This window comes from Vibrio sp. SSH13-20 (genome assembly GCF_040104475.1).
Taxonomy (GTDB): domain Bacteria; phylum Pseudomonadota; class Gammaproteobacteria; order Enterobacterales; family Vibrionaceae; genus Vibrio; species Vibrio harveyi.
In genome coordinates this window covers 1-57,671 of record NZ_JBECOU010000001.1, presented here as the reverse complement: position 1 = coordinate 57,671, position 57,671 = coordinate 1, and the positions used below count along the sequence as shown (strand labels likewise).

Annotated in this window: 52 protein-coding genes, 1 tRNA gene and 2 rRNA genes (1 of these 55 running past the window's edge); 17 read left to right on the top strand and 38 right to left on the bottom strand. The window is 45.5% G+C overall.

Features of this window, described 5'->3' with window-relative positions; translation table 11 throughout:
- Together ABMY42_RS00275 and ABMY42_RS00270 are read right to left on the bottom strand one after the other, a co-directional pair.
- Nucleotides 1-1,290, bottom strand: partial view of a tryptophanase gene (locus ABMY42_RS00275; RefSeq protein ID WP_005453331.1) — the 5' portion only. The gene continues 111 nt to the left of window position 1, outside the view; the window shows 1,290 of its 1,401 coding nt (coding positions 1-1,290); its start codon is at nt 1,288-1,290; its stop codon lies off the left edge, out of view.
- Between the two features lie 296 nt (nt 1,291-1,586).
- Nucleotides 1,587-2,831 carry an NADH:ubiquinone reductase (Na(+)-transporting) subunit B gene (locus ABMY42_RS00270; RefSeq protein WP_349265835.1) on the bottom strand — a complete coding sequence of 415 codons (1,245 nt, stop codon included), beginning with the start codon at nt 2,829-2,831 and terminating at the stop codon, nt 1,587-1,589.
- Nucleotides 2,832-3,000: 169 nt separating this feature from the next.
- Between ABMY42_RS00270 and ABMY42_RS00265 the strand changes: the two genes are divergently transcribed.
- Nucleotides 3,001-3,408 (top strand): cystatin, encoded by a 408-nt coding sequence (locus ABMY42_RS00265; protein ID WP_349265834.1) that lies wholly within the window; start codon nt 3,001-3,003, stop codon nt 3,406-3,408.
- A 31-nt stretch (nt 3,409-3,439) separates the two neighbouring features.
- On the opposite strand, the gene ABMY42_RS00260 is transcribed toward ABMY42_RS00265, so the two are convergent.
- From ABMY42_RS00260 to ABMY42_RS00240, 5 genes are all read right to left on the bottom strand, one after another.
- Nucleotides 3,440-3,934, bottom strand: coding sequence for a hypothetical protein (locus tag ABMY42_RS00260; RefSeq protein WP_230844728.1), 495 nt, complete (start codon nt 3,932-3,934; stop codon nt 3,440-3,442).
- On the bottom strand, nt 3,919-4,452 hold the full coding sequence (locus ABMY42_RS00255; RefSeq protein WP_045487081.1) for a GrpB family protein: 534 nt from the start codon (nt 4,450-4,452) through the stop codon (nt 3,919-3,921). The genes ABMY42_RS00260 and ABMY42_RS00255 overlap by 16 nt, the downstream gene beginning before the upstream one ends.
- A 139-nt stretch (nt 4,453-4,591) precedes the next feature.
- Nucleotides 4,592-5,824 carry an L-2-hydroxyglutarate oxidase gene (gene lhgO, locus ABMY42_RS00250; RefSeq protein WP_045417080.1) on the bottom strand — a complete coding sequence of 411 codons (1,233 nt, stop codon included), beginning with the start codon at nt 5,822-5,824 and terminating at the stop codon, nt 4,592-4,594.
- Nucleotides 5,825-5,832: 8 nt separating this feature from the next.
- On the bottom strand, nt 5,833-7,956 hold the full coding sequence (locus ABMY42_RS00245; RefSeq protein ID WP_172581311.1) for a TRAP transporter permease: 2,124 nt from the start codon (nt 7,954-7,956) through the stop codon (nt 5,833-5,835).
- 88 nt (nt 7,957-8,044) lie between these two features.
- Complete coding sequence (locus ABMY42_RS00240; RefSeq protein ID WP_005374185.1) at nt 8,045-9,055, bottom strand: TAXI family TRAP transporter solute-binding subunit; 1,011 nt, start codon at nt 9,053-9,055, stop codon at nt 8,045-8,047.
- Nucleotides 9,056-9,891: 836 nt separating this feature from the next.
- Here ABMY42_RS00240 and brnQ point away from each other — a divergent pair.
- The gene (brnQ, locus tag ABMY42_RS00235; protein ID WP_349265833.1) at nt 9,892-11,202 is read left to right on the top strand and encodes a branched-chain amino acid transport system II carrier protein; all 1,311 of its coding nucleotides are present in this window, start codon (nt 9,892-9,894) and stop codon (nt 11,200-11,202) included.
- Between the two features lie 64 nt (nt 11,203-11,266).
- On the opposite strand, the gene ABMY42_RS00230 is transcribed toward brnQ, so the two are convergent.
- Nucleotides 11,267-12,616: a sigma-54 dependent transcriptional regulator gene (locus tag ABMY42_RS00230; RefSeq protein WP_171370689.1), complete on the bottom strand. Its 1,350-nt coding sequence runs from the start codon at nt 12,614-12,616 to the stop codon at nt 11,267-11,269.
- A 178-nt stretch (nt 12,617-12,794) separates the two neighbouring features.
- Between ABMY42_RS00230 and ABMY42_RS00225 the strand changes: the two genes are divergently transcribed.
- A complete protein-coding gene (locus tag ABMY42_RS00225; protein WP_050925743.1) occupies nt 12,795-14,855 on the top strand; it encodes an ATP-binding protein in 2,061 nt (686 codons plus the stop codon).
- 146 nt (nt 14,856-15,001) lie between these two features.
- Entirely contained in the window at nt 15,002-16,393 is a 1,392-nt protein-coding gene (locus tag ABMY42_RS00220; protein WP_349265832.1) for a family 1 glycosylhydrolase, read from the top strand.
- Nucleotides 16,394-16,508: 115 nt separating this feature from the next.
- On the opposite strand, the gene ABMY42_RS00215 is transcribed toward ABMY42_RS00220, so the two are convergent.
- Entirely contained in the window at nt 16,509-18,545 is a 2,037-nt protein-coding gene (locus ABMY42_RS00215; protein WP_050937278.1) for a PhoX family phosphatase, read from the bottom strand.
- Nucleotides 18,546-18,800: 255 nt separating this feature from the next.
- Here ABMY42_RS00215 and ABMY42_RS00210 point away from each other — a divergent pair, with 255 nt between their 5' ends.
- Entirely contained in the window at nt 18,801-19,139 is a 339-nt protein-coding gene (locus ABMY42_RS00210) for a 50S ribosome-binding protein YggL (protein ID WP_005453308.1), read from the top strand.
- A 706-nt stretch (nt 19,140-19,845) separates the two neighbouring features.
- Here the strand turns inward: ABMY42_RS00210 and ABMY42_RS00205 are convergent.
- Nucleotides 19,846-20,712: an AraC family transcriptional regulator gene (locus ABMY42_RS00205; protein WP_017817364.1), complete on the bottom strand. Its 867-nt coding sequence runs from the start codon at nt 20,710-20,712 to the stop codon at nt 19,846-19,848.
- Nucleotides 20,713-20,878: 166 nt separating this feature from the next.
- On the opposite strand from ABMY42_RS00205, the gene ABMY42_RS00200 reads away from it, so the two are divergent.
- Nucleotides 20,879-21,124 (top strand): hypothetical protein, encoded by a 246-nt coding sequence (locus ABMY42_RS00200; RefSeq protein ID WP_005453301.1) that lies wholly within the window; start codon nt 20,879-20,881, stop codon nt 21,122-21,124.
- A 543-nt stretch (nt 21,125-21,667) separates the two neighbouring features.
- Complete coding sequence (locus ABMY42_RS00195; RefSeq protein WP_005453299.1) at nt 21,668-22,570, top strand: LysR family transcriptional regulator; 903 nt, start codon at nt 21,668-21,670, stop codon at nt 22,568-22,570.
- On the opposite strand, the gene ABMY42_RS00190 is transcribed toward ABMY42_RS00195, so the two are convergent.
- Nucleotides 22,535-22,882 (bottom strand): DUF5329 family protein, encoded by a 348-nt coding sequence (locus ABMY42_RS00190; protein ID WP_026000151.1) that lies wholly within the window; start codon nt 22,880-22,882, stop codon nt 22,535-22,537. The genes ABMY42_RS00195 and ABMY42_RS00190 overlap by 36 nt on opposite strands.
- 96 nt (nt 22,883-22,978) lie before the next feature.
- The gene (locus tag ABMY42_RS00185) at nt 22,979-23,992 is read right to left on the bottom strand and encodes an MBL fold metallo-hydrolase (protein WP_349266094.1); all 1,014 of its coding nucleotides are present in this window, start codon (nt 23,990-23,992) and stop codon (nt 22,979-22,981) included.
- Nucleotides 23,993-24,147: 155 nt separating this feature from the next.
- On the opposite strand from ABMY42_RS00185, the gene ABMY42_RS00180 reads away from it, so the two are divergent.
- The 3 genes from ABMY42_RS00180 (at nt 24,148) to ABMY42_RS00170 (ending at nt 26,484) form a co-directional block, all read left to right on the top strand.
- The gene (locus ABMY42_RS00180; RefSeq protein ID WP_005438259.1) at nt 24,148-24,762 is read left to right on the top strand and encodes a TetR/AcrR family transcriptional regulator; all 615 of its coding nucleotides are present in this window, start codon (nt 24,148-24,150) and stop codon (nt 24,760-24,762) included.
- A 324-nt stretch (nt 24,763-25,086) separates the two neighbouring features.
- Nucleotides 25,087-25,992 carry a 30S ribosomal protein S6--L-glutamate ligase gene (rimK, locus tag ABMY42_RS00175; RefSeq protein ID WP_349265831.1) on the top strand — a complete coding sequence of 302 codons (906 nt, stop codon included), beginning with the start codon at nt 25,087-25,089 and terminating at the stop codon, nt 25,990-25,992.
- Between the two features lie 63 nt (nt 25,993-26,055).
- Nucleotides 26,056-26,484, top strand: a complete 429-nt coding sequence (locus tag ABMY42_RS00170; protein ID WP_005432588.1) for a RimK/LysX family protein — start codon at nt 26,056-26,058, stop codon at nt 26,482-26,484.
- A 59-nt stretch (nt 26,485-26,543) separates the two neighbouring features.
- Here ABMY42_RS00170 and ABMY42_RS00165 read toward each other — a convergent pair whose 3' ends face one another.
- Nucleotides 26,544-27,302: an MBL fold metallo-hydrolase gene (locus ABMY42_RS00165; RefSeq protein WP_026138192.1), complete on the bottom strand. Its 759-nt coding sequence runs from the start codon at nt 27,300-27,302 to the stop codon at nt 26,544-26,546.
- A 336-nt stretch (nt 27,303-27,638) separates the two neighbouring features.
- On the opposite strand from ABMY42_RS00165, the gene speA reads away from it, so the two are divergent.
- The 4 genes from speA (at nt 27,639) to ABMY42_RS00145 (ending at nt 34,358) form a co-directional block, all read left to right on the top strand.
- The gene (gene speA / locus ABMY42_RS00160) at nt 27,639-29,549 is read left to right on the top strand and encodes an arginine decarboxylase (RefSeq protein ID WP_009696853.1); all 1,911 of its coding nucleotides are present in this window, start codon (nt 27,639-27,641) and stop codon (nt 29,547-29,549) included.
- A gap of 1 nt (nt 29,550) precedes the next feature.
- Nucleotides 29,551-30,471, top strand: coding sequence for an agmatinase (gene speB, locus ABMY42_RS00155; RefSeq protein ID WP_005432598.1), 921 nt, complete (start codon nt 29,551-29,553; stop codon nt 30,469-30,471).
- A gap of 262 nt (nt 30,472-30,733) precedes the next feature.
- A complete protein-coding gene (gene emrD / locus ABMY42_RS00150) occupies nt 30,734-31,939 on the top strand; it encodes a multidrug efflux MFS transporter EmrD (protein ID WP_009705122.1) in 1,206 nt (401 codons plus the stop codon).
- Nucleotides 31,940-32,192: 253 nt separating this feature from the next.
- Nucleotides 32,193-34,358: a S9 family peptidase gene (locus ABMY42_RS00145; RefSeq protein WP_080992653.1), complete on the top strand. Its 2,166-nt coding sequence runs from the start codon at nt 32,193-32,195 to the stop codon at nt 34,356-34,358.
- 180 nt (nt 34,359-34,538) lie between these two features.
- Here the strand turns inward: ABMY42_RS00145 and ABMY42_RS00140 are convergent, their stop codons facing one another.
- From ABMY42_RS00140 to ABMY42_RS00040, 21 genes are all read right to left on the bottom strand, one after another.
- Nucleotides 34,539-35,522 carry a porin gene (locus tag ABMY42_RS00140; protein ID WP_050903685.1) on the bottom strand — a complete coding sequence of 328 codons (984 nt, stop codon included), beginning with the start codon at nt 35,520-35,522 and terminating at the stop codon, nt 34,539-34,541.
- Between the two features lie 213 nt (nt 35,523-35,735).
- Nucleotides 35,736-36,605: a zinc ABC transporter substrate-binding protein gene (locus ABMY42_RS00135; RefSeq protein ID WP_349266093.1), complete on the bottom strand. Its 870-nt coding sequence runs from the start codon at nt 36,603-36,605 to the stop codon at nt 35,736-35,738.
- A gap of 16 nt (nt 36,606-36,621) precedes the next feature.
- On the bottom strand, nt 36,622-37,497 hold the full coding sequence (locus ABMY42_RS00130) for a metal ABC transporter permease (protein WP_349265830.1): 876 nt from the start codon (nt 37,495-37,497) through the stop codon (nt 36,622-36,624).
- Nucleotides 37,497-38,222, bottom strand: a complete 726-nt coding sequence (locus ABMY42_RS00125; protein ID WP_029789612.1) for a metal ABC transporter ATP-binding protein — start codon at nt 38,220-38,222, stop codon at nt 37,497-37,499. Before ABMY42_RS00125 ends, ABMY42_RS00130 begins: the two co-directional genes overlap by 1 nt.
- On the bottom strand, nt 38,222-39,145 hold the full coding sequence (locus ABMY42_RS00120) for a zinc ABC transporter substrate-binding protein (RefSeq protein ID WP_029789613.1): 924 nt from the start codon (nt 39,143-39,145) through the stop codon (nt 38,222-38,224). Before ABMY42_RS00120 ends, ABMY42_RS00125 begins: the two co-directional genes overlap by 1 nt.
- Nucleotides 39,146-39,169: 24 nt before the next feature.
- Nucleotides 39,170-39,721, bottom strand: coding sequence for a hypothetical protein (locus ABMY42_RS00115; RefSeq protein WP_349265829.1), 552 nt, complete (start codon nt 39,719-39,721; stop codon nt 39,170-39,172).
- Complete coding sequence (locus tag ABMY42_RS00110; RefSeq protein WP_050933660.1) at nt 39,718-40,038, bottom strand: hypothetical protein; 321 nt, start codon at nt 40,036-40,038, stop codon at nt 39,718-39,720. Before ABMY42_RS00110 ends, ABMY42_RS00115 begins: the two co-directional genes overlap by 4 nt.
- A 44-nt stretch (nt 40,039-40,082) precedes the next feature.
- A complete protein-coding gene (locus ABMY42_RS00105; protein WP_005453274.1) occupies nt 40,083-40,913 on the bottom strand; it encodes a DUF4198 domain-containing protein in 831 nt (276 codons plus the stop codon).
- Nucleotides 40,914-40,929: 16 nt separating this feature from the next.
- On the bottom strand, nt 40,930-41,469 hold the full coding sequence (locus ABMY42_RS00100) for a DUF2271 domain-containing protein (protein WP_349265828.1): 540 nt from the start codon (nt 41,467-41,469) through the stop codon (nt 40,930-40,932).
- Nucleotides 41,470-41,494: 25 nt separating this feature from the next.
- Nucleotides 41,495-42,124: a PepSY-associated TM helix domain-containing protein gene (locus ABMY42_RS00095; protein WP_009696845.1), complete on the bottom strand. Its 630-nt coding sequence runs from the start codon at nt 42,122-42,124 to the stop codon at nt 41,495-41,497.
- Between the two features lie 136 nt (nt 42,125-42,260).
- A complete protein-coding gene (locus tag ABMY42_RS00090; RefSeq protein ID WP_349265827.1) occupies nt 42,261-43,106 on the bottom strand; it encodes a CPBP family intramembrane glutamic endopeptidase in 846 nt (281 codons plus the stop codon).
- Between the two features lie 212 nt (nt 43,107-43,318).
- On the bottom strand, nt 43,319-44,491 hold the full coding sequence (locus ABMY42_RS00085) for a tetratricopeptide repeat protein (RefSeq protein ID WP_069687985.1): 1,173 nt from the start codon (nt 44,489-44,491) through the stop codon (nt 43,319-43,321).
- A complete protein-coding gene (locus ABMY42_RS00080) occupies nt 44,488-45,108 on the bottom strand; it encodes an energy transducer TonB (RefSeq protein ID WP_005453264.1) in 621 nt (206 codons plus the stop codon). Before ABMY42_RS00080 ends, ABMY42_RS00085 begins: the two co-directional genes overlap by 4 nt.
- Nucleotides 45,108-45,512, bottom strand: coding sequence for a biopolymer transporter ExbD (locus ABMY42_RS00075; RefSeq protein ID WP_005453262.1), 405 nt, complete (start codon nt 45,510-45,512; stop codon nt 45,108-45,110). Before ABMY42_RS00075 ends, ABMY42_RS00080 begins: the two co-directional genes overlap by 1 nt.
- Nucleotides 45,509-46,063, bottom strand: coding sequence for a MotA/TolQ/ExbB proton channel family protein (locus ABMY42_RS00070; RefSeq protein WP_050937919.1), 555 nt, complete (start codon nt 46,061-46,063; stop codon nt 45,509-45,511). Before ABMY42_RS00070 ends, ABMY42_RS00075 begins: the two co-directional genes overlap by 4 nt.
- Nucleotides 46,063-47,430: a MotA/TolQ/ExbB proton channel family protein gene (locus ABMY42_RS00065; RefSeq protein WP_009696843.1), complete on the bottom strand. Its 1,368-nt coding sequence runs from the start codon at nt 47,428-47,430 to the stop codon at nt 46,063-46,065. The genes ABMY42_RS00070 and ABMY42_RS00065 overlap by 1 nt, the downstream gene beginning before the upstream one ends.
- Nucleotides 47,431-48,198, bottom strand: coding sequence for a DUF3450 domain-containing protein (locus ABMY42_RS00060; protein WP_349265826.1), 768 nt, complete (start codon nt 48,196-48,198; stop codon nt 47,431-47,433). It abuts the gene before it with no gap.
- A 75-nt stretch (nt 48,199-48,273) separates the two neighbouring features.
- Nucleotides 48,274-50,358, bottom strand: coding sequence for a TonB-dependent siderophore receptor (locus ABMY42_RS00055; protein ID WP_349265825.1), 2,085 nt, complete (start codon nt 50,356-50,358; stop codon nt 48,274-48,276).
- 196 nt (nt 50,359-50,554) lie between these two features.
- A complete protein-coding gene (locus ABMY42_RS00050) occupies nt 50,555-51,928 on the bottom strand; it encodes a sensor histidine kinase (RefSeq protein WP_069687984.1) in 1,374 nt (457 codons plus the stop codon).
- A complete protein-coding gene (locus ABMY42_RS00045) occupies nt 51,928-52,593 on the bottom strand; it encodes a response regulator transcription factor (RefSeq protein ID WP_005453247.1) in 666 nt (221 codons plus the stop codon). The genes ABMY42_RS00050 and ABMY42_RS00045 overlap by 1 nt, the downstream gene beginning before the upstream one ends.
- A 161-nt stretch (nt 52,594-52,754) precedes the next feature.
- The gene (locus tag ABMY42_RS00040) at nt 52,755-53,708 is read right to left on the bottom strand and encodes a 4 glycosyl hydrolase (protein ID WP_009702515.1); all 954 of its coding nucleotides are present in this window, start codon (nt 53,706-53,708) and stop codon (nt 52,755-52,757) included.
- 270 nt (nt 53,709-53,978) lie between these two features.
- Here ABMY42_RS00040 and ABMY42_RS00035 point away from each other — a divergent pair, with 270 nt between their 5' ends.
- A complete protein-coding gene (locus tag ABMY42_RS00035) occupies nt 53,979-54,695 on the top strand; it encodes a glycerophosphodiester phosphodiesterase family protein (protein WP_005453243.1) in 717 nt (238 codons plus the stop codon).
- Nucleotides 54,696-54,715: 20 nt separating this feature from the next.
- On the opposite strand, the gene ABMY42_RS00030 is transcribed toward ABMY42_RS00035, so the two are convergent.
- Entirely contained in the window at nt 54,716-55,198 is a 483-nt protein-coding gene (locus tag ABMY42_RS00030; protein ID WP_005453241.1) for a L,D-transpeptidase family protein, read from the bottom strand.
- Between the two features lie 176 nt (nt 55,199-55,374).
- On the opposite strand from ABMY42_RS00030, the gene ABMY42_RS00025 reads away from it, so the two are divergent.
- Both ABMY42_RS00025 and ABMY42_RS00020 read left to right on the top strand, forming a co-directional pair.
- Nucleotides 55,375-56,370 (top strand): 2-hydroxyacid dehydrogenase, encoded by a 996-nt coding sequence (locus ABMY42_RS00025; protein ID WP_009696838.1) that lies wholly within the window; start codon nt 55,375-55,377, stop codon nt 56,368-56,370.
- An 84-nt stretch (nt 56,371-56,454) separates the two neighbouring features.
- Nucleotides 56,455-56,811 (top strand): YibL family ribosome-associated protein, encoded by a 357-nt coding sequence (locus ABMY42_RS00020; RefSeq protein ID WP_005530256.1) that lies wholly within the window; start codon nt 56,455-56,457, stop codon nt 56,809-56,811.
- A gap of 333 nt (nt 56,812-57,144) precedes the next feature.
- On the opposite strand, the gene ABMY42_RS00015 is transcribed toward ABMY42_RS00020, so the two are convergent.
- The 3 genes from ABMY42_RS00015 to ABMY42_RS00005 form a co-directional block, all read right to left on the bottom strand.
- Nucleotides 57,145-57,235 (bottom strand) — tRNA-Ser (locus tag ABMY42_RS00015).
- A 90-nt stretch (nt 57,236-57,325) separates the two neighbouring features.
- Nucleotides 57,326-57,442, bottom strand: a 5S ribosomal RNA gene (gene rrf / locus ABMY42_RS00010).
- Nucleotides 57,443-57,572: 130 nt separating this feature from the next.
- Nucleotides 57,573-57,671: ribosomal RNA gene (locus tag ABMY42_RS00005) — 23S ribosomal RNA — on the bottom strand; the annotation flags it as partial.

The following is a 57,671-nucleotide window of genomic DNA, read 5'->3' as shown; positions in this document are numbered from 1 at the left end:
GGCGATGTAATCCATGTGATCGTTGGTGTAGACACGACGTGGAATGGTCAAACGCATCAACTCAAGTTCTGAAGCTTTTTGTTTACCCGTTTCCGGATCTCGACCAAGCAACAGTGAGCCAATCTCTACCGCACGAATGCCTGCCTCTAAATACAAGGCATTACACAGCACCTGTGCAGGGAATTGATCCGCGGGGATATGCGGTAAGATCTTCGCCGCATCAACGAAGACAGCATGACCACCTGTTGGGTATTGAATTGGAATACCCCCTTCGCGTAGACGTTCACCCAAATATTGTACTTGGCTAATACGGTAGTGAAGATAGTCTTCATCCGCACCTTCATACAACCCGCGAGCCAAGGCTTCCATATCACGACCCGCCATACCACCGTAAGTGACAAAGCCTTCCATCGGTACACATCGTGTTTGAACCGCTTGGAAAAGCTCTTGATGATCGCGAATACAACACATACCACCAATGTTCACCATCGGGTCTTTCTTCGCAGACATAGTGAGCATGTCGCCGTACTGGTACATCTCGCGAATGATTTCGAGAATCGATTTGTTCTCATAACCCGCTTCACGCTGCTTGATAAAGTAAGCGTTCTCACAGTAACGAGCCGAATCAATCACCACAGGGATGTCGTACTTGGTTGCGATTTCGTACACGCTGCGCATATTTTCCATCGACACAGGCTGACCACCAGAGCTGTTACACGTTACCGTCGTGATGATCGCACAGATATTGTTAGAACCGTGTTCTTCAATCGTTGCCACCAGCTTATTGAGGTCAAAATTACCCTTCCAGTCGTATGGTGTGGTGGTATCAAACGCTTCTTCCGTCACCACGTTAATCGCTTTACCGCCATTGAGTTCAATGTGACCCGCAGTGGTATCGAAGTGGTAATTCGAGATAAATACGGGCGTTTCACCACCGCGAACCTGACGCATACGCTCAATCAAAGCTGGGAATAGAATTTGCTCCGCCCCGCGACCTTGGTGCGCTGGCACAGTAAGCTTGTAACCAAAGAAATGCTCCACCGCATCGCACAAGTTGTAATAGTTACGACTGCCAGCATAGGACTCATCGCCCATCATGATGCCTGCCCACTGATTGTCACTCATAGCACCAGTGCCAGAGTCGGTCAGCAGATCGATGTAGACATCATCACTACGAAGAAGAAATGGGTTAAAGCCCGCTTGTTTAAGGGCAACTTCTCGGTCAGCCAAGGTCGTCATTTTGATTGGCTCAACCATTTTGATACGGAACGGTTCTGGGATACGTTTCATTGTTAATTTCCTTATACGCACGACCCTACGCACTTAAGCGTAAGATTAAAAACAAACTGATAAATTGCTTTTCAATGCGGAAGCATTGAGGAAATTAACGTGCAGAGATTTTGCTAAGAAGAGACAAGCAGTAGTCTAGGTTGTACCAGAACGACAGCACCAAACGGCTATCGAGAATATCCTTAATTCTCATCGTCTTCGTCCTCCTGATAAAAAGAAAAGCCAGAAACCCCATGTCTCTGACCTTTTCAATATAGTGCAGTTTTCAACCAAATTTCAGTGAAGCTTACCTCATTTTACGAAGGTCTCACCCTTTTCATTCTGCGTTTGATGTTGTTCTCTTTGACCATGTAGTCGAACAAAGGAGCAAACAAGTTGGCAAACAGAATCGCTAACATAATGCCTTCCGGATAGGCGGGGTTGAGTACACGGATAAATATCGTCATCACACCAATCAAGATACCGTAAGCCCACTTACCACCGTTAGTGAACGCAGCGGATACTGGGTCTGTCGCCATAAAGAAGGTACCAAACGCAACACCACCAATCACAAAGTGCCAGTAAAACGGCATAGAGAACATAGGATTAGTATTCGAGCCAATCGCATTAAGCAGTAGCGACGTCACAGCTAAACCCGCAAAGACCCCAGCAACAATTCGCCACGAAGCGATCTTCATAAAGATCAGCACCAAACCTGTGAGCGCAATCAACAAGGTCGAGACTTCCCCCATTGAACCCGGAAGGTTACCAACAAATGCGTCCATCCATGAGATTGGTTGTCCCGTCATGTTGTTCGTCAAAGCACTTTGACCACCTTCATACCATTGGCTCAGCGGTGTAGCGCCAGAGTAACCATCTGCCGCAACCCAAACAGCGCCGCCAGACATGTTAGCGGGATAAGCAAAGTACAAAAACGCGCGCCCAGCCAATGCTGGGTTTAGGAAGTTACGCCCCGTACCGCCGAAGATTTCTTTCGCCACTACGATACCAAAAGTGATACCCAGCGCGGCTTGCCACAATGGGATGGTAGGCGGGAGAATTAAAGCAAAAAGAATAGAACTGACAAAGAAACCTTCATTCACTTCATGTTTACGAACGATAGCAAACAGCACTTCCCAGAACCCACCAACCACAAAGACAGTCGCGTAGACAGGCAGAAAGTACGTGGCGCCGACAAGCATTTTACTTGCCCAACCTGCTTGGCTTGCGACTTCTACCGAGCCCCAAACCCAGCTTAGACCCCAAGAGGCATCAATGACTTGCTGCGCTACCACTTGGTCAAGACCATAGAGCAAAGCATCGCTGGATTGTTGCCCTATGTTGTACATGCCCCAGAACATCGCGGGGAAAACGGCTAGCCACACCATGATCATGATGCGCTTTAAATCGATGCTGTCTCGAACATGGGTAACGCCATGATTCACTTTACCCGGCGTATAAAAAAGGGTTTCAACAGCTTCGAAGAGTGGGTAGAACTTGTGATACTGGCCTCCTGGTTCAAACTTTGGTGAGACCTTTTCAAAATAATGCTTCAGACTCATAACGTCTCCTCCTCTAAAGAGTGTTACGAATAGCCATCGAAAGGCGATCGTTTTTAACTCTTTCATCTTTCCGATACGTATCTATGAGCTGTTACGGAATGCCTCGTGATTATGTAAACCGTGAAAGTCGTGCTTATACTCAATCAATAACAAAACAACGGAGTGAATTATGAAGTTAAGGATGATGTGGACGGCTGTTTTGGTGTTATCTACCCTGCCATTTGCAACCAGCACATTTGCAGTCGACAAACAAATGTCACCAGCTTTGAAGAAGAAAATGCAAGCCATCTGCAGCTCACAAGGTGGTGTACCAGGTGGTTGGCAGATTGCGAAAGTTACACCAGATGCGGAGCGCTCACTCAGTATGATTCTGCATCAAATGAACGCGACGGATAAGCTAAAACAAATCAATGATGTGAGAACTCAAGTCGTTGGCGGCATACACTACGCGATGGAGTTTGAACTCAAAGACGGGCAAGTGTGGAATGCGATTGTGTTGCACAGCGCCCGCGGCGATTACATGATCGAAAGACACGCCAAGAAGGGCGAACTTTGCCCTAAAGAAGGCGAGTCATAAAGGCTCTTCCAAATACAGCAAAGGCGACAGTTTAGTCGCCTTTGTTATTTTCTGGTTTAGCAACAGCTTCAAACGCTCGTGTAAACTGATAACTCATAATCTGAGGTCGAATCAAATCGCATGCTAAATCAGAAGCATCATGCTTGGTAATTGGTAAATGTTCCGATAGAACCTCTTTGGACTCTTTATCAACCGTTTGAAAAGATTCAACAATTCTTAGAGGAACGTGAAACTGACGATCTCTCACAAGAAAGAAATAGTATTGGAGATGCTCGCCATACGTCGCTGCGTTGTTAATCTCGCTACCAATTTTTACCGCTTCAACACGACTGCCTTCACAATCAAATTTAAACACATTGGTAATTTCTGCTTCCATAGAGCCTGGGACATAGACCACATAGTCAACACTGAGATCATGACTAACTAATACATAACTCTCGTCGCGCTCGTGCAGTTGATACGCAAAAGAATAAAATGCACTACAAAGCAAAATGAGCCCCAGCGGTGTCCTCATTCGGTCTTCCACTCATTTATGACTTTACGTACGAGACTCGTCTTAGCATCGGTATATTTTTCGATGGTAATTTCAGCTTGCTTCACCAAAGAAAACTTCAGAGCTAAGTACTCACTTCTAAGCTCAGCATTTCCATTTAGTCTATCTCGAAATTGAATCCAGTCTCGCCACAACTGTCCTTGATACTGAGTGAGGTGCAGATAGTGTGTTTTGACTTGATAAGAATCATCGGTGAACTTTGCAAAGACAATCTCATCTTGCTTTTCCACTTTCAAGCGCAGAAATCCAACACTTTTCAGTGCATCAATCAGCTTTGGAGAAACATGAGGAAAGTGCTCAATACCTAGCACAATATCGATAATGGGTTTGGCAGGCATATCCAAAATAGCAGTACTGCCAATATGCTCGATTTGAGTTGGCGGAATCTCCGTCACTAACGCCAGTTCAGATCGGCTGCGTGCAAACTCCTGCCGCCATGCTGGGTCATGTTTAACGACGTCTACTTTGTGATTGGCTAAACCTAGTTTCATCCATCCCTCTCCTGATAAACCCAAGTATCATAAGAAGGAAGTAATCCAACCACCAAAGTAAAAGCCAAACTTCCGGCACACCCGACACTAATCACCCAACAAATAGAGTCTGGAGTACTTTTAGTTTGGCTTTTTACTGTTAAACCGTCTCGGTTTTGGCCTCTATCTTCTCATTCACCTTATCGCAAATGTACTCCCCAATAGGCATTGCAGATGTCGCTGCGGGAGACGGTGCGTTGCAAACGTGCAGGCTTCTTGCGCTTTCAGCAAACAAGAAGTCATGAACCAAGGTACCATCAGACAACACCGCTTGCGCACGAATACCCGCAGGATATGGTTTGAGATCTTCCACCTTGATGCTTGGGCAGTATTTGTTGACCAATTTGAGATAGCCCGGCTTCCACCATGAGTTTTTAAACTCATCCAATCCGGTTTTTAGATGCTTTTGTGTCACCTTCCAGAAACCGGAGAATCTGAGCATTTGCATGGTATCTTGCAAGCTAAAGTTGACCTTGTCGTACCCTTCCCGTTTCCAGCCTTGCACCGCATTTGGACCAACGGTCACACTACCATCAATCATACGAGTGAGGTGGACACCCAAAAAAGGCAAATCAGGATCTGGGATTGGGTAAATAAGATGATTCACGACTTGGTCGTGCTTACTATCCAAACGGTAGTATTCGCCGCGATAAGGGATGATTTGGAAATCGGTTAGAATACCCATCATCTTAGTCATGCGATCCGCCATCAAGCCACTGCAAGTAACCAAGAACTTGGTATTGAGCTGCATGGTTTGACCGTCTGAAATGCAGGTCAATTGGACTTCTTCGTCCTTCTCTTCGGCAGCCACCACTTTAGTTCTCAGGCTAATTTGCCCGCCGAGCTTTTGGAACTCTTCCGCCATCTGCTCAGTGACCAAACGATAATCGACAATACTGGTGGTTTTGACATAAATCGCGCCCAAGCCAGTGATGTTTGGCTCAGCCAGCTTGAGTTGAACTTCATCGAGTAGCTTTACGTCGATGCCGTTGACATGACAGCGCTCATAGAGAGCATTCATGCGTTCGACTTCTTGCTCGTTGGTCGCAACCAGTAACTTGCCACAGTTCTCCACCGGAATATCGTGCTCAGCGCAAAACGAAATGGTTCGCTCTACCCCACGCTTACAAAAATCGGCTTTTAAGCTGCCCGGTGCATAGTACACCCCGGCATGAATCACGCCGCTGTTGTGTCCGGTTTGGTGCTTGGCAAAACCGGACTCTTTCTCAACCAATAAAATGGATTTGTCTGGATGACGTTGCTGCAGTTGCCATGCCGTCGACACACCAACGATACCGCCACCAACAATGATGTAGTCATAGACTGATTTCATACGACCTCTTATAAAACCGATAGTTGAGATTGTTGCAATTTGAACTTGCGACCACTGTAAATGAACACCGCGATAAATACCGCGCAGCTTGCCACACGAACCAACATTGGGATGTCGTGCCAAACCAGCAATGTACCCACCACTACCAACAAGAGACGCGTCAGAATGTTTAGAGGACCTTCCAAGTAACCTTCAATCGCACCAATCAATGCATAGGTTCCGATGATGGCAAAGAAGCCCACGGTAATCACCGACGTCACATCCCAACTGACCAAGCCTGTGTAAGCAATCAACAACGGGACAAGATACAAACCTTTGGCGATTTTCCACGCCATCAGACCGGTACGCATTGGCGGTGTTTTTGCAATGGTTGCTGCTGCAAATGCGGTCAAACACACTGGAGGCGTAACGTTACTGTCTTGCGATAACCAGAAGATGATGAGGTGAGCAGCCAGCAATGCCAAGCCTACCGCTTCTATACCCAAACTTTGTTCTAGTAGGGTTTCCATAAAGTCCGCAGGCACTAGCGCCACCATTTCTTTCGCGGTTTCCAACGCCATTGGTGCATTAAGCAGTTCCAGCTTTTCTGGCGCCGCCAACATAAAGATGGCTTTTGCTTGTTCAGGCAATTGACCCGATACCATCAATTCAAGCAACTGGTTTTCCGCAATCAACTTGTAAAGCGCAGGGGCAGACAGTGTGCCCAATACAATATACGCCGCTGTCACGGGTAAACCCATACCCAAAACAAGAGAAGCGAGCGCAATCAGAACGATCATGATGAACAAGTCACCATTCGCCCAACCGTCGATCATCAGTGAGAACGTGTTGCCGATGCCCGTTGTGCTGATCACGTTGATCACCAAACCAATACCCACCAGCAATACGGCGGTTGTCGCCATGTTTTTCGCACCTTGTGAAAGTGCTTCGATGATCGCTTTTGGTCCCATCTTGTGATCTTTTGAGAACCAAGAAGCCACCACCACAGAAATGATCGACAAGCCAGCAGCGTAAGTTGGCGTAAAGCCTTGAACCAACAAAGTAACCAATACCGCCAGCGGGATAAGGTTGTGCCAACCGCTGATCAGCACTTTCAGTAGAGACTCATCACTGGTCGTGATTTTTTGAACGCCGCTGCGTTTGGCTTCGATACGCACAAAGAACGCCACAGACAAGAAATAGATAAGAGCAGGAATAAAAGACACCGCGATGATATCAACATACGGAATTTGCGTGTAAGACGCCATGATGAAAGCACCCGCACCCATCACTGGTGGCATCAACTGGCCACCTGTTGACGCCGCAGCTTCAACCCCCGCCGCGAAGCGCGAAGGGAAACCTGCTTTTTGCATCAAAGGAATACTGATAACACCGGTTGAAACCGTATTTGCCACACTTGAGCCGGATACTGAGCCCATCAAACCAGAGCCAATCACTGCGATAAAACCGGGACCACCAATGATTTTGCCAGCCGCAGCACGTGCCACATTGATAATGTAATCACCGACACCAGAGCGAACGAGAAACGCCCCAAACAGAATGAACATGAATACGAAAGTCCAACTGATGCGCGAGATAGAGCCAAACATGCCCTCAGAAGAATAAAAGCTACGGTAGAGCAAAGTTTCCATGCTCAAACCCGGGAAGTGGAAAATACCTGTCGCCCACTTACCCCAAAGCACAACGTAACTCAGACACACCACAATCAGCACTGGAATAAACCAACCCATGGTGCGTCGGATCAGCTCAATAACAATCAGGATTGCCATGATGGCGAAGACCCAATCGCTGGTCACGAACTTAACACCGCGTTCATATAGCGCATCTTCGGCATAGGGAATGTAGAGCAAACACGCGACCGCGCCTATGGCAATCAACACATCGATGCCGAGTGCAACCTTACTCTGCTTGAGAGAGATATGAGCCGGATACCAAAGCGCACAAATCACCGCAAAGCCAGCAAAGTGGGTCGCGGAAATCCATAACTCTGGTAACGTCGATAAGGTATTAAACCAAATGTGCAAAGCAGACAACACCACGCCAAACACAGTGATTGTAGTGGTTACCCACGGAAAATCAGTGCGCGTGGGCAGCTCAAACTTCTGCAATTCCTTTTCTATTGAGTCGCTCATCTCATACTCCAAGCTCTGGCGGCTTTTTCCATCTTAGAAATCGATAGGGATAAAATGCCCCGAGCCAAAACTCGGGGCGAAGTTGGCGTTATTTCGCCATTAAGTCTGATGGGATTTCGATGCCCATTTCTTTATAGTAACGCGCCGCGCCTGGGTGAAGAGGCACTGGCAAGCCAGCGATCGCTTTCTCAATCGCCATTGCTTTTGTTGCTTTGTGGATGCCTTGTAGGAAAGGCAGGTTCTCGTAGATCGCTTTGGTTAGCTGGTAAACGTCTTCTTCCGAGATATCTTCACGAACTGCCAAGAAGTTTGGCTGTGCAATGGTGGTGATCGGCTTATCTAGACCCGGATAAGTGTTCGCTGGGATCTCGTACTTCGTCCATAGGTTGTAGTTACCATTCGCCTCTTTAATCTGCTCATCGGTAAACGAAAGAATCGAAATGTCTTTACCCAGCGCAGCAAAAGCTTGAGTGACCGCACCAACAGGTACACCCGCAGGCGTGTTCATGCCGTCAATGGTGCCGTTTTGAAGTGCGCTCGCGCTGCCGCCGTAGCCCATGTAAGCAAGATTGAATTTATCAGGGTCTACCTTCAGACCTTTCATGATTTGGCGACCCGAGTTCTCAGTACCAGAGTTCTTCTTACCGATAGAGAACTTCTTGCCATCTAGGTTGTTCAGGTCAGTCACTGTGCCAGTTTTTGCTAAGTCAGAGCGAACAATAAAGTGCTCAACGTTTTGCCACAGCATAGAGACTGAACGCAGTTGTTCTTGACGACCGCTCTTCTCATAAGGACCTTCACCAGACCAAGCCCACGCACCATAAAGACCTTGTAGAATCGCGAACTGTGCTTCGTTTTCGTTCAGCAGTTTGACGTTTTCACCAGAGCCCGCAGAGCTGATTGCAGAAAGGGAGAAGTGGTGCTTTGGTGCCAATTTCACTTTGCTTAACGTCGCCAACGCTACGCCCACAGGGTAGTAAGTACCACCTGTCGATGCCGTTGCAAGAATGTAACTACGATCTTCTGCCGCAGCGTTAGCAGCAATACCAAAAGAAGTCACAGCGACAGCCAAAGCTTTTACCAGCTTATTCATTTTCATTATTACTCTCCGTGTAGTCGTTTCACGATTGGGGATTTACATCATGTTAAATCTTTATTAACAACAAATTCCCTAGAGCAATTGAAATGCCAACTTTTAAGTCATTGTATTTATTGACATAAGTACAGAAAGACATCAAAAATGAGCAAAATTATGCTGATTTGATAGCAAAGCGATGAGCAAGATCTTGCTTATTCAAGAGGAGAAGGTTGCACGCCTAGATCGCAAAAGGTTAATGAAATGTGATCAAGACAAAATAAATGCACGATTGGCTGATAAGCAATATTTTGCCGACGTGATTTTGGATTGGACTACAACTAATGAGCGTCTTAACAATAAGAATAAAAAGCGCATCATTCTAAACTGCTCACTTTACCAGCGGAGGTTTATAGCCTAAACGACTACAAATAGCACAAAAATACAGCAAAACAATCCATGTTAATGAAATGAAAAGTCATTTATTCTAATTTTGAGTTTAAAAACCAGTTCGATCCACCAGTTAAGAAACAAACATTGACCGTATCAACTTATTTTCTACTTCGGGGTTGTGCCAATAGCCTCATGTTCGTTAGGGTAACTACACACCAAGGCAAACGAATTCCTTGGTGCTTTTTTGTCACTAAGGATCACTCATGTCAGCAACTGCGCAATCACAATTCGCTTTAAAACGCCCATCTGGCGTTGCTGCTGCGATCCTCCTGCTCTCTCTGGAACTGATTCAGAGCTGACAGGCTATATCTAAACTTTCTGTCAGCTTGAGAAGAAGCTGACGGGAACACCACATACTCCTCCCATTCCTTTCAGTTTCTTCCAAGCGAAACATAAGAGGAATAACAATGTTAAGCGCACGCAATATCGCCGCTTTGGGCTTCATGACTTTCGCCATGTACTTAGGCGCGGGTAACCTGATCTTCCCTCCATTTTTGGGTTACCAAGCAGGTGAAAACTTTCTGAGCGGGATGTCTGGCTTCCTCTTGACGGGTGTAGGTCTGCCTGCAATGGCACTAGTGATGGTGGCTATCGTAAACGGTTCAGACAAATTAACCGCTGCCCTACCTAAACCTTTGGCGACCAGTTTTTGGGTGATGGTATTTATTGTGATTGGCCCTGCGTTCGTAATCCCACGTGCGATTACCGTGGCTTACCAATTTAGCTTTGCACCAATGTTTGGTGATGCCGCTTTGGTACCTTTCACAATTGCTTTCTGTGTTATCACCATTTTGTTTGCGCTATACCCGGGCAAATTAGTCGACAACCTAGGCAAGATCTTAACCCCGGCATTGATGGCTATTTTAGTGATCATGTCTGTAACCGCTCTGGTTTATCCAGCCGGCGAGCTTACTACTGCAACGGGACCATATGTATCTGGCGCATTTGCTGAAGGCTTAACCCAAGGCTACATGACCATGGATGCATTAGGTTCTATCGGTTTTGGTTGGATCATCTTCCGCGCGATTCGCAGCATGGGTGTGGATTGTCCGAAAGCCACCGCAAAATACACGCTAATCGCAGCTTTGATGTACGCGGTTGCCATGGCGTTTGTTTACATCTCATTGGCTTACATTGGCTCAACAAGCTCATACTTAGGTTCTGAGTTTAGCAATGGTGGCGACATCTTAACGGCGTTCACCTTCAGCCACTTCGGCGCATTTGGTTCACTATTACTAGGTGCCGTGATGGTATTGGCGTGTTTGACTACTGCTATCGGCGTAACCACCGCAGGCAGTGAGTTTTACGACAACACTTTCAGCAAAGTGAACTACAAAGGCTGCGTTATCACGACCATGGTGTTGGCAGGTTTGATCGCCAACGTAGGTCTGGAGCAACTATTGGCTATCACATTGCCAGCGGTTGTGGCGCTTCACCCAGTAGCGATTGCATTGATGATCATGGCACCAGTGCGCAACAAGATGTCGCAAATCATGGTGGTCGCGACGGCGTTCACTGCTCTAACGTTTGGTTGTGTTGATGCGCTGCACATCCTAGGTTACATGCCAGAAGCCGCAAACCAATGGTTAGACAGCAACATGCCGCTGTACCACTACTTTGCAAGCTGGATTGTTCCGACGATTGTCATGGTGGTTGTGGGTGTCGTCTTTACCCGCAAGGCAACTCAGCAACATACCGAGTTGGCAAACCAAGCCTAGATTGGAAAGTACTTTAGCAAATAAGTACCTCAACAAAAAACGGCTTCCTCAGAAGCCGTTTTTTCTATGTATAGTCAGAGCGATTTAGACCAAACTTCTGCATCTTTTGGTTGAGGGTTCGGCGCGGTAAATCTAGCTCGACCATCACATCCGTAATTCGTCCTTGATGTCGAACTAGCGAGTCATGCAGCACTTTACGTTCAAAGTTGTGTAGCTGAATCGCCAATGGAACGCCTGCTTGTGTCTCTTCGGTTGTAGAAGATGGTCGACTGGAGAGAATTTCCATCACGGAGACGGTTTCATCCAGTGCAAAACGCATCGCGACATTCCTCAGCTCACGCACGTTACCGGGCCAAGCGTAAGCAAGAATGGCTTTTCTATCGGCTTCACTAAGCGGACGACTCTCAGGGTTACTTTTCAGAGCAAAGTGTTCGAACAAGATCAACGCGTCTTCTTCTCGCTCACGTAGTGGTGGCAAATAGATCTGCGCTACATTGAGGCGATAGTACAAATCCTGACGAAACTCATCATGATCATTGAGATCTTCTTTCGCGGCGGCGATCACTCTCAAATCAACCGAGATCTGCTGATTACCCCCAACGCGCTCAACCGTATGTTCCTGCAATGAACGCAACACTTTCACCTGCATCGACAGCGGCATACTCTCGATTTCATCAAAAAATAAGGTGCCTTTATCCGCGTATTCCAATTTACCAATGCGCTTTTTACCCGCTCCAGTAAATGCCCCAGCTTCGTGCCCAAACAGCTCACTTTCAAACAAGTTCTCAGGAATAGCGCCACAGTTGATTGGCACAAAATGATGGGTTCTGCGTTGGCTTTCATTATGCAAGCTCGTCGCCACCAGCTCTTTACCACAACCTGTTTCGCCGTAAATGATCACGTTAGTATCAATGCGCGCTAACTTGGCTACTTGTTCTCTAAGCTGTTGCATCACTCGGCTTCGCCCAATCAACACTTCTTCTAAGCCGCTAACACTAGATAGGTACTCTTGGCGATCTTGAGTAGAAGTTTGTGCGCGATAACTCTCGACCGCTTCGGTCACACGTTGAGATAAGCGCTCAGGTTGGAAAGGTTTCTCGATAAAATCGAACGCACCGTTTTGTAACGCGCCTACCGCCATATCAACGTCACCATGTCCGGTGATCAAGATAACCGGCGTTGGAATGTGATTGGCAATCAGGCTTTCTAGTATCGACAAGCCGTCGGTGTCCGGCAGGCGAACATCACTGACAATCGCATCAAATTCTTGGCTAAGAATGGCGGCTTTGCCCTCCTCCCCCAAACTAAACGCGGTCACGTCGAACCCCGCGAGTTGCAACCACTGACTGGTAGCCTGACGAACAATGTCATCGTCTTCGATAAGTGCAATTTTAGGGATGTCGTCAAAAGCCATGAGTTACTGCCTGCTTTATGGGGTGGGAAAGAAATCGCTCTTTGTTAACGGTAGCAAAAACCACTGAGGAGAAAAGGAGCTAGATCTCACTTCTTGCTTACAAGTCTTTAACATCCAACCAGTTAGGCGCACTCTTTAATGACTCTCGGTGAGAACTCACTAGCTGAATGGAGTCAGTATGCAGCGCAAAAGGAATGGCAAAACATGGCTTGTGGTCGCAATTGCGGCAGTGCTGATGTTGTCTTGCTATAGCGCCAGTAGAGAGGTCGCCCGTCAATGGTTAAGTGTGCAAACTCAAACCGAAGCTCAACAAAAGCTGCTCGACTATATTGGTGAAGTTCGCCGTGCACTTAAACGCTTCTACCATCTGCCTTACCTTGTTACCAACAATCCAGAAACCATCGCGTTTGTGAAAGGAAATCGAACTTATTACGAGCCATTGCAAACCCAGCTGACTCAACTAGATAAAGCCGCCAATACAGAAGGCTGGTTAATCCTGTCTAACTCTGGCGAAGTATTGGTATCGAGTTTGATCGAAGAGCGCTTTAGCCTGTCTGACCGAAAAGCCATTGTGGAACAAATTCACAATCAAGGCGGCGGTGTTTCCTTGGTGAACAAAACCAAAGGTTCGAGCCCGTTGTATTATCTTGCTGCCCCTATCTACGACGGTCTGGATATCGCAGGCATTGTGGTGGTGCAAATCAACCTCAGCCTGTTGACCGAACAGACCATTACTAGCCAAGACATCATTACGTTGCAAAATCGCCAGCAACGCTTTTTCCTATCGAGTAGCTCGCTTTATAACGCTGACTGGTTTAACGAACCGAGCAACACCGTTCAGTTAGAAACGCAACGCTTGTACGACAACACCAATATCAGTGTGTGGACACTCAACCAACAACGTTATTTTGCGCACACCGTTAAATTGGATGATTTGAATTGGTACGTAAGCTACCTCACCCCTTCTAAGCCGATTCAACAAACCATAAACGTGATTGGTTGGAGCGTAGCTGCGCTGCTCTTATTGGTTGTATTACTCGTCATCATTGGTCTACAACGTCGCCAAAAGCACATCAACCAACAGCGAATTCAAGCCCTGTTGGAAGAGTCCCAACGCCGCTTGAAACAGATGATCAATAAGACCCACGTAGGTTTGCTATTGATTGATGAACAAGGACAATTGTTCGATCTCAACCCAATGGCAAAGCGCTTGTTCTGCTTGCCAGAAAGCGTCAATCGACACGCTTTTGCTTGGGAATTATTCGACGCAGGTAATCCCAATTCCACCACACTTAAGTTACTAAAGGACTTGCCTAAACATAAAGAGCTCGCAGAGATCAGCACGGTTGAAACCATTGCCAGACGCAGTGACGGTAGCGTCTTCCCTGTCCTGTTCTCGCTGACCAGTTTCCCTTGGCATGGTGATCAGTATTTCCTTGCAACAATCATCGACATCACTAAGCGGAAAAAAGCTGAGCAATCGCTGCAACAAGTAAACCAAGAGCTGGCGCAGCGGGTAGAAGAGCGTACTCAAGCGCTAAAAGAAGCGCAAAGCCAGTTGATTGAATCGAGCAAAATGGCCGCTTTGGGTCGCATGTCGAGCGCGATCACTCATGAACTCAATCAGCCACTGACAGGCTTGCGTACCCTGCTCACCACAAACGAACTGTTGGCAGAACGTGGCGAAACGGAGATGATGAAAGCCAACAATGTTTTGGTACAGAAGCTGATTGATCGCATGGCAAGCATGACCAGTCAGCTAAAGACGTTCGCCTACAACAAACCAGAAAGCTTACAGGCAATTTCTCTCACCTCTGCACTCGAAGATACTTTGCGGGTGTACCAATCCCAATTAGAGAACGTGGACGTACGTGTGCGCGTTCCTCATGACTTACCTAACATCATGGGTGAAGAACAACGGCTTCTGCAGGTCCTTGGCAACCTTGTGTCGAATGCATTGGATGCAATGGACCAAACCGCCAATCCACAGCTGAGTTTGATCGTCACCCCAGCCGACAATCAAGTAGAGCTCACGGTAAGTGATAATGGCTGTGGCGTCTCGGATAAAATGCTTGAATCCATGTTCGAACCATTCCAAACCTCAAAGAAAATTGGTAAGGGATTAGGGCTGGGATTAGCGATCACCGCCAATAATATGCGCGATATGAATGGGCAAATTATCGTGAATAAAAATGAACAAAATGGGCTGATTTTCACTTTATTGTTCAAGTCAGCGTGATTTTGTATCGATTACAAAGTCACCGTTAGAACTAGGCATCCCCGTCGTTTGAGAAAAACACGATCTCGATACAAGAATCCCTCCTTGACCTACACTATTCTCGAACACAGAAAACATACACTTCAAAACGATAAAGAGTGAGAAACATGATTAAGTTTCCTGAACATTTTCTTTGGGGCGGTGCTATTGCTGCAAACCAAGTAGAAGGGTCGTACAACCTTGGGGGTAAAGGGTTATCGACATCAGACATGTTGCCAAACGGTATTTTGAGTCCGCATCAAACCCGTGAAGAACGTACGCAGGGTATCAAAGACGTGGCGATCGACTTCTACAATCGCTACCCAGAAGACATTGCGCTATTTAAAGAGATGGGCTTTAACTGTCTGCGTCTGTCTTTGGCATGGAGCCGAATCTTTCCGAACGGTGACGAGCTAGAACCTAACGAAGAAGGTTTGGCGTTCTATGATAAAATTTTTGACGAACTTGCCGAGCACGACATCCAGCCTTTCGTGACCTTATCTCACTACGAAATGCCTTACGCGCTGGTTGAAAATTATGGCGGTTGGGGTGATCGCCACGTCATCGAATTCTTCGAACGTTATGCTAGCACCGTGCTGGAACGCTACAAAGACAAAGTGAAGCTGTGGTTAACATTCAACGAAATCAACATGTCACTGCACGCACCATTTACTGGTGTTGGTTTGCAAGAAGACGCCAGTGAACAAGAGATTTACCAAGCGATTCATCACCAGCTAGTCGCAAACGCAAAAGCGGTAAAACTGTGTCAGCAAATCGTACCAAACGGCAAGATTGGTAACATGCTGCTTGGCGCAATCAATTACCCATATACCTGTAATCCTGATGACGTGCTTGCTGCAATGCATGAAAACAACAAGTGGTTGTTCTTCGGTGATGTACAAACACGTGGCCAATACCCTGGCTACATGAAGCGTTACTTCCGTGAAAATGGCATTGAAATTCAGATGGAAGCAGGCGACTTAGAAGAGATCGCATCAGCAAGTGTCGATTTCATCTCATTCAGCTACTACGCAAGTGGTTGTGCGAGCGCGGATCCGAAACAAAAAGAAGTGGGTAACATCGTCGATAGCGTACCAAACCCATATCTGGAGAAGAGCCAATGGGGTTGGTTGATCGATCCAAAAGGCCTGCGCGTTCTGCTGAACTTCCTTCACGATCGCTACCAAAAGCCACTGTTCGTCGTAGAAAACGGATTAGGTGCACGTGATGAAATCGATGAAAACGGTGAGATTCAAGATGATTACCGCATCGCTTACTTGAACGATCACCTTGTACAAGCACATGAAGCGATTCTGGATGGCGTTGAGCTGATGGGCTTCACCAGTTGGGGACCCATCGATTTGGTCGCGAACTCAACCGCTGAAATGAGCAAACGTTACGGTTACATCTACGTTGATCGCCACAACGATGGTCAAGGTACATTAGAACGTAAACGTAAGAAGAGCTTCTTCTGGTATCAAGATGTGATTCGCACTGCGGGCGGCTCACTGAAAAACTAAGCTTATTATCTAGATACAAGCCTAGATACAAAGTGCATGTTTATTTAGATATAAAACAGCAAAGCCCTGCAAACGCAGGGCTTTTCTTATTCCCGATTTCAATTCAGTCACATGACTAAACGCCAATTTCACCACCGTCTTCACGGCGAATAACCACCGTTGCGGCACGTGGGCGCAGTTTCATACCCGCAGGTGTTTCTTCCGCAGCATTGTCGCTGTAAGGCCAGTTACCTGGATGCTGAATGTTCACGAACAAGGACTTGTAATCTGGGCTAATGGTAAAGCCCGTCACTTCACAGCCGTTAGGACCAACAAAGAAACGCTTCAGCTCAGCTTGGTTTTCTGCACCAATCACCTCTTGCGTACCGTTTTCATCCGTCAGTTTTGAAGGCACGACAGCAAGCATTTGGTCATTGGTGTAAGACGTCACTTCATCTGCGCCGTTATCCGTTTGAATCCACAGGATGCCACGAGGATCAAACGCCAATCCATCTGGGCTCGCAAATTGATTCAGTTCTGTCAGGCTGGAACGGTTAGTGTCCGCATCGCCGTTAGCAGGAGCTCCAAACACGAAGATATCCCAAGTAAAGTCTGTCGCCGCTTCCCCTTCATCCCAACGGATTACGTGACCAAACTTGTTGTTCAAACGTGGGTTCGCAGGGTTGGTCTCATCCGTACGTTTGGTGTTATTCGTCAACGTTAGATAAACCGAGCCTGTGAATGGGTCAACAGTACACCACTCAGGGCGGTCCATTGGCGTCGCACCGACAAGATCCGCCGCACCTGCTGTGTTAAGAATAATTTCAGCCAACGAGTTAAAGTTGTCTGCCAATGTGCCACCAGAGACTGTCGCGCTGTCTAGTGTCAGTGGTAACCAAGTACCAGAACTGTCTTCATTAAAGCGCGCCACATACAGTGTGCCTTCATCCATGTACTTATCGCCAGTGACCAAACGGTTTGTCGGATTTGCATCTGCTGGGTCCCATGCTGCCGCCGACTCAAATTTGTATAAGTACTCGAAGCGAGAATCATGACCTGAGTAAAACACCACAGGTTTGCCTTCTTCAAGTTTACCGAACGTACAGCCTTCATGGCGGAAACGACCTAGTGCAGTACGCTTCTTCGCACGCGAGTTTTGCGTGTATGGGTCGATTTCAACAATGTAACCATGACCATTCGCTTCGTTACGGTAATCGTCCAATGCGCTTGCTCCGGTTGGTTCAACGTTAAATCGTGTAAACTCATCCAAACGCTCTTCAGCATTACCAGCCAACGTTTCCCAAAGATAACGAGTTCGCTCATCATCAACACCAATACGATCTTGTTCTTCAGTACGAACACCAGCATTAACGAAATAGCCCGGCCAGTTTTCTTCACACGTTAGGTAAGTGCCCCAAGGCGTAAAACCATTACCGCAGTTGTTTAATGTGCCACGTGCTTGGCTACCATCTTGCGAAAAGCGCGTAACAGTCAGGTCTGTATTTGCCACGGGGCCCGAGAGATCCATCACTGTCGCACCAGTATAACGGCGGTTTAGTGGATCGGTATCAACCAGTTTCCACATGTTGTCTTCAAGCTGGACGCGAACCACAGAGACACCGTGGGCGTTAATTTCTTTACGTACTTCATCGACGATAGTGCGCACACCACCCACAACAGTAGGACCACTTGGGTGCAATGCTGAGGTATCAATGTATTCATGGTTAATACACAGTAATCCATCGGTGTCACTGTCGTTTAGTGAGAAGAAATGCATGCCGTCATGGTGCATACCAAGCGCATTAAGCTGATCGGCACTCGTGTTGCTGCCATCGTCTTTCCAAGCATTACCTTGTGCATTTAAAGGCGTCCCCCAAGGCACCAACACTTGTGCGACGTAACCTTGCGGAATCGAAACAGCATCTGTCAGTGAGCCAGGAATCGAATCAAAATTGAGGACTGCACTTGAAACGCCAGAGCCATTCCCCGCCGAAGTGCCCGAGCTAGAGGAGTTGCACCCAGAGAGACCAAATGCACCAAAAGCGGTCATTGCACCGACCCCCAAACCACCTTTCAGGATACTGCGTCGAGATAGGCTCGCTTCCAGTACTTCTTCAAAAGGCTTGTTATTACTCTGGTTGTAACGCGTCGCGTCGAAGGTTTCCTTACTCATGGTGTTGCTTTCCCAGTGTTAGGTTGAATTATAGGTTTGTATACCCAAGTGACTTCAAGATGCAGGATTCAGAGCGTTGTCATTGAGCGAGAGGAAGTTTGGAAGAGAAAAGTGACAGAACTAGTCTATCTTTATGAACTTTGTGTTTAGAAAATGTTATAAAACACACATCTATTCTATGTACTCCCGATTTTGCTTGGGCTAAGCCAGATTTGGGGGTATAAGGTGTACTCAAATCATCCACGAGAGATAATCATGAAACTAGATAAAATCGATAACAAAAATCGTCGTCTGCGTAAAAAGCTATTCCTAGGTGAATTCGCAATCCTAGGTTTTGAAATCAGCTGTGAAACAGACATCAACGACTTCGACCGTTACGATGCATTCGTAGATGAGTTTATCGACTACATTGATGGTCTAGATCTGTGCTTCGGCGGCGGCGGTCTAGAACTGTTTGAAGGTTTCCTATGTTCAACTGAGCGCTACGGCAGCGCGACAGAAGAGCAAAAAGCACAAGTTGTCGCTTGGCTAGAAGCTCGCCCAGAAGTAAGCAGCGCGAAAGCGGGCGAACTGGTTGACGCAAACTACCTGTAATTGCAGAGTCACTCTGTAATAAACAGAGTTGAGCAAGTAATGAGAAAGCTGGTCCTCGGACTGGCTTTTTTGCGTTTAGAAGCCGTGAATTTCTGAAGTACTGAGAACCGGAAGCGCGAACCGCTTTGATGGCTTGGAACCGTTAGTCTTTGGGAGTATCTTGGTATTTGGGATTACGTAGATATCTGGAAAATGTGGTGAGCGAGAAATAATGGCAGTTTTAGATAATTTTAGAGCTGGCATTTTATGGAAGGTTATCCGTCCATTGCCAGCTCAGTGTCACGAGTGTGGTTAACTATGCTTTTTTGCTAGCGTCAGTTTTTGTGTCTTTCCAGTATTGAATACGTACACGATGCAACTGTGCTTTTCTCATCTTTTTCATAGCAATCTCCCTCATCTATATAGGTAGCGCTCATCATGAGCTTATTGTCTAAGGTTGTTTTCCCCTCCAATCTATCGGGGAACGAATAAATTAACCGTGATTGATTTCACAACATAATGACAAAACACGCCATGTTGCAGTCAATTTTTGAACAGTTCGACTGTGTTTTATCGTATGGCAAGGGTTAACCTATCCACTGAATATGACAGATTAATGGCAATCAAGTTCCCTATTCCATCTGTCATTGAATCTTAATAATGATTCTCGAATAGCCTAGCAATTAATATACCAGTTGCGCATAACGATACCACACATGTGCTAAAGCTAAGGTTGGATTCGCTGCTGGTAATGTTGTCGGTAGTCTCGCGGAGTCAGCCCCTTGTAGGTTTTAAAATGGCGATTAAACAAAGCTTGATTGCGATACCCTACTCGCTCAAACACAATGCCAATGGGCAACTCAGTTGATTGCAGCAAGTCGGCGGCATGGTTAATACGCAGTTTCATCAAGCGTTGGCTAAAGGGCTCTTTAAAGTGCTTTTTAAACAGACGAGTCACCGCACTTTCACTCAGCGATAAATCATTAGCGAGATCGGCAAGTGTTATCTTGCGAGCGAAGTGTTGTTCTAGATACGCGCTCACCTTAGCAACACGCTCTCTTTCTTGTTGCTCATGTTCGCTCATCGAGAGATAAGAATGCGTCATCAGTGTTTTGGCTGCTTCATCATGCGCAAGTAACGAAAGTACATGAATAAAGCGAGCTAGTTGCTCCATCGCAGGTACTTTCATCAACTCATGAAGAAGCTCCACAACTTGTTGAGCAGTTCGCTCAGAGAACACTACTCCTTTATTTGCTGCCTTGAGCAACGGATCGAGTTTGCGCAGTTCCGTGCAATAAAACATCAGATTGGCAATCCACTCACGCTTAAACCAAATTACATGGGTTTCACAGTTATTTTCTACCAACGTGGAATGAATAGAATGAGGAACACCCGGCGCAATCAATAACATTTGATTGTGGGTCACTTCCAACTCGTGATGACCAATGTGCAGAGTTCCAGAAAAGTGTCGATGAATGACCAACTCGTACACATCATCATGAAAATGGAAGTCATACTCCTTTTTAGGCTCATCAATACGACGATAGCGCCAAGAAAAGCCAGGTCTCTGCGGTACTTTTTCGATGTGCGCCATTTGTCACTCCACAAGATAGTATTGTTATACGCGCAAATAATATCAGTATTACCGACACATTCTTTACTACGCCTCAATAGTATTGATATTGAGCGGTATACTATCAACTTAGCTCCGTCACGCTCCTTATCCTTGCGTTGAAAAGAAGACTAACCAAGGAGCTGTTATGAGTAACTTCAAAACTAAGCTGCGTCAGATCATGCAGAAAACTCGTGATGAATGGGCAATATTTGCAGTAAAAGAGATGGGAATTTCATCCGACACTGTCGCTAAATCTTATGGCTACAACTCGAGTTGTGATCTTGAGCAAACTCTTAAACAAGACGAAAAAGACACCGATTCGTACATTCGCTCGACACCTTGTGCGAGATCTCTCACAAGCGATGTAAGTAAAAAGACCATTTTTGACTAAGAACAAATCAACCAATAAACCTAACTAATTGAAAATTATTAATTATCCTTTTTTAAGCAATATTCGCTGCCAAAGTTTTTTTACCTAGCTGATTGAGAGTAATCAGCAAAACAACAATACTAAACATGTCGACAGGATGTTGGCGGGAACAGGAAAAAAGCCTAAAGGATTGGGTATCTTCAGGATGAAGATTTGGTAGCTTAGGATGAGTTATCAGCAAGGATGTAGTTAAGCTCTAGGATAGAGTTCGCCCGTCAGGATGATAGGCAAGAATGGACACCGCTAGGAAGGCGATGAACAAGGAACTCGGTTAAAGGACTTAGCCACAATCAAGGATAGATGCAGGGAGCACCTATTAGTAGCCGGATTGCTGCGAAAAAGAATAAGCCCCGTCTGGGAAACCAGGCGGGGTTTTATTTTGCCCGTCATTTATGCTCCTCTCTACGTTCGGTCTTGCATCATGCTATTATTTCAGCAATTTCTTTAGCAGATTCATTCTCTGATAGACGCTTTCTTTAATAAACATCGAGCAAACGACGCCCTATGCTGAATCCAGTTTGGTTACACACATTCAAAACACTAGTTGAAGTCGGTCACTTTACGCAGACGGCAGAAAAGCTTTATATGACTCAACCCGGTGTCAGCCAGCACATTAAAAAGCTGGAGCGAGCTTGTCAGCATCCATTGATTAAGCGCGAGAACAAAAGCTTTGAACTTACGGAGCAAGGACGCATGGTGTATGCCTACGCGCTAGAACTTGAAGAAAAAGAAAAAAGCCTACTAGAAGATTTGAGCTTTGATGATCCACATGCTGGATACTGCAAACTCGCATGCTCTGGTGCGCTTGCCTTGATGCTGTTTGATCCGCTCCTTGAAAAACAGAAACAACATAAAGGCTTATCGATTCACCTAGAAGCTGCGCCCAACCAATCTATTCTTAATGGCGTTGCTGAGGGTCGAATTGATATGGGCATCGTAACCTACTCACCAAATAAAAGCGTGTTCCAAAGCGAACAAATTGGTCGAGAGACTTTATGTTTGATCTTACCTAAATCCTACCGAGGAAAAACGCTCACACCGGAGTTACTGAAAAGCTGTGGCGTGATTGGTCACCCAGATGCTGAACATTACATGACGCTATTTTTCGATCAATGTGCCGAACCCTTACTAAAAGAGATCAAAGTCAGCGACATGCCGTTATCCGGGTACGTCAACCAGTTAAGCCAGATCTTACTGCCAGTGAGTAAAGGACTCGGCTTTACCGTTTTACCGCGCAGTGCGGTGGAGAGCTTTGCATTAAGAGAAGAGTTATATGTCGCCGAATTAAAGCAACCGGTATATGAAGATTTATTTTTGGTTAGAAAACGCAGCCGCACATTGCCACTGCGCTACCAAACCATCAAGCAGGTCTTATTGAATGTGATCGGTACTGCTGTTCATCAATGATGTCAGCCATTCTTCACTAGTAATACGCTTATCTTGGCAATCCACCCAATATGGCTTGCCAGATAACCAACTCTTTGACGCCACCTCTTTTATAAACACATCCACAGAATCAACGTCATCTTTGGCATAATCCCATTTGTTGCGCATGTGTTCTGCCGCCTCGCGATTGGTATACGCCTTGCCGTTACGGATAAAGGTGCAAGAGGATTGCTCAACTCGTTTTATCAACGTCGAGATATCTTCCTCTACCTCTGCTAATGCAAAGGTAGGCAGAATACTTAATGTAAGTAGCAACGACCACTTTGCTTTCATCATAGCTTTATCCTTATCCCTGACCACGTAACTACTACCAAGTAACTACTAATAAGTGGCTTAACTATTCAACTGTTTGGCTGTTTAGCTCGGCAATTATTGCCACCACGCCTTAACTGGCTGAGGCTCAGCAAGCGCCAAACGTTGCCCAATCTCAGGGCTAACTAAAGTCACACCACGTTCTTCACTGATGTCTAACGCACGTTGCATTGGTTCATTCCAATCGTGCATTGACAAATCAAATGTACTGTTATGAATTGGCATCATCACTTTACCCTGCACATCAATGTGTGCCTGGACACTCTGCTCCGGGAACATGTGAATATCTGACCAAAGGTCATTGTATGCGCCCGTTTCAATCATTGTGAAATCGAATGGACCGTACCTTTCACCAATCTCTTTAAAGCCATTGAAGTAACCTGAATCACCGCTAAAGAACACTTTATTTTGCTGTGCGTTGATAACCCAACTGCCCCACAGCGTCGTATCGCGGTCTGTCAAACCTCGACCAGAGAAATGCTGAGTCGGAGTCAGTGTATATTCAATACCGTCGACAGAATGTGACTCCCACCAATCTAGCTCGACCACTCTTTCCTTAGGCACGCCCCAGTTCACCAGTAATTGCCCCACTTTCAAAGGCACCAAGAAAGTTCCAACCTTGTCACCAAGCTCTTTAATCGAGGCTTTATCTAGATGGTCGTAATGGTCATGGCTGATCACCACGACATCGATACTTGGCAAATCTTGCAAAGTGATTGGTGTTTGGTGGAAACGCTTTGGTCCTGCCCATTGGACAGGAGATGCTCGGTCACTAAAGACAGGATCGGTCATCACCAACTTACCATCAAGCTTCATTAATACGCTTGAATGACCTAAGCGGTAGATAACGTCATCTTGCTCTTCTAACAGTTGATTCGCAGTCATTGCATGAACCGGAATTTCAATCGTTGGCGTTGGATTGAGGCGCTCAGTCGTAAAGTAGGCTTTCATGATGCCGAACATGTCACCCAAGCTGCTTTTGTATTCCAACTCTGTGTTTGCAAATTTGTCCGGGTATGTTGGCGCTTTTTCAGTATCAACATTAGAACAAGAAATCATTGATGTACCCATCGCGAACGCTCCTACTGTGGCTAGCAAAGTTTTTTTCATAAAAAGTTAACCCGAACAAAAGTAAACTACACGGTGCAGTTTACATTCTAATTATCAAAAGTAAACTACTTAGTGTAAAATAGATCCAGAAATGATCTTCTTAACTCGGCAAGTTTATGAATGTAAAAAGAAAAGGTCGCAGTGAGACCAAAAGAGAAGCCATCCTGTGCGCAGCAAAGCAAGCGTTCCAAGAGTTTGGGGTGCAAAACACCAGCATGGATAAGCTCTCTGCTATCGCGCAAGTCTCTAAGCGCACGGTCTACAACCACTTCCCTTCTAAAGAAGCGATCGTGACAGAGTTACTAACGGAACTATGGCGTTCTTCAATGATGGATAGCGACATTGAACGTTTACCAACACTCCCGCTAAAAGATCAACTGGTCGAATTGTTGTACAGCGAAATTATCGTTGTAACCGCACCTGATTATATTGAACTGGCGAAAGTGGCTTTCGGACACTTCTTGTTTAAGCCGGAAGATCTCAAAGAACAAGCAGAACACATGTCAAAGCAAGAAACGGCCTTGTACCGTTGGCTCACTCAGCAATCAGAAAAAAACACATTGAAGGTTGATGATGTGGACGTGGCAAGCATTCAATTGCACAACTTAATTAAAGGCAGCGCATTCTGGCCACAATTGATGGGAATGCGAGCTTCGCTAACCTTGGAAGAATCTAGGGTTTTAGCCACCCAAACGGCTGAACTCTTCTTAAGTCATTACTTAGTTCAATAACAAAAAAGCGGCTGAATGGCCGCTTTTTTGTGATTTGTACCATAGTAAATTGATGAAATTTTGACTCATTTTTCTTTTTCATTCCCTTGACAGTCGCATGCAGCAAGGCGTGAGAGTTCGATAAATTATTTTTGTCGTATCGACGATATTTTTTCGTTTTCATCTACTGAGAAAACGCCCTAAGGTTCGCACCTCTGACGACGTGGTTGTCCAACCACAATTCTAAGTCGCTGAAGAGAGTGGATTCTGTCACATCAATTACACCCACTCACTATACTCTATACTTACATTTTTAATTTGGTACTGACTTACTAAGGAATTGCCATGCGTATTGCTATTCTTTCTCGTAATGAGAATCTATATTCAACCATGCGCCTAAAGCAGGCGGGTGAAGAGCGCGGACATCAAGTTGATGTTATCGATACTCTGCACTGTTATATGGATATTACGAGTAACAACCCTAAGATCCGTTACATGGGTGAAGAATTGCCAAAGTACGACGCGGTTATTCCACGCATCGGTGCTTCTATCACTTTCTACGGTACAGCGGTTGTACGTCAGTTTGAAATGATGGGCACATTCTGTGTGAACGAGTCAGTAGCAATCAGCCGCTCTCGTGACAAGCTACGCTCTATGCAGCTGCTATCACGCAAAGGCATTGGTCTACCTCGCACAGGTTTTGCTCACCACCCTGACAACATTCAGGACGTGATCAAAAACGTTGGCGGCGCACCATTGGTTATCAAGCTACTTGAAGGTACTCAAGGTATCGGTGTTGTTCTTGCTGAGACAACGAAAGCAGCAGAAAGTGTTATCGAAGCATTCATGGGCCTAAAAGCAAACATCATGGTGCAAGAGTTCATTGAAGAAGCAAACGGCGCAGACATCCGTTGTTTCGTAGTGGGTAACAAAGTTATCGCAGCAATGAAACGCCAAGCAAAAGAAGGCGAGTTCCGCTCTAACCTTCACCGTGGTGGTTCTGCTCAGCTTGTAAAACTAAGCAAAGAAGAGCGCGCAACTGCAATCAACGCAGCGAAAGTGATGGGTCTAAACCTATGTGGTGTTGATATTCTTCAATCGAAGAACGGTCCTGTTGTGATGGAAGTGAACTCTTCTCCAGGTCTTGAAGGTATCGAAACTGCAACAGATAAAGACGTTGCAGGTATGATCTTCGACTTCATCGAGAAGAACGCAAAACCAAACGCTAACCGTACTCGCGGTAAAGGCTGATAATTGTTTGAGTGGGAGCCTATAGACTAGGCTCTCTTTATCACTCATCGCTAGGATGACACTATGAATCAGAAAATGATCATTGGGAACGCCGAAGCAATTTGCTTACCTGAGTTAGGGATTACTCACCTTGAAGCGCGTATTGATACAGGCGCACAGACTTCTTCTCTGCACGTAGATAATCTAGAGTGCACTGAGCAAGACGGTCAGTCATACGTAGAATTCGATCTACACCCAGATGTTTACCACTTAGAACAAGTGGTTCGCTGTAAAGCTCCACTGAAGGCGAACCGCAAGGTGAAATCATCAAACGGAACGTTCGAACACCGCTGCGTGATCACAACGATGCTACGCATGGGCGACCAAGAGTGGCCTATCGACATCACGCTGACTAACCGTGAAAAGATGACCTACATGATGTTGCTAGGTCGTCAGGGTATGGCAGACAAAGTTCTGGTAGACCCGAGCCAATCTCACTTATTGGCTCCATAATCCCCGTAGCTTCAGATGAGCGAACTCCGTGGTCGCTCATCTGGCTCTTCTGTACTTTTCTAGCTGTCCTTTTCGCCATTCTCCTCTTTCATATTCTTACTTCTCAGTACAGAGCGCATTAACCCTTTAAGTTTTATCTTCGTCACTCGCCAATGCGTAATGGGTCTAACCGGCGCGGTATTGATGATGTGTTGATAAGCATCTTCATCAAACTCAACTTCACCACCATGTGCGGCCAATAAACAACTCGGATTCATCTCAAAAACTCGCTTTAACGACCGGCGATATTGGTTGGGATGAAAAATAGGAAACGGCGCAATCAAATGGCTTTTTACCTGCACCATTAAATCCGCGACATAAAGCACATCCTGCTCAGCATGAAAAACCGATAAGTCTCTATCAGTATGTCCGGGGGTTTCCAATACTTGCCAATCAGAAAATCCAGGCACGGCGTCACCATCCACCAGCTCAATATCTGGTCTTAGTTTTCGCGAATACCATAGATTCCGCTTTGGTTTACGCATTCGATTCGCCATCCAACGCGCCAAAATCAAATCGGTCAAATGCATCAACCAACCATCAAAGCCGCCATACCAATGAGTGTCTCGTTTCGCAGCTAAGATCTGGCACCCCGTAAGCTCTCGCAACTTGTGCGCAGCCCCCGCATGGTCAGGATGCATATGCGTGACCACCACCATTTTTAAGTCGGTGAACGAACGATTAAGCTGATGCTCAATAAAATCTTTGAGGTGTGGAATATCGGCTCGACTGGCGCCATCAAGCAACATTAACTTATCTGGATACTCGGCGAGATACATGGTTTGGATGTATCCCTGAATTCTATGCAGCTGCAAAACATATCCTTGTTTTGTTGGGTCTTTATTCTTGTTTTTCTGCGACCAAATCCTTACTGGTCAGACCAACTATAACAGCAGAATGGACACTCTGTTAAATAAATGTTTACACCGCGACTCGACAACAGTTGTTAATCGAAAGAACAAATTTTAATCATTAGACTCTGATTGGGTTTTATCCGTTAATGCGCGCACACGGAGTTCGTGTCAGGGTATGAGGTTAGCGCCTCATGATTTGCTTTTTTGTATTTCCTCCTCCTATTTCAGCGAGGGTTTAAATACATTTTTGTGAGAATCGAGTTGGAAAAAGCAACTAAATTAGACCGCATCCGCGCGGACTACAACGTTCACTACTGGAGCCAAGGCTTCTACGGAATTGATGACCAAGGCGAGGTTTACGTATCTCCTCGTAGTGACCGTGCACACCAAATCCCTTTCAGTGCGATTGTAAAAGAGCTAGAAGCTAAGCAGTTGAACCTGCCTGTGCTAGTGCGCTTCCCGCAAATCGTGCACCAACGCGTGCATGGCATTTGCCAAGCTTTCAACCAAGCAATTGAAGAATACCAATATCCAAACAAATACCTGTTGGTGTACCCAATTAAAGTAAACCAACAGCGTGAAGTGGTTGATGAAATCTTAGCGAGCCAAGCGCAGCTAGAAAATAAACAGCTGGGTCTAGAGGCAGGCAGCAAGCCAGAACTATTGGCGGTACTGGCATTGGCTCAACAAGGCAGCTCCGTGATCGTGTGTAATGGCTACAAAGACCGTGAATATGTGCGTCTAGCACTGATCGGTGAAAAGCTAGGTCACAAAGTATTTATCGTACTAGAGAAGCTATCTGAGCTTGATCTAGTACTTGAAGAAGCGAAAAGCTTGGGTGTAACTCCACGTCTTGGCTTGCGTATCCGCCTTGCATCTCAAGGTGCAGGTAAGTGGCAAGCAAGCGGCGGTGAGAAATCGAAGTTTGGTCTATCGGCATCACAAGTATTGAGCGTGATTGATCGTCTAAAACACGAAGACAAGCTAGATACCATGCAATTGGTTCACTTTCACCTTGGCTCACAGATGGCAAACATCCGTGACGTACGCAATGGTGTGAATGAATCCGCACGTTTCTACTGTGAATTACGTGCCATGGGTGCAAACATTGATTACTTCGATGTTGGCGGCGGTTTAGCAGTAGACTACGACGGCACACGCAGCCAATCTTCGAACTCGATGAACTACGGTCTTGCAGAATATGCGCGTAACATCGTGAATACGGTCGGCGATGTCTGTCAGCACTACGACCAACCGATGCCAGTGATCATCTCTGAATCGGGTCGTTCTCTAACCGCTCATCACGCTGTGTTGATTTCTAACGTCATTGGTACTGAAACATACCAGCCGGAAGAAGTATTCGAACCTGCAGAAGATGCACCAATCTTGCTACAAAACATGTGGCGTAGTTGGGAAAACCTGCAGGATGGTACCGATGCACGTGCATTAATTGAAATTTACAATGATACCCAAAGCGATTTGGCCGAGGTTCACTCGCAATTCGCTACTGGCGTACTGAACCTTGAGCAACGTGCGTGGGCAGAACAACTGTCTCTGCGTATTTACTTCGAGCTAAGTCGTCAAATGAGTACCAAGAACCGTTTCCACCGTCCTATTTTGGATGAGTTGAGCGAACGTCTTGCGGACAAGTTCTTCGTGAACTTCTCTCTTTTCCAATCCCTACCAGACGCATGGGGTATTGATCAGGTATTCCCTGTTTTACCGCTTTCTGGTCTTGGGGATGTGGAAGAGCGTCGTGCGGTGATGTTGGACATCACTTGTGACTCCGATGGCGCGATTGATCACTATGTTGACGGTCAAGGCATTGAGAGCACGCTACCAGTACCAGCATGGAGCAACGACAAACCGTACCTAATGGGCTTCTTCCTAGTAGGCGCATACCAAGAGATCCTTGGTGACATGCACAACCTATTTGGTGATACCCACAGTGCAGTAGTCAATGTTGATGAAGACGGTCAATTCGAGATCAGCTACATCAACGAAGGTGATAGCGTAGAAGACATGATGCGCTACGTTCACATCGACGTAGATGCGATTCGTGACAATTACAAACAATTGGTTTCAGAACGAGTTGAAACCAGTGAACAAGAACAAATCCTAGCTGAACTGGAACAAGGTTTGGCAGGCTACACCTATTTAGAGGACTTCTGATATGAATGATTTGTTTACGAAAACCGATTATTCGCTTTACTCCAACTCTATGTCGTTTCTACGTCGACCGTACATCAAAAATCCAGTATCGGCAGACGCAGACGTTGTGGTGCTAGGGGTTCCTCTGGACATGGCGACTTCTGGTCGTCCTGGTGCGCGTATGGGACCAGATGCGATCCGTCGTGCGTCAGTAAACCTTGCTTGGGAAGGCAAGAAGTTCCCTTGGGACTTCAACGTATTTGATAAATTGAAAGTGATCGACGCAGGTGACCTTGTATTCGATTGTGGTGACGCGGAAGATTTCACTTACCGTCTAGAAGCGGCAACAAGTGAGATTCTAAAGAGCGGTAAGACAATGCTAGGCTTGGGTGGTGACCACTTCATCACGCTACCGATCCTACGTGCTTACGCAAAACACCATGGTCAAATGGCATTGATTCACTTCGATGCGCACACTGACACTTACGCAAATGGCAGTTCTTACGACCACGGAACTATGTTCTACCATGCGCCAAAAGAAGGTCTGATTTCTGCGAAGAACTCAGTTCAAATTGGTATTCGTACTGAATATGACCAACAAGATCATGGCTTCAATGTCATCAACGCGATGCAAGCAAACGACATGTCGGTAGAAGAGATACTGGCAGAGATTCGTCGCACGGTTGCGGATAAGCCAGTGTATGTCACTTTTGACATCGACTGTCTGGATCCGGCGTTTGCACCGGGTACAGGTACACCAGTTTGTGGCGGTCTGAACTCAGATAAAATTCTGAAGATCATCCGTGGTTTCGCTGGCATGAACATCGTAGGTATGGACGTGGTAGAAGTCTCACCTCCTTACGACCACAGTGATGTAACGGCCTTGGCTGGCGCGACTATCGCACTTGAGTTGCTTTACGCCTACGCTTCTGGTCGCGAATAACGAAAGTTGTTCTAAATGAGCGCAGTATTTCAAGGGGAGCTTCGGCTCCCTTTTTCGTTTTCATCACTCAACAAAAATGGATTAGATTTTCTAATCCAAATCATAGATTTTTATCTTGCTCAACTTCACACTTTTTGATTGCTAAGTCCGCACTCAAGCTCTAATATCTCGCGCCTAGATTCCCTAATTACTTTGTTTGTTTGGCTCTCCTATATGGAGCGCTAAGGCTTTTTACGTCTTAAATTTCTGGAGAGATACGCAAATGTCCGCCTCGTTTCCATTAGCGAAACTTACCTTTTTAATCGCAATTCTGACTGCCGTAGGTCAAATGACTCAAACGATGTACGTGCCTTCTATCGGTCATATGGCGGGTGAGTTCTTGGTATCAGCGTCTTCACTTCAAGCTGTGATGGCGTGTTACCTGATCCCTTACGGTCTATCGCAGTTTGTATACGGCACGCTGTCCGATCGCCTTGGTCGTAAGCCAATCATCATTGCGGGTTTGATCATCTACATTCTTGGAACTTTGGTAGCGCTGTTTGCTCATGAGTACGAATGGTTTCTAGCAGGCAGCTTCATCCAAGGTTTGGGGATTGGCTGTGGCGGAGCTATGTCTCGTACACTGACTCGTGACTGCTTTGAGGGCGCTGAACTGCACCGCGCAAACAGCTTGATCAGTATGTGTGTGATTTTTTCGCCATTGATCGCGCCAGTATTGGGCGGTTATCTAACCGAAGCATTCGGCTGGCGATCTAGCTACCTATTCCTTGCGTTATTCGGTATTGCCGTTGTGATCACCATGATGACAAGCATGATGGAAACCTTGCCTAAAGAGCGCCGCAAACATGAATCTGTTGCGAAGAGCTACAAGTTCGTACTATCAGACAAACGCTTCCAAGGCTTCTTATTGGTATTGGTTGCCACGTTTGCAGGCGTTGCAGTATTTGAAGCAGCAGCAGGTGTGTTGTTGGGTGGTGTACTTGGCTTGCCAGCAACCACGGTCAGCTTGCTATTTGTCTTGCCGATACCGGGTTACTTAGTCGGCGCTGGTCTATCGAGCTATATTGCACAACGCCGTTCTGAACGCCGTGCTTTGAATGTTGGTCTAGTGGCTATCTTAGTTGGCTCAGCAGTGGTATTGATTCCGGGTCTGTTTGGTCTAACAACGGCGTTGACTCTGATTGGCGGTGCAACCATTTACTTCTTGGGTGCAGGCATTTTGTTCCCAGCGGCAACTACCGGCGCACTTTCACCGTTCCCATACCACGCAGGTACTGGCGGTGCCATTTTGGGTGGTATGCAAAACCTAGGCGCAGGCATCGCAACGCTATTGGCTTCCTTCTTCCCAGCGCAAGACCAAATGCCACTTGGCTGCCTGATGATGGCAATGTCGATCATCGCCATGCTTGGTCTACGTTGGGTTAATCGCAAGCACGACCATTCAAACGAAATGCCATTGGCAATTTAAAACCTGCCTCTCATCACTCAAAAGGGACATGCTGAAAAGTGTGTCCCTTTTTTGTTGCACGCATCTTGCCCTCCAGTTCTCATCCACCAGCATTTACATTTAACATCCCTGTAAATCTTTGCTAAAAAGAACAGTTGCTTACACACATTTATAGATTTGCCATTCAACATTCATTGGAAGAAACCTGTGCTTTAACTCTTAAATAAAAGAATGGCGATACAACAAGAGTAAGGTACACAATAAGGACACACAGATGCGTTTCACTTTAACTACGTTGGCCGTATCGGTCGCGCTTGTCGCCGGATGCAGCAATCAAGGAATACCAACCATGAACCATTACTCTCAATCTCAACTCGTTGCTCAACAAACTCAAGCACCTGTTGCTAAAAAAGTGCCACATGCAATGACGATTCATGGTGACACCCGAATCGATAACTACTATTGGATGCGCGATGATGAGCGCCAAGACCCAGAGATTTTGCAACATCTTGAGCAAGAAAATCAGTATGCAGAAACCGTTCTAAAACATACTGAAGCACTACAAGAGCAATTATTCGAAGAGATCAAAGGTCGTATTGCGAAAGACGATAACTCAGTACCAGTACGTCGAGGTAACTACTTCTATTCAAATGAAGTAACAGGCGATAACGAATACGAAGTGCACATGCGTGCGAAAGACTTTGCAGGCAAAGACAAGCAAGTCATCCTAGATGTAAATGAACTGGCGAAAGAGCACGAGTTCTTTAGCACTGGAGGCTTATATGTGAGCCCAAATGAGAACTTGCTGGCTTACGGTGAAGATACGTTAAGCCGTCGTGTTTATACCATCAAAATCAAAGATCTTAATACCGGCGAATATCTACAAGATGAAATTGAAGGTGCGTCGAGTGCTATCGCATGGCAAAACGACAACAAGGCTTTCTATTACATCAAGAAAGATCCACAAACACTGCTTGGTTATCAAGTATACCGCCACGTACTAGGCACTCCGCAAAAGAGCGATGAACTGATTTACGAAGAAACCGACAGTGCTTACTACACTTACTTGAGTAAAAGTAAAGATGACGAGCAAGTGTACATTTGGCACTCAAGCACCGAAACGAGTGGTGTATCAGTCATTGACGCCAACAATCCAAACGCAAAAGCTGAAGCTTTCTACCCACGAGAAACAGGCATTGAGTACAGCATCGCAAAATTAGGTGATTGGTACTACATCTACACAAACTATCAAGCAGTAAACTTCCGTTTAATGAAAGTCAAAGCAGAAGAGATGCATGATCGTTCTAAATGGGTCGATGTCGTCCCAGCAGACGACAATACTCAACTTGTCGATTTCGACTTATTTGATGACCACCTTGTGTACGAGCAACGTGCGAATGGTCTATCAACAGTTAAAATCCGCCAGCTATCAACGGGCAAAGAGTTCCCACTTGAATTTAACGACAGCGCGTTTGCTGCTTATCTAACAGGCAACTATGAACTCGATAATTCTAAAGTTCGTATCTACTACAGCAGCCTAACCACACCTGGTACTTACTATGATTTCGACCTGAATACGGGTGAATCTGAAATAATGAAGCAAACACCGGTGCTAGGTGATTTCGATGCGGATAACTATCAATCAGAACGCATCATGGTAACCGCTCGTGACGGAAAACAAGTGCCAGTTTCATTGGTTTACCGCAAAGATCTCTTCAAGAAAGACGGCACTAACCCAATCTATCAGTACGGCTACGGCTCATACGGCTCCACCATCGAACCAACATTCCGTTCAACTCGTTTGAGCTTACTTGATCGCGGATTCGTGTACGCAATCGCGCATATTCGTGGTTCAGAAATGCTTGGGCGTCCTTGGTATGAAGATGGCAAAAAGCTCACTAAGCAAAATACCTTCAATGACTTCATCGACGTAACCAAAGGACTTGTTGAAGAAGGCTACGGTGCCAAAGATAAAGTGTTTGCTGTTGGTGGCTCTGCGGGCGGCCTATTGATGGGCGCTATTATCAACCAAGCACCAGAGCTCTACCGTGGTATTGGCGCGCACGTTCCGTTTGTTGATGTCGTTACGACCATGTTGGATGAGTCAATTCCTCTCACGACCAACGAATACGATGAGTGGGGTAATCCAAACGACAAAACCTACTACGACTACATGCTGAGCTACTCACCGTACGACAACGTGAAAGCTCAGAATTATCCGAACATGTTAGTGACAACGGGTTTGCATGACTCACAAGTTCAGTACTTTGAGCCAATGAAGTGGGTAGCCAAACTTCGTGAAATGAAAACCGATGATAATGTCTTGTTGTTCAAAACCGATATGGAAGCAGGCCACGGTGGCGCTTCTGGTCGATTCAAACGATTAAAAGAAGACGCGCTTGAGTACGCTTTCTTTCTAGATCTGTTGGAGACCAAATAAGCTTTAGCCGTCATTCATTATGAGTCACCGAAAACAATGCCCGCTTTTACGCGGGCATTTTTCAATCTAGATACTCGGTGACATGACTCAGATGAGCTAAACAGAAAGAAAAACGCCTACTCACAGCGAGTAGGCGTTAACACAATAAATGTGTTTAGGCAGTAGAAACTGTCCTATTTATTAGAAGTAGTAACGAGCACCTAGAGTCCAGTAGTCGTTCTCTTCGTTGTTGTAGTCGTTACCTAGGTCAAACTGGTAAGCAGCAAACGTAACGAAAGCAGGAGTTACAGCGTATTCCGCCTGTAGAGCAGTCTCACTAGTGATTGTTTTGCTGTCTTTATCATTCTCTACGCCTTCGTAGTTAATGCTGAACGTCCAATCGTTAACGCCGTAAGCTAAAAGACCTTCAAGTTGGCTAGTCTCTTCTAGGCCGCGGTAAAAGTATTCATTCATGCCGTATACAAGTGCTGCGTATAGACCCGATCCATATTTACCGTAGTTTGCTGAGAATACATGCGATGTTGCTGATTCAGATTTGCCACCAAAATCAACATCACCACCGCTGTATACATAGCCTAAACCAAAGCCTGCTAGCTCAGTGCTTAAAGCAATTTGTCCACGATCATCAAAGTCACCATTTTGACCTTGCCAACCTAGACCTAGGTTTAAGCCAAAGCCTTCACCAAATTCAAAACCTTTACGGTAACTTACCATGCGCTCTGCACGAGAAGAACCAAGCTCGTAGTAACCAGGGGCATATAAGAAGTCATTGGCAAACGCGATTGGCAAATCCGCTACACCAGCAACATCGTAGTATGGTGACCACTGTGTACCAACGACTAAACGTCCATATTGCTCATGTGTTGCACCAATGTAACCCAAACGAGTTGAGAAAGAGTTGTCACCACCATTAAGGTAGTTCAGTGACCATTCACCTTTAGCATCGATAGTTACGCCGTTACCGATGTCTTTTTTACCGCCGATGTTAATACGAGGAGATACTTGGTGAACCTTAACGTCTTCTTCAAAGTACTCACCCACGCCCACAGAAACGTGGCCGCCGATAGAAAGAGATGTGCCATCGCTGTTGTAAACTTCAGCTGCGAAAGCTTGAGAACCACATGCTAGTGCCGCCACTGCAACGGCTAGAGTTTTCATTTTCATTTTTAACATCCATATAGTTGTTTATACCGGTTCGTTACGACAGCAAGACAAAAATTTTCAACACAACGAACACATACAACGTAGTAATGAAACATAAATGAAACAAATAAATTATATGCAACCAACCCAGTCAATCGCTCAAAATTTGATCAAAACCACATAAAAAAAGGGAACTTTTCAGTCCCCTTCATAATTTTTGTGGTGTTTTTCGTGTTACAACTGCCAGCGCGCGAGTGGTTTCTCAGTTTTTATTCCTTTACTCCCCCAACGATCAATGACGTCAATTTGCAGTATGCGTTCTGGTGAAATAATCGATTGTAGCTGTTTTGAGGGTCTTTTATCTGTAATTAGCCACAGAGTTTTATCTTCTTCAAACTGAGCTTTTAAAGACAGTTTCTCTGCTTCTGACCATTCCAGTTCAGGCTTGAATTGACGATCAACAACGAACAGTTGGTTTCCAGACGCAAAATCCTCTAATGATTCCCCTAGCAAGACCACTGAATCAATCTCTTTCGCAAAGATAACGTCCTGTTGTTGATTAATCAGCTCACGTACTTCTAACATCAACGCTTGCTGGTTCTTTTCTATTTGAGCTTGATATTGAGGATAAACCTTTTGTAGATCCTCACCCACGATCGCAGCCATTCGAATTAAGTTAGTAGGATTCATCCACGCATACTTAGATGTATCACCATTGTCTAACGTCAGTGCCGCAACGCCCGGTGCTCTTGGAGATATCGCCTGAGACGCGTCAATCTCAATCAAGCGAATGTTCCCCTGACGAGCATAAACAAAAGTTGGGTCTTGATGCCAAATAGCACCCAACGTAATCGCAACGGTCGCCTCCTGCCCGGCTTTAATGGCTTGTTGTTGACCTTTACTTGCAAACCAGTTCACCAAACGTTCAACGCCATATCGCTTAGGTGGCAAGTAACTGGTTTCAATGCCTGTGCCTTGCATCAGTTGCTCAGACAACATGTAAGTCACAGGCGTGCTGGTAATAATATCTTTGCCATAAGAGAACGGTGCAAATGTACTCGTCACAACCAAGCCCATTGTTATGATTTGTTTTTTCATCTTCATCATTGGTTATCCAGATTTAAGCTTTTCGCACAATGCGGTAGATCGTTGCCGTTAGGAAAAACGCAGCAGAGACAATAATAATTGAGGCGCCAGACGGTACCGGCAATTCAAGTTCCATTGGCAAAACGGTTCCAACCAAGCAGGCAACGGTAGCCAATAAGGATGAAAGCAAAACAAAACTGCCCATTCGCTTAGTGAGCAAGCGTGCCGTTGCCCCCGGAATAAGCAGTAACGCTCCAACCAAAACCGCACCGATAATCTTCACTGCTGCGATTGTCACGAGCGTAATCATCATGACGAACAGGTAGTCATAAAAGCTGGTGTTGAATCCACGAACACGCGTGATGTCAGGGCTAATGCAAGTCAGTAAGATTCGGTTAAAGGTCGGAATCAGTAACAATAGAATGATCAAACAGCTCACCGCAAGAATCGTTATGTCTCTGTCTGTCACCGTCAGGATCGAGCCAAACAAAACGTTCTCTAACATATGAATATTGATCTTTCGTGCCACATACATCAGCAGGGCAGCACCGACTGCCAAAGCAAGAGCGAGGAACACACCCACGAGTGTATCGTAGGGAACGTTGGTTCGATTTCGCACGAAATGCAGCAATAGCGCGAAAATCATGCAGAAGCTGAATAACCCGATAAATGGATTTTCCGGTGGTTCACCAAGTAGCACACCGATCGCTATACCAGTCAGCGCTGCGTGACCAACGGCTTCAGAAAAGAACGCCAAACGCTTCGCGATGACCAAGGTGCCCAAACCGCCCAGTAACGGACCAAGAATTAGCGCTGCAACAATTGCGTTAACCATAAACGCATAAGCGAAGCTGTCACTGAGCCACCCGGCTTCTACTCCGTTGAGGGCAAATTGTCTTAACCAATCCATTACGCCGCCTCCACTTTTGCCGTGTAGTGCTTAAACAGAGACTCAATACGCTCAGGACTCAATACTTCAGAGTGATGCCCCGAAGCGACGATTTGACGATTGACAACATGCACCTGCGCATCCAAACGGCGCACCGCTGTTACGTCATGATGGACAGCAAGAACGGTTTTACCTTCTGCTACCACTTCATGAATCAAACCTTCTAGATAACGTACCCCTTGCTCATCCATACCCGTTGTCGGTTCATCTAGAACAAGTAAGCTTGGATTATCGAGTAGAGCTTGGGCGAAGAGAACACGCTGTTGCTCACCGCCAGATAGTTGTCCCATACGACGATCACTTCTTGTTGCCATACCAACACGCTCTAATTGAGCTAACGCCTGTTGAGCTTGCTTGGTTTTACGGCGCCAAAACAGAGGCACACGCGTTTGGTTAAGCAGTACAAAATCCATGACCGTCAAAGGTAAGCTAGCTTCAAACATGGCTTTTTGTGGTACGTAACCAATTTTTCCGGCTTGCTCAGCCTCCACCCAATGCACCGAGATGTCACCCGAAAATGGCGTAAGTCCTAAAACCGAACGTAATAATGACGTTTTGCCACCGCCGTTTGGTCCCATAATCACATGGCATTGACCTGCTTCAAAACAAGTCTGAATGTCTTGCAGAATAAGGTTGTCCCCGTACTGCAAGCAGACTTTATCAAGAGAAATCGAAGGACCTCGCATTAGGCTTTCTCCTGCTCATGCTTGCTTGCAACAAACTTCATCGCCTCTATTAAGGTTGCTACGTTGTCGCGCATCTCCACCTCGACTTTGTCGGCTTCGTATTCGCCGTGCGTCATGTGAGAAAAGCGATATAGCTTCACGCCCGTCGCTTCTTCGATCGTATCAACAAAACGATTTGGCATATTTAGCTCGTAAAATAGAACATCAATACCAGATTGGCGGATCTTCTCGATGGTTTCCTGTAGCTGACTAGCGCTTGGCTCTACGCCATGAGCAGGTTCGATTACCGCGGCTACATCGACGCCAAACTCTTGCAGAATGTATCCATAAGCATTGTGCGTTGTTGCGACCTTCATACCTGCTGTATCTAGCTGCCCTAGAGACAACATCGCATCACGCTTTAAAAGGCGAAACGTTTTTGCGTACTTTCGCGCATTTTTTCGATAAAAAGCTGCGTTTTCTGGGTCAAGTTCGCTCAACTCACTGGCAATGGTGTAAACCTTTTGAATCGTGGTGGATAGTCCAACAAAGGTATGTGGATTCACTGCGCCTTTACCAACGGATTGCCCCATAGCAGGCAATAGTGGAACTTCCTTATTTGCCTCAATCACCACCAGATCGTCGCGCTGCGCAGCTTGAATAACTTTCAGAGCAAAATCATCATGCCCAATACCATTGACGACAATCACATCCATCTGATTCAATCTTTTAAGATCATTGGGTTGGGGCAAATAGTTATGAGGATTGAACCCTGCATCGACCAAAGGAATGATCTCGGCTTTATCACCGACCACCGCTTTTACATAGCTGTAGTAAGGTTGCAAAGTGATACCAATGTTGAGCGTTTCGGCAAAACTTGAAGCGGAAGCGACCAGTAAAGCACTAGCCGTTAGAATTCGACGTAAGAGAGAGCGTGTCTTCATAGTTGTTATCATGTTGGTTATTGCTTAATGCTTATGAGGGCTTGCAGGAGAAGAAGGCGTTAACACGATTTGTTGCCAACCACTTAGCTTTCGTTGACTTTGCTGAGTTAAACCCTCGATATCGATAGAAACAGCCGTGGAAAACCAGATATCAGCATGTTCGTGACGGCTATCAAGTAGCATCGAAGCTGAACCTTCATCGTCCTGTCTCAAGCCAAGATAAAGTCCTGCATCCAACATCTGCCATTGATGAGAACCTTTGCGCTGCCAACTTTGGTCTTTAACAAATGGAGCGAGCCAAAACGTTTCAAGTTCACTGACTTCAGGCCACTCACCCTCATCAATGTGGAGATCACGAATTTCCTCATGGGCAAGTTTAAGCTCTGCAACCATTGCCAATTCTTCTTGCTCCAGGTCAGTCATCAACACTTGATGCTCGAGTGCTTCTGCGTGCTCAACTTCGGTCTGATGATAGGGCAATAAGGCGGCAGACACAGCAAGAATGCCGGCGATGGTTAATGCCACCCATTTACCTTCGCGACTGCCATTATCCGGTCGAATTTTCTGAGTGATCATTTCTCTTTCAACTCAACCACATCAACTTCTACTGGGTTTTCATGCCCTGCGTCGAAAACAAGATAAAAATCCATTTGAGGATGAGCGAACTCAGCGATAGAGCGCTTGTCTGTGGTTACTTTGGCAATCAAGTTGTCATCGTAATCGTACATTTCAACGTCATAGTCCACTGCGGTAGAACCATCGGAGTAACCTGCTTCACAGATGACTTTGTCTTGTTCTAAATGGCAGCTCATTAATGGAAAGTGCGCCGCAGCTTGAAAGGACAGTAAGCCGCCCGAAAGAGCGGAAGCGATAAGAATAGAGCTGTTTTTCATGGTGTATCCAAAATGGCTCAGTGGAGCACTGAGCCTAAACTTGATTAATTTAATTGCGTTTCGAACGTTAGATGAACATTCACACTGGCTTTATCTGCGAGAGGATCGTTTTTCAGCTCACCTTTGTAGTTGGCTTTCATCAAATAGCGACCAGCCACCTCTGGAGTAAACGTAATTTTGCCTTCTTTATCACTCACGACATCCATTTGTTCTTGGTGGTTTCGGTAAAGGGTACCTTCACGAGTAATTTCGGCTGTGACACCTTGTTGAGGCTCACCATTAAAGAAGAATTGGAAAGTCACCGCTTCGCCTTCAATGATGTCTGATGGGTGAGTGATCGGTTTCATCTCTAGCAGCTTGCCTTCAATTTCCAGCGCTTTTTCTGTCGGCATCCCCACCGTCACGTAACTTTCCGCTCGGGTATAGCTCAGTTGCGTAACAACATCACGTGCTTTTTCTGGAATAACACTTGCGCGATCAGCTTTACTTGCTCGCGCCCACTTAACTGTGTCGCGGCGACCCGCTTTGTATTGGGTGTAGTAGCTTGGTTGGTTGTTGATCGCGACCTTGTGTGTGCCTTCTTCTTCAAAGTAGAAATCAAACATCGAACGACGTTTACCACGAACAACAAAGTTCGGACGCTCCGAACGACCATCCGGCATGATCACAAATGCTTGATCGCTGCCCGCTGGTTTATCAAAAACAAACGTACCGTGAGAGGCAGTCACATCAAACGTCAGCCAATCACCACCTTCTTTTGATACTGTAAAGTGAGAAGGCAAAACCCAACGAGGGTGCGCTTGTGCTGTTGTTGCAGCTGCTAGCCCCATCGCCATTACACTTGCTAGTGCCACCGCTTTCATTTTGGTTTTCATCGTTATTCCTTCTCTATTACTTAACTTGGTAGTTGACGGTAATCATGCCCGTCTCTTGGGTTGATTTGATTTGATAACGAACTTCGCTGTCCGCTAGTTGCATCTTTTGTCGCAAATAGTTCCGTCCACCGTGCTCGCGTACCACTTCAACATGCAACGTGTAAGTACCTTGTTCGAGTCGCAGACCTTCATCATTGGTGCCATCCCAAATAAAACGGTATTGACCAGCGGGACGAGTAGCAGACGTAACGGCGTCCACTAATTCGCGGTCATAACGACCCACCTTTCGCCACCAGCTTCGAAGATCTTTTAGCCATTCATCTTTACCAACCCATAACTGGATGGTTTTCACTGGCTTGCGCTTATCATCTTCAATCCATACTGCTACATAAGGACGGGCGTACATTGATGTATCAATTTTTGGCAACTCGAATTCAAAATCGACTTTGGCACGATCAGGCAAGGGGGCAGCAAAAAGCGAAAGAGGCATCAGCGCAGCAATAAGTGTTAGTTTGCTTAATGAGTTGCGACGCAAAAATCGGTCTGTGTTTAACATAGGGGAATTCTCTGAATAGAGGCTGTTATGGCACAGCAACAAAATAAATAACGAGCGACAGCAAGGTGCCAAAAGCCATCCACTGCATCGACGTTCTTAAAGTCTTTTTCTTTGGTAGTAGCAAACACACTCCGGTTAGAACAAAGAACACCATCAATAATGCAGTGATATCAATGAACCACTTCCAAGCATCGCCACTATTGCGACCTTTGTGCAGATCATTCAGTAGCGCGACAATGCCGTAATTCGTTGTTTCAACTTCAGCCTCTCCCGTGGTCATATCGACAAAAACGGTAGCGTTATAACCCGGACCTTTAAAATCCAAAGAAAGCTCGCCAATCACTAACTCTCCATCTTCGATTTCGGTATAAACATCCAAAGCCGAAGGAGTGCCGCGCAAATGGGTTTCTTGAGTTAGGAAGTTCAATAGAGCCGAACGATTGGGTTGGAAGCTGCCTTCAGTTGCAAAAAGTTGCTTTGAAGGGATCGTGAGTGTGTGTTGTTGAATGATTGGCTCACTGCGCTCAAACAATGTTGGTCTGTTCAAGGTGATGCCCGTTAAGGCAAAGAACAAGGTCACCAATAAAAGAGCCATGGAAACGTAAATGTGCAGACGGCGAGCCCAAGTTTGGACGCCTTTGCTTTTGAGCAACATAAAAAAACAATCATCACCAATAAATGAGGGCTTAATTTAGGTGATAATCATTCTTATTGGCATTTAATTTACATTGTTTACGTTTGATAGAATAGAAAGGCTCCCGCACATGGAGGCAAGAGCCTATAGGAAAATCTTATCGAGCTAAGGTTGGGTAAGTAAAGAAAACCAAGTGACAGAAGTTGAACACAAAATGGGCTAACACAGCACACCATAGGCGCCCAGTGAAGTGGAAAGCAAGACCGTACCCTATCCCCGCAAGTCCAGCAAATACCATCAACAGTGGACCGCCTGCAAAATGAGCTAAACCAAACAAAATGCTTGCCACCACCAAACCCAATCGCCAATCAAAACGACGAGATAATGACTGCTGGATAAACCCGCGGAATAAAGCCTCTTCTGCAACACAAGTTAATACGAGGTTATTCAAAGCAAACAGCCACCACCATGACGGCAAATTAAACTCCGGTTTTAGAGCACCAAGCATAACGGCAACTGGCAATAGTGAAAGCAGGGGTATCATCACCAGCAGCGCAGGCTTTATTCTTATTTTTGACTCACCGCCAAGCAGCATAGGATGGGCAAGAAGGAGAGCAAAGAAGGCAAGTGGCTTGTCCAGATTAAGATACATTGAGAATGGCGCACTCTGTGGTCCCGCGGATACCTTGTCGAGAACTTGCAGATTATTAAAGCCAGGGATCAAATGGACAAAAAGCATCACACACCAAAGGACGACAATCCCCCACCCTAGGTAGTAAATAGGTTTCATCTTTGGATTCAATGCCAGCATCGGCAACCGGTATGAGACTCCAAGAACAACCAACGAACTGATCAGCGCGATGAGCTCAATTCGATCAAAAACAAATGCACCTAGCAGTGTAAGTCCAAGCAATGCGAAGGCTGCCCTTTGTTGCCGAGCAAATGCCGCGCCAATTGCTAATACAAGCGGTAGCCAAATCAAAATGGCAGAATCAAGAATCATGTATTTATCCTTATAAAAACTGACGGTCCAGTCTTAGTGCTGGGTAGTTGTAATATAACCTTGTCCCCAAGTAACCTCGAGATATTTGCTGCAACGAGAATGACTTAGTTTGTAGACGCAGCAGCGATTAAAAGAAATCGAACCTGCTCACTTCTATAAAAACAAAAAGACCCGAGATCTAACTCGGGTCTTTCGATGCTATGAAATACGCATTAACTATTCTGGCTTGCTTTGGCTTTGCGCAATTGCGTTAGGTACTTCACCCAACTCTCAGCTTGAGTTGAAGGCTTAATTTCATTGGCACGTTTCGCATTTGCAAGCGCATCCTCAAAGCGTTTCAACTTGTAGTAAGCTCGGGCTTTCACCAGTGCCACATCAGCCTTACGACCAGTCACTTTATCCAACGTCGCTAACGCTTCTTTGTAATGACCTTCTTGCACTAATAACTGGGACAAGTTCCAGTTATATTTTCTGTCCAATTGAGCCGCGACATGCCAACTCTCAATCGATTTGTCCCACTCTTTTGCTATTTGCCAATATGTCGCTTGCTGCGCTTTTAACTTGCTGTCTGAGTTGATGTCTTTCACCTCTTCTAGCACCAAAGCTGCTCGCTCTGGAATACCACGCGCACCATATAACTGAGCAAGAAGTCGTAAATCGTCTTGACTAAGCGCGACACCCTTTAGTTTTGCAAGCGCCAATGCATCAAGAGCGCGTTTGTTATCATCAACACGAAGATAGAGCGCAGCTAGCTGACGCCACCACTCCACACGCTCAGGTTCAATCGCAATCAAACGCTTAATCGTAACGATGGCTGGCTTCCATTTTTGCAGCTCAAGTTCGGCTGACAACTTGATAGACAAAGGACCAATTTCGTCTGGCTGACCAAACTTTTCATAGCGCCCCATCGCAGACAAGACTTTGTTCCATTGACTCAACTGGTAGTGAGACTGAGCGATACGCAACCAAATCTCATATGCCTTCTGAGTTTCAGGAACAGATTTACTTAAGTCGTAGTAGTGAGGTAATGCCTTTGAAAATTGCTGCTCGTTAAGCAACATATCCGCTAACATCTTGCGCGTTTGCCAAGCTTGATCATCGTCTAAGAGACCGCTATTAACCGCAATCTCTAGCTGCTTGATAGCCGACTTCACTTGCTCATTTTGCCAGTACAAAATCCCAAGCATACGCGCGACAAATGCACGATCATAACCGCGCGATAACTCTAATGCTTCAAGCGTTGAAATGGCTTCTTGCAACTTTTCGTCTTGAACCAAATTATGCGCACGTTGAACACGAGTCGCGGTGTATTGACTCAGTTCATTGGCAGTCGTCGTAAAAGCGCATAGGCTCAATACTGCACCGATTAAGAATTTCTTCATCATTTGGCTAAATTGAACTCCACTTTTCGGGTTTGCCCGTACTGCTCAATTGAGACACCGTTTTCAACCTTCGGCTGATACTTCGACTTCTTCAATGCTCGAATCGCTTCTTTCTCAAACATACGTTTTGGCTTGGCATCAAGCACTTCGATATCCTTTGGACGCCCCGCAGCATCAATAGTAAAACGTAGCATCACGTAACCTTCGATTTTGCGTTTCAGTGCCTTACTTGGATAGCGTGGCTCTGGGCTATACAAAGGGATCGCTTGCTGATTACCCATAGTGCCTTTCAAGTTTGGGGCACTAATAGCAATACCATCAAGAGAAGTGTTCAAGCCCAATGCACTGATTGGCGTCACTTGACTCATCGGCTCAACTTGCGTTTGAGCCTGAGACAAATCCATCGGCTCTGGCGCTTTTGGTGGCTCTGGTTGTTCAGGAACCGAGCGTTGACGACGCTGAACATCCGCATCATTCTCGATCATAACCATATCAAAGCGCACCGCTTCAGAGGGCTTTGGTGCTCGCTGATTGCCTTTATCGACCATCCACGCCATAAAGCTAAACAAGCTCACCGCAATCAAAACTGACACGGGTAGCGCGAGTAATAGCCTTTTCATTAAGGTTTCTCCGCCGCCAAAGCAATGTTCTTCACACCAGCGCCTTTCGCGGCATCCATGACTTTCACAACCGTGCCATTGTAAGCATGCTCATCCGCTTGAATTACAAGCGCTGCGTCTGGTTGCTCCAGCAGTAAGTGCTCAATGGTGGCTTCAACACGCTCAATATCCACTAAACGTTTATCGATGTAGACATCATTTGCTGCCGTCACGGCGATAAAGATGCCTGCGTCTTTTTGACTGACCACATTGGAAGCTTGTGGGCGATTAACTTCTACACCTGACTCACGTACAAATGAGCTAGTCACAATGAAGAAGATCAACATGATGAATACGATATCCAGCATCGAGGTTAAATCGATCTGGGCTTCATCTTGTTGATTTGGTCTACGTCCGAGTCTCACTTCTGACTCCTTAAAGATTGTTCTAACTGGAGGGCTTTGCGTTCACACACTTTGCTTAAACGAGCATGTACAAACATACCTGCAAGTGCTGCAACCATACCTGCCATTGTAGGTAGTGTTGCAAGTGAAATACCGGAAGCCATCAATTTCGGATTGCTACTGCCTTGTGTCGCCATCACGTCAAAAACCGTGATCATGCCCGTTACCGTGCCTAACAAACCTAGCATTGGGCAAATTGCAACCAATACTTTGATGGTTGATAGGTTTTGGCGCAGTTCAATTTGTGCCTTTGCAATCCATCCTTCGCGGATTTGATGCGCGTACCAAGAGTGGTGGTCTGCTCTTGCTAGCCACTGTTCACAAAGCTGTCTCTTCACCTTCGGAAATTCCGTTGTCAGATAAAGAACACGCTCCATAACCAGCAGCCAGCATACCGCTACAACGGCAGCCAGCCACCATAGGATCTGCCCACCTTGCTGCATAAAGCTCGCCAAGGTCGAGACCCAATCCTCACTGATCAAACCCAATGTGTTGAGTAGGATCTGCTCCATTACGCTGCGTTCTCCGCTACCGTGTTAGAGGCATTTTTACCCTTTGGCATATCACGTTCAGCTTGCTCTGCCACAAGACCAATACCTTGTTTTTCTAAAATATTGCGAATGTTCTCTGCTTGAGAGCTCAATACGTTATGAGCAAGAAGCAATGGCATCGCAGCCACAAGACCAAGGACAGTTGTCACAAGTGCCATTGAGATACCACCCGCCATGACTTTTGGATCGCCATTACCAAACTGAGTAATAACTTGGAAAGTTTCGATCATACCCGTTACCGTACCAAGCAGACCCAGCATAGGTGCTAGCGCGGCAAGCAGCTTAAGCATCGATAAGCCTTTCTCAAGGTGAGTTTGTTCATCAACTACCGCTTCCAATAGACGCAACTCTAACGCTTCAACACTACGGTGCTTATCCTTTTGGTATACCGCTAGAATTCGACCTAGAGGGTTATCCTCTGGTTGAGTTGGGCTCTTAAGTTGTTTCGCGATCTTTTGACGAGCGATGATCAATGACACACCACGAACCAGCGCGATGATCAAGCCAATAGCGAGTAAACCAAGGATGATCTTACCCACCACGCCACCTGCGTTTAGGCGATCTGCCATGGTTGGAGAATTTGCTAACTGGTCAAGGAGAATGCCACGCGATGGGTCAATCACGAGTGAGTCAATGTCTCCTGAGCTTAATGTGCTTGCCGTAGGACCGTTTTCAGGCTGACGCAGATAATTCACCGCATCACCACGCTGACCATTCCACTTCACATAGCCTGCGTTGTCCAACAACGCCATTGAGCCTAGACGGACACCATCAACATTTTGCTCACGACCCTCACCATCCAACAAGGTGAATGACACATTCGCCATCTCACCACTTGCTTTGACTTGCTCTTCCATACTGCGCCACATTGCACGCAGTTGAGGTAATGTCGGCAGTGATTTCGCTGCAACGATATCATCAATGTTTTTTTGGTATGAGTTAGCGTCGACACCTGTTACAGAGTACTTAAGCTCCGACTCCAATTCTTTTGCATTTTGACGAACTACGCCAAAAAGCTCACCTAAGCTGCCTGTTTCTAGGCGAAGTTTCTCTTCAAGTTGGGCAAGCTGCGATTCGTTTTCGCTGAACGTAACACTCAGGGTGTCCGCTTCAGCTTGCAACGCTGCACGCTCGGCAACAAGCTGGTTTTTCATCGCTTGCAACTCTTGCTGCGTTTTCTTAAAACCAGATTCACGAGCCACATTGTGCGACTGCTGTTGACGATTTTCTTGTTGTGCTTTCTGCAATAATGCGTCACTAGCGAATGTTGTGTGAGGTAGAAGAGCAGCAGAAGAAATCAGCGCAACCGATAGCCATTTTTTCATCATTTATTTGCCCTCCGCTACGTTAAGAGACACTGGCAGAGTAAGCATACTCGGTGCAATCTGTTTGTTCGCCATCGCAAACGCTTTGTCTAGTTCCGCTTTTTGCTCAGTGCCCACTGCTTGCCATTCTTTTTGTTGCTGTGACCAGCTCCAGAAGTGCTCACCTGATAAGCTACGTGCAACCAATGAAACACGACCTAGGTAAAGGATATCGGCTTCGACTTGATCATTACCATCTAATGCTACCTTGCCTTGGTAAACACCAATCTTAGAGCCATAGTCCATCTCAATTTGGTACGCCTCAAGAATACGGCGGAACTTCTCAGCATCTGCGACGTCTGCGCGAGTCATCATTGCATCCAGCTTTGCAATACGCTCTTCACGTTGTGCCTTGCGGATCGGTTTATCATTAGCGACGATACTCTTAAGACCATCAAGCATGTGGTACATCAGTGGCACGACACCTTGGCGAGTCTGAGCGATTTGTTCGATTTGCTCATTCAGACTAGCCACTTCTTCGTTTTGACTGTCTACCAAACTAGATAGGTGATCACGATAAATCTTCAAGTTGCCAACTTCTTCTTGTAACTGCTCTATTTCAGCCTCAAGAGTCAAAGATTTCTCTGCACTTACATCAATACGCTTCTGGCTAACAGCCGATGCTTGATTGGTTTTACTCTGCACTGCTTGTGCATCGTTAAGATTTTCCGCTTGAACGGGAATCAAAACCGATGAGATCAACAGAGCGATACTTGATTTCATTAGATTCATACGAGTTATATTTTCTGTTTTCTAAAAACGACTAAAGGGGAAGACCAATCTTCCCCTTTAAAAATCATATTGTTATCAGTACTTGAACTGAATTGTTGCCATGTAGTTTCGACCTTCGCCTATCACTACATTTGTTGCACCATCATAGTTGTCCGGGTTCGTACTACCGCCACCTGCTAGGTAGTCAGTATCAAACACGTTTTCAACATTGAATCGGGCCACAATATCTAAGTTCTCATCATACTTGTGTGTGTACGCCACGCCCATATCAACACGCGCATACCCATCTTTCTTAAACGTGTTCGCTGCGTCACCGTAGCGCTCACCCTCATAAATCACGCCCAAGTTTACATTTGTATTGTCTTGGACCTTGTAGCTAGACCAGACGCTTGCAGAAAGCTCAGGCACATCAGCTGGGCGATTGCCTTTTAGTTTTGCACTTTCTGTAATCTCTGCATCTAGATACATTGCAGAAGCAGTTAACGAAAGCTTATCTGTAACAAACCCTTGCGCTAAGATTTCAGCGCCTCGGTGCACTTGCTCACCATCTTGAGTAGCAATCTGTTTTTTTGAGTCGTTAGGATCGACGATATCTAATCGTACATTTTCTAATGTGATGTCAAACAGCGCACCGGTTAAGAATAAACGCTCATCAAACAATTCCCACTTAGTACCCACTTCATAAGAAATACCACGCTCAGCCTCAAGCTCTTCACCATCGTTGGTAAAGTTTGGGTCACTCACGACACTTAAAGGCATAAAGCTCTCAGAGTACTGAACATAGATTGAACCATTACTCGCAGGATGAAAGATAACGCCTAGCTTTGGTGATACTTGGCTCTCAGTTAATGTATCGCTGCGCTTTTCATCGTAGCGAACACCTGCAAGTACCTGCCAGTAATCGTTAATTGTCATCATATTTTGCGCATAGATACCCCATGTATCATGCTCGCTAGTCGGCCATTTTTTCGAGCTACGATACCCTGGCTTTGGCACCGTTTGACCCGGCTGGACACTAGACTCTTGGTGGAATGCCATAAAGCGGTCATAACTGTAATCTAGGTAGTTTGCACCAATTAAAAGTGTGTTATCAGTATCAAGCAAAGAGAAGTCAGTCGTAACGTCTACATACGCAGTATCAAACACCCAATTGTCTGAACGATCATTCCCTTTGTGCTTAATCACATTTTTTTCTTCATAGTCGTCAAACTTAGGGTAAGACTCCACATCAAAACGCTTGAAATCTTGACGGTTGTATCCTGCTTTGACGTTTACGTTATCCGCGACTTGCGCATTAATATCGATACCGTAGTTTTCTACATCGTTATCAATCTTCGACCATTGCGCATCCCAAATATACTTGTCTCCAAGCACAGGCTTACCGTCTACAATGTAAGCACCAGAATCCACACTGCCTTCATCTTTAGTCCTGTCATAATGAGCAGAAACCATCACGTTTTCGGTAATGTCGTATTCAACAACCAGACCACCGACAACTCGGTCAGTTTGTGGCTCTGTGCCATCACCATACTTACGCCAAGAGCCGTAACTCTCTTTTGCAAGAATTGCGCGCGCACGCAATGTCTCTTCTTCATTCAGTGCACCACTCACATCTAAAACAGTGCGTGAGTGATCGTTTGAACCAATATCTTGGCTCAAGCTAACTTGTGTTTCTGTTGTTGGCTTCTTAGAAACCATGTTCACAAGACCACCTGGCTCAGATTTGCCGTAAAGTAGACCTGATGGACCTTTAAGTATCTCTACACGCTCTAAAAGCTCAATTGGCTGACGGTAGTGTGACCAGTGCTGACGACCATCACGTAAAAAGCCGTCAGAACTGCTAAGTTCAAAACCGCGCAATGAGAAACGCTCACGGTTACGACTCGTACCACCGGCACTAACACTCGCGTCATTTTTAAGCACTTCACCTAACGTGCTTGCACGCTGCTCATCAATAACCGCTTCATCAATCACAGCAACTTGTCCTGGGGTCTCCAGTTGCGTCATTTCCATACGCATTGCTGTTGTATTGGTATCTGCTTTGTAACCAAACTCGCGACCTTCAACAACAAGGTGCTCATCCGCTTTTTGAACTTCCGCCACGGCAGGTGCTGCTAACACCGCTCCAATCACTAACGCCAGTTGGCTTTTAGAAAACATGCACATTCACTCCAAAATGTTGGGTTACACATAGGTGCTATGTGATTCCCTTCTACTTATTTTGCGAGAGAATATAAGTGATAACCATTACCATTTGCATTAAATTTACATTCTTTGCATTCGTAAACTTTTGTAAAGGGCATGAGAGTAATACTTTGTTCGAACGTGATCTAAATCACGAATAGCCGCGAGCGATCTATTGCCTAAACAACAATGTTACACTCAACCCACCATCCACTCGGTTTGTGGCGATGGCTTTTCCTCCCATCATTCGCATCGATTCTTTTACTATTGCGAGCCCAAGACCATAGCCACCAAGCTTTTTGTCTCTGGAAGCATCCAATCGAGTAAATGGGTCAAAGATGTCGGACAATTTATCCTGTGGAATACCCAGACCATTATCAGCAATGGTCACAGCTAAGTAGTGGTGCTTATCGGTGGATTTATTTGTTAAGCACACATTAATCTGCGCAGAGTCGCCCGCATACTTGATCGCGTTACCAATCAAGTTGTTCAAACAGCGCACGACTAAAGTGTCGTCACACTGGGCTTTTGTCCTTGTCGCGTCCGATTTAAAAGTAAGAGATTGTTGAGCTTTTAGGTCGATCTTGCAACGCTCAACCTGAGGAGCAAGCAGAACTTCTAAGTCGCTACGTTTCATCTCAGTATCGTAGCGAGCGTTCTCCAATCGGCTGATTTCGAGTATCTCACCAATCAAGTGATTAAGTTCATTTGCTTCTTCTTCCATGCGAGTGACAAGGCTTTGCTCACTCTCACCCACACGCTTTCGCAACAGATGTAACACCAAGTTCTGTCGCGCCAATGGTGTACGAAGTTCATGTGAAACATCACGTATTAATCGACGCTGTTTCTCAGCCAAAGAGTGGATCTCCTTGGTCATATAATCGAAGTCTTGCGCCAGTTCATTAAATTCTCGTGTGTTTGATTTCAGTTCATCAACCACACTGACAGTAAAATCACCATTTGATAGCCTCTTACTCGCCTCACGAAGTCGGTCTAAAGGTTGCTGTAAGTTCCTTGCCATTAATAGAGAAAACAGCGCCAGAATGACCGCTGCAATCACAACTTTCAGTATCGAAAAGTAGAGAATAAAGTCATGAGCTGGGTGTAAACGATGAGGCAGTTGGATGACCAAACTGTTGTTGCCCACAAGAGGAATACTGAAAATTGGGCGACTAACTCTGCCTTCTAGTTGTTCATCTAAACGTCTTTTAAACTTCAGTTTGAACTCAAAATGAGGGTGCATCAAGCGATGGGTAAGTGGGTGTTGATTTTCGTCTAACACGAATAAGTAAAAGTGTTGCGCATTCGCCCAATCCGCAAGCTCATCCATATCTCCGTCTTCGATCAAAACATTGGCTTGATGCGCTAAGTCCAACATTTCTGCTTTTACGCTCGCTGGTACTTTTAGCATTGCTTTTACTAAGGCTTGCTCAGCGACAGCTTGTACAGCAAGGATACTGATGACGATCGCCGTCATGTAAGTAAATAGCTTAAAAGCCAGACTATCTCGACGCTTGGCTATATAGGATGGGCACACAAATTTCATTAATTCGTCACAGCCTCTAGGTAGCTATAACCTTTTCCACGAAACGTTTTAATGTGCTGTTTGGACAATCCCGCTTCCACCAATTTACGACGAATATTACTGATGTGCATGTCTAAGTTGCGATCAAACGGACTTAGCTCTTTCTTCAAAACCTCGGTTTGCAATTCGGCTTTAGAAATCACAACGCCTTGGTTTTTTACCAAATAGCAAAGTAACTCTGCTTCAGTACCTGTCAGCGGCAAACTGTTCAGCTGATCACTGATACTTTGTACTGTGCAGCACATAGCTTGTCTTTGACGTTCTAATCCTACGCGACGAAGAATTGCTTTAATACGCATCAACAATTCAGGTACATTAAAGGGCTTGCCGATGTACTGATCTGCGCCCGCTTGGTAGCCATCTAGCATCGAGTTCTCATCATTTAATGCCGTTAGCATGAGGATCGGCGTCGCGAAACGTTGACAGATACGACGCGCAACTTGCATACCATTTAGATTTGGTAGCATGACATCGAGAAGAACAAGGTCAACTGGCGTCTTCTCCATGTATTGCAAAGCGCTTTCCCCACAATGGACAGATGAAACGGTGTAACCCTCTTCTTGTAACACCGCCTCCAATAATTCACACAACGGAACATCGTCATCTACGATAAGAACTCGGGACATTACCAATACCAACTCAAATAAAAATGGTTCGCATTCTATTACTCATTTGCAGATTAAACAACCATAGATTCTAAGGTTTCTGTACGAAAACTGGACATAAAAAAAGCCCACTTTTCAGTCGGCTTTTATCGCAAGAAATACTGATTTTTTAATTATTTAAATCAACACTTTAAACCTGTTACTTTGGCGACATCTTCAACGATGCCTCGTAAGTTGATACTAATCGAATGAAGTGTATCTAGCTCTTCTTGTGTAAATGGATGAGTGAGTACTGACTCTGCACCTTTCTTGCCAACAACAGTAGGCAAACTCAATACCACGCCATTAACACCATATTGACCCGTCATCATGGTCCCCACAGGCAAAACTGATCGTTCATTGATCTTGATTGCCTGAATAATACGAAACACACTTGCAGCGATCCCATGAACGGTATTTTGTTTACGACGGAAAATCTCATACCCAGCTTGCTTAACGGCTTCGAGCAATTCGTCTGCATCGATACGCTCTACATTATTGGCATCGCAATAGAAATCTGCAGGTTGTCCTGCAATTGAAATCAAACTCTTTGGCGTAAAACAATTGCTACCATGCTCACCGAGAACATAACCAAAGATGTTCTTCGGGTCCAAATCCACGCGATTGGCAACAATGCTCATCAAGCGCGCAGTATCGATCACGCAGCCACTACTGATCACTTTGCTATTCTCAAAGCCTGTATTGGTTGCAATAAAGTGCGCGACAATATCACAAGGGTTAGATACAACAATGAGGGTTGCATTTGGGGCTACTCGTTCGACTTTACGTGCAATCTCAACACCTATCTTGGCATTGATTTCTGCAATATCAATTCGCGTCTGACCTTGCTTAATCTGTGCTCCCGCAGTGATTACGACAATATCAGCGCCGAGAAGATCGAGATAGTCGTCAGTAGGAATGATGTGAGTGTTTTTCGAGAAGGTCAGTGCAGTGGTATGACGGAAATCGAAGACTTCCCCTTCAGCACGCTCTAAGTTTTGGTCCAATAGAACCAACTCACTTACACTGCCCATGGTCAGTAAGTAATTACATACTCCAACACCAACGGCACCTGCGCCAATTACACCAATTTTCATACTTCTCTCCCTGATAATAAAAGTTATGCCCTCACTTTGCGTTCCCACTAAAAACTTGGGCAGTAAGAGCATAAAAGTCCAATCACTTTATGTTACCCAGAATACCTACCTAAGCTAGCCTTTCTCGACTTAATGACGTTTAAATGATGGAAATTTCTTCTTTATATATGCATCAATAACCACATTTAATCACTTCATACATTTAAACTCTATTGCAGGTACAAAAAAGGAGTACAATTCTTTGCAGTTTCTAATTGAGAATAGACGTATATGACAACGCTATTGATTGGTCACCGAGGCGTGGCAGGCAAGTACCCAGAAAACACCAAAGTCAGTATTCAAGCCGCTATAGATTTGGGTCTTGATTGGGTTGAAGTTGATGTACAACCCACCAAAGACAATGTACTAGTGGTATGTCATGATCACACAGTAAACCGCTGCAGCAACGGCAAAGGTCGTGTTGATCAAATGACTTTAGCTGAGCTAAAAACGTTAGATTTTGGTGGTTGGCTCAGTACAGAGTTCAGCAATGAATCGATCATGACGCTGTCAGAGTTGCTGGGGCTCGCTGCGAAAAACAACCTAAATCTTAATATCGAAGTGAAAGTTGACCACCATTCAGCAGAGGATGTCGCGAAGATAGTCGCTAAAACCCTTTCTGAAGGACCATTGACCAAAGAATTTATCCTTTTGTCGAGCTTTAGTCACGACGTGATAAGAGCGCTATACAAGCACTGTGAAGGCTACAGATTGGGTGTGCTAAGTGAGTTCTTTACCCGTAAAGACGGGCTACTGTTAGAAGAAGTCAACGCATACAGTTGCAACCTCAATATTAACTGGGTTCGTTCCCGTCAAATTAAGAAGCTGCAGCAAGCCGGATATAAGGTAATGTGCTATACAGTGAATAACCCAAACAAGTTGAAACACTTGCCGGCGCTAGATGGCATCTTCAGCGACCATCCAAGCCGCTTTATGTCTCAAGAATAGGGTTGAAACTAGGCGCTCCATTACCACTCAATGGTGATTGGCGTTCCCATTTTAACTAGCTTTATAAACTCATCCATCTCTTCATTGGTGATGGCGATACACCCATTGGTCCAATCAAAGCTCTGGATAAACTGAGGGGACTGTGTCTCGCCATTTTTGAGGCCATGAATCTTGATCTCTCCGCCCGGAGAGACACCTCTTCGGTGCGCTTCCAAGCGATCAATTACATCTGGATAACTGATGTGGACAGAGCGATAGAAAGCAGAATCGTTAATCACATAATCTAGAGTGTAGTCACCTTCTGGAGTCCTGTTATCCCCTTCTTCCTGCTTGTGCCCTTTCGGATTAGCCCCTAACGCAATCCGATATTCTTTAACCACTTCGCCATTGTCCATTAGGTACATTCTGCGTTTTGATTTGTCTACTTTGACCAAGTCCACAGCAGCCTGTGTAAAAGGAACAAAAGAACAACACAAGATTAAAGACAACCATTTTACTGACATCGCCAGAACGCCTAACTCACCCATTCTAAGGGAACATAAAAAAGAGCAACTATGCTAGTCACAAGGTAATACTAAAGCAAACTTAATATGTGCAAATTTCACTACTCATTATGACTAACTTGGATTACTTTATAAGGAGATTACTTTATAAATTCAGCACAAATAGAGAGGGTATTATGCTCAACATTGCTTTTTTCAGTGCGAAATCCTACGACGAAGCGTCTTTCAATAAAATTAAAAACCATCGAGACTTCGAATTTCACTACCATGATTTTAGATTAACTACAAAAACCGCAAAAATGGCTCAGGGCTGTGAAGTCGTATGTGCGTTTGTAAATGATGATTTATCCGCACCAGTACTTAAACAGCTTTCTCTTGGTGGGACCAGATTAATCGCGATGCGATGCGCAGGCTTCGACAAAGTCGATTTAGAAGCAGCAAAGGAGCTTGGACTTCAAGTAGTGCGCGTCCCTGCATATTCCCCAGAAGCTGTCGCTGAGCATACTGTCGGTATGATGATGTGTTTAAATCGACGCCTACACAAAGCCTACCAGCGCACGCGTGATGCAAACTTCAACCTGGAAGGCTTGGTTGGCTTCAACTTCCATGGCAAAACCGTTGGCATTGTGGGTACAGGCAAGATTGGCATTGCAACCATGCGTATCTTTAAAGGTTTAGGCATGGAGCTGCTCTGCTACGACCCATATGAAAACCCTCTAGCATTGGAAATGGGCGCTCGCTACTGCTCTCTTGAAGAGATCTATGCGAACGCAGATGTCATTTCGCTACACTGTCCAATGAGCGAAGAGAACTATCATTTATTGAATGAGAAGGCATTCTCGCAGATGAAAGATGGTGTGATGATCATTAATACCAGCCGTGGTGAACTGCTTGATTCTGTCGCCGCAATTGAAGCACTGAAACAAGGCAAAATTGGCGCACTAGGTTTAGATGTTTACGACAACGAAAAAGACCTATTCTTCCAAGACAAGTCAAACGATGTCATTGTTGATGACGTGTTCCGTCGTCTATCCGCGTGTCACAACGTGTTGTTCACTGGACACCAAGCCTTCCTGACTCACGAAGCACTAAACAACATTGCCTCAGTGACTTTAAATAACGTGGATGCTTTCTTTGCTGGCAACGCATCAGGTAATGAACTGATCAACTAAATCAATAGATCGAACAGTATAGTAGAGCGTTGAATTTCAGCTATGCTATACTCCTCGACCATTAAAAATTTGAGTCCAATTACCATGAGCATAAAAACCGATATTCAAAAGCTGCACAACCGTTTAGATACTTGCCAACGCAAACTGGATGCGGCACGTTCTCGTGGTGATCATGAAATGATTACTAAGTTCACGAATGAAGTTGACGACCTAACGAAGAAACTTAACCAACTTAAGCACAAGCAAACATACGAACTGAACAAAGAGCGTAAGAGCCTGCTTGATATGCCATTTTCTCGTGAAATCACAAAAGCCGAGCAAGCAGACATTGGTAAGCTTAAGAAGCGTGTTCGTGGTCTAGTTATCGTTCACCCATTAACAAAAGTGGGTAAAGAATTGCGCCTAGATGTAATGACAGGTTTTGCTCCGAAAGAGTTCTAATCACTCTTTTTAAACAACAGATATTAAAAAGCCCAAGCTGCTTAGCTTGGGCTTTTTTGTGCGCAAAATTCATAAAGTTAAGCTTAGAAAAATCACCATTATAGATATTGAGTGACACTGCAACCTGTTCGTTTTCAAATTCTCGTAATGGCAAAGCTTTAGCTAATTTCCAAATACTAAAAACGACAAAAGCCCCACTATTTCTAGCGAGACTTCTTAATCGTTCTGAGACCGAGGGCTCGACTGACTAGGAATTTGATACAAATCCCGTCTCATTCTCAAACGTCAGAAATGACGAAAGCCCGTTGATTTCTCAACGGGCTTCCTATGTAGTGGCGGAGAGATAGGGATTTGAACCCTAGATACGCTATTAACGTATGCCGGTTTTCAAGACCGGTGCTTTCAACCACTCAGCCATCTCTCCACAAATTGTTACTAAAATTTAGTCTTACTTAAATAATGCTAAATCTCAGTTTTGCCTTTAGATTTTTTAAAATCTAAAAACAGTAAGTAAGCCTGGCGATGTCCTACTCTCACATGGGGAAGCCCCACACTACCATCGGCGCTAATTCGTTTCACTTCTGAGTTCGGAATGGAAGTCAGGTGGGTCCAAATCGCTATGGTCGCCAAGCAAATTCTTGCTTTTACTTTCAGCTTTTTCTAAAAACTGAAGGCAAAAAACTTGGAAAACTGATTTTAAGTTCTACTTACACACATTCAATGTTCTTACATCGAGTCCATCAAAACCCCTTGGGTGTTGTATGGTTAAGCCTCACGGGCAATTAGTACAGGTTAGCTCAACGCCTCACAACGCTTACACACCCTGCCTATCAACGTTCTAGTCTCGAACAACCCTTTAG

Excerpts from the sequence above, each read along its gene's own strand:
- ABMY42_RS00265 (WP_349265834.1), top strand. The coding sequence starts at position 3,001 with ATGAAGTTAAGGATGATGTGGACGGCTGTTTTGGTGTTATCTACCCTG.
- rimK (WP_349265831.1), top strand. The coding sequence starts at position 25,087 with ATGCGTATTGCTATTCTTTCTCGTAATGAGAATCTATATTCAACCATG.
- ABMY42_RS00035 (WP_005453243.1), top strand. The coding sequence starts at position 53,979 with ATGACAACGCTATTGATTGGTCACCGAGGCGTGGCAGGCAAGTACCCA.
- ABMY42_RS00045 (WP_005453247.1), bottom strand. The coding sequence starts at position 52,593 with ATGTCCCGAGTTCTTATCGTAGATGACGATGTTCCGTTGTGTGAATTA.
- ABMY42_RS00025 (WP_009696838.1), top strand. The coding sequence starts at position 55,375 with ATGCTCAACATTGCTTTTTTCAGTGCGAAATCCTACGACGAAGCGTCT.
- ABMY42_RS00030 (WP_005453241.1), bottom strand. The coding sequence starts at position 55,198 with ATGTCAGTAAAATGGTTGTCTTTAATCTTGTGTTGTTCTTTTGTTCCT.
- ABMY42_RS00100 (WP_349265828.1), bottom strand. The coding sequence starts at position 41,469 with ATGTTAAACACAGACCGATTTTTGCGTCGCAACTCATTAAGCAAACTA.
- ABMY42_RS00215 (WP_050937278.1), bottom strand. The coding sequence starts at position 18,545 with ATGAGTAAGGAAACCTTCGACGCGACGCGTTACAACCAGAGTAATAAC.
- ABMY42_RS00120 (WP_029789613.1), bottom strand. The coding sequence starts at position 39,145 with ATGAAGACACGCTCTCTCTTACGTCGAATTCTAACGGCTAGTGCTTTA.
- ABMY42_RS00190 (WP_026000151.1), bottom strand. The coding sequence starts at position 22,882 with ATGAAAGCAAAGTGGTCGTTGCTACTTACATTAAGTATTCTGCCTACC.
- ABMY42_RS00040 (WP_009702515.1), bottom strand. The coding sequence starts at position 53,708 with ATGAAAATTGGTGTAATTGGCGCAGGTGCCGTTGGTGTTGGAGTATGT.
- ABMY42_RS00185 (WP_349266094.1), bottom strand. The coding sequence starts at position 23,992 with ATGGGTACATCAATGATTTCTTGTTCTAATGTTGATACTGAAAAAGCG.
- ABMY42_RS00065 (WP_009696843.1), bottom strand. The coding sequence starts at position 47,430 with ATGATGAAAAAATGGCTATCGGTTGCGCTGATTTCTTCTGCTGCTCTT.
- ABMY42_RS00060 (WP_349265826.1), bottom strand. The coding sequence starts at position 48,198 with ATGAATCTAATGAAATCAAGTATCGCTCTGTTGATCTCATCGGTTTTG.
- ABMY42_RS00090 (WP_349265827.1), bottom strand. The coding sequence starts at position 43,106 with ATGATTCTTGATTCTGCCATTTTGATTTGGCTACCGCTTGTATTAGCA.
- ABMY42_RS00050 (WP_069687984.1), bottom strand. The coding sequence starts at position 51,928 with ATGAAATTTGTGTGCCCATCCTATATAGCCAAGCGTCGAGATAGTCTG.
- ABMY42_RS00080 (WP_005453264.1), bottom strand. The coding sequence starts at position 45,108 with ATGAAAAGGCTATTACTCGCGCTACCCGTGTCAGTTTTGATTGCGGTG.
- emrD (WP_009705122.1), top strand. The coding sequence starts at position 30,734 with ATGTCCGCCTCGTTTCCATTAGCGAAACTTACCTTTTTAATCGCAATT.
- ABMY42_RS00020 (WP_005530256.1), top strand. The coding sequence starts at position 56,455 with ATGAGCATAAAAACCGATATTCAAAAGCTGCACAACCGTTTAGATACT.
- ABMY42_RS00115 (WP_349265829.1), bottom strand. The coding sequence starts at position 39,721 with ATGATCACTCAGAAAATTCGACCGGATAATGGCAGTCGCGAAGGTAAA.
- ABMY42_RS00085 (WP_069687985.1), bottom strand. The coding sequence starts at position 44,491 with ATGATGAAGAAATTCTTAATCGGTGCAGTATTGAGCCTATGCGCTTTT.
- ABMY42_RS00240 (WP_005374185.1), bottom strand. The coding sequence starts at position 9,055 with ATGAAAATGAATAAGCTGGTAAAAGCTTTGGCTGTCGCTGTGACTTCT.
- ABMY42_RS00245 (WP_172581311.1), bottom strand. The coding sequence starts at position 7,956 with ATGAGCGACTCAATAGAAAAGGAATTGCAGAAGTTTGAGCTGCCCACG.
- ABMY42_RS00180 (WP_005438259.1), top strand. The coding sequence starts at position 24,148 with ATGAATGTAAAAAGAAAAGGTCGCAGTGAGACCAAAAGAGAAGCCATC.
- ABMY42_RS00125 (WP_029789612.1), bottom strand. The coding sequence starts at position 38,222 with ATGCGAGGTCCTTCGATTTCTCTTGATAAAGTCTGCTTGCAGTACGGG.
- lhgO (WP_045417080.1), bottom strand. The coding sequence starts at position 5,824 with ATGAAATCAGTCTATGACTACATCATTGTTGGTGGCGGTATCGTTGGT.
- ABMY42_RS00200 (WP_005453301.1), top strand. The coding sequence starts at position 20,879 with ATGAGTAACTTCAAAACTAAGCTGCGTCAGATCATGCAGAAAACTCGT.
- ABMY42_RS00105 (WP_005453274.1), bottom strand. The coding sequence starts at position 40,913 with ATGAAAACCAAAATGAAAGCGGTGGCACTAGCAAGTGTAATGGCGATG.
- ABMY42_RS00110 (WP_050933660.1), bottom strand. The coding sequence starts at position 40,038 with ATGAAAAACAGCTCTATTCTTATCGCTTCCGCTCTTTCGGGCGGCTTA.
- ABMY42_RS00165 (WP_026138192.1), bottom strand. The coding sequence starts at position 27,302 with ATGTATCTCGCCGAGTATCCAGATAAGTTAATGTTGCTTGATGGCGCC.
- ABMY42_RS00270 (WP_349265835.1), bottom strand. The coding sequence starts at position 2,831 with ATGAGTCTGAAGCATTATTTTGAAAAGGTCTCACCAAAGTTTGAACCA.
- ABMY42_RS00055 (WP_349265825.1), bottom strand. The coding sequence starts at position 50,358 with ATGTTTTCTAAAAGCCAACTGGCGTTAGTGATTGGAGCGGTGTTAGCA.
- ABMY42_RS00205 (WP_017817364.1), bottom strand. The coding sequence starts at position 20,712 with ATGGCGCACATCGAAAAAGTACCGCAGAGACCTGGCTTTTCTTGGCGC.
- ABMY42_RS00070 (WP_050937919.1), bottom strand. The coding sequence starts at position 46,063 with ATGGAGCAGATCCTACTCAACACATTGGGTTTGATCAGTGAGGATTGG.
- ABMY42_RS00255 (WP_045487081.1), bottom strand. The coding sequence starts at position 4,452 with ATGAAACTAGGTTTAGCCAATCACAAAGTAGACGTCGTTAAACATGAC.
- brnQ (WP_349265833.1), top strand. The coding sequence starts at position 9,892 with ATGTTAAGCGCACGCAATATCGCCGCTTTGGGCTTCATGACTTTCGCC.
- ABMY42_RS00225 (WP_050925743.1), top strand. The coding sequence starts at position 12,795 with ATGCAGCGCAAAAGGAATGGCAAAACATGGCTTGTGGTCGCAATTGCG.
- ABMY42_RS00230 (WP_171370689.1), bottom strand. The coding sequence starts at position 12,616 with ATGGCTTTTGACGACATCCCTAAAATTGCACTTATCGAAGACGATGAC.
- ABMY42_RS00140 (WP_050903685.1), bottom strand. The coding sequence starts at position 35,522 with ATGAAAATGAAAACTCTAGCCGTTGCAGTGGCGGCACTAGCATGTGGT.
- speB (WP_005432598.1), top strand. The coding sequence starts at position 29,551 with ATGAATGATTTGTTTACGAAAACCGATTATTCGCTTTACTCCAACTCT.
- ABMY42_RS00095 (WP_009696845.1), bottom strand. The coding sequence starts at position 42,124 with ATGTTGCTCAAAAGCAAAGGCGTCCAAACTTGGGCTCGCCGTCTGCAC.
- ABMY42_RS00135 (WP_349266093.1), bottom strand. The coding sequence starts at position 36,605 with ATGAAGATGAAAAAACAAATCATAACAATGGGCTTGGTTGTGACGAGT.
- ABMY42_RS00220 (WP_349265832.1), top strand. The coding sequence starts at position 15,002 with ATGATTAAGTTTCCTGAACATTTTCTTTGGGGCGGTGCTATTGCTGCA.
- ABMY42_RS00195 (WP_005453299.1), top strand. The coding sequence starts at position 21,668 with ATGCTGAATCCAGTTTGGTTACACACATTCAAAACACTAGTTGAAGTC.
- ABMY42_RS00170 (WP_005432588.1), top strand. The coding sequence starts at position 26,056 with ATGAATCAGAAAATGATCATTGGGAACGCCGAAGCAATTTGCTTACCT.
- ABMY42_RS00145 (WP_080992653.1), top strand. The coding sequence starts at position 32,193 with ATGCGTTTCACTTTAACTACGTTGGCCGTATCGGTCGCGCTTGTCGCC.
- ABMY42_RS00130 (WP_349265830.1), bottom strand. The coding sequence starts at position 37,497 with ATGGATTGGTTAAGACAATTTGCCCTCAACGGAGTAGAAGCCGGGTGG.
- ABMY42_RS00210 (WP_005453308.1), top strand. The coding sequence starts at position 18,801 with ATGAAACTAGATAAAATCGATAACAAAAATCGTCGTCTGCGTAAAAAG.